Origin of the sequence: Caulobacter sp. AP07 (assembly GCF_000281955.1) — a bacterium.
Taxonomy (GTDB): Bacteria; Pseudomonadota; Alphaproteobacteria; order Caulobacterales; family Caulobacteraceae; genus Caulobacter.
Window position 1 is genome coordinate 1 of sequence record NZ_AKKF01000015.1, and the last position, 44,975, is coordinate 44,975.

Here is a 44,975-nt window from a genome sequence, read left to right on the forward strand (position 1 = left end):
CGGCCCGGCCGGGAAGCGGCGGTTGGCCAGGTGGTCGAAGAACACGTCGTCGGGCACTAGGCCCGGCACGGCCACCACGCTCCAGCCGGTCAGGCGCTGGAGTTCCTCGTTGATCCGCTTGAAGTCGGGAATGCCCGAACGGTGCAGGTCGAGCGCGTCGAGACCGCGCAGGAACGCATCGCAGGCCCGGCCCGGGAGCAGGGCTGTCTGGCGTTCGTACAGGGTGATCCAGACGTCGTGCTCGGCCTGGGTGTAGTTCTCCCAGCCCTGATCGATCGTCCAATCCGGCCTCGCCCCGGGGGGCGGGCCGCCGCTAAAACCATCTGCGCTCATGGGATGACGTTACGCCCGGTTCGCGGCAAGTTCCGTTCGGATTTTGCGCGATATACCGGGGCGCCCGGAGAGACGTTGCGTCTAGTGCGAAATCCGGGGGCGAAGCTTGTAGGCGCCGTGGTCGAAGCTCTCGAAGATCACCGCCGTCTGCGGATGGCCCACCGGCTCGCCGGTCTCGTCGGCCAGCAGGTTCTGCTCGGAGACGTAGGCGACATAGGTGTTGTCGTCGTTCTCGGCCAGCAGGTGGTAGAACGGCTGGTCCTTGGTCGGCCGGATGTCCTCGGGGATGGAGTTCCACCATTCCTCGGTGTTGGCGAACACGGGGTCGACGTCGAACACCACGCCCCGGAAGGGGAAGATCCGGTGCTTGACCACCTGGCCGATCGCGAATTTGGCGAATCTCGAATTCATGACGGACAGCCTAATCCGAGTCTCCTGACTAGAACCTGAACGTAGAGTTCCGTGACCGGATAACAAGGCGACGCCTTCCGGCGCGGGAATCTCGTTGCTATGCTCGGTTCCGAAGTGAGGCGGTTCGGCATGAATCGCCTGCGAGACAAGGTGGAAAGACCATGTCGGAGGCGCCGAGCGCGCCCGGCGCGCCTCAGCCTCAGGGCTCGGGCCGGCGCCGGCCGCCAGGCGAGCAGTCGTGCTATGCGGCGCTCGACCTGGGTACGAACAACTGCCGCCTGCTGGTGGCGACGCCTTCGCCGCGGGGCTTCCGCGTCGTCGAGGCCTATTCCCGCATCGTGCGCCTGGGCGAGGGGTTGTCGCAGAGCGGCCGCCTGTCGGACGAGGCCATGACCCGCTCGATGGCCGCCCTGAAGGTCTGCGCCGAGAAGATTCGCCGCCGCAAGGTGCTGCGCGTGAAGGCGGTGGCCACCCAGGCCTGCCGGGGTGCGACCAATGGTCCCGACTTCGTGCGCCGCGTGGCCGAGGAGACCGGCCTGCGGCTGCAGATCATCACGCCGAAGGAAGAGGCCCAACTGTCGGTGGCCGGGTGCATGAGCCTGTTCGACCGCGAGGCCGAGGCGGCCCTGGTGGTCGATGTCGGCGGCGGTTCGACGGAGCTGTCCTGGGTCGATCTCAAGGGCGGCGGGCTGGACGCCAAGCCCCGGCAGTTCGCCGCCTGGCGGCTGCCGATCAAGGCCTGGCTGTCGATCCCGATCGGCGTGGTCACCCTGGCCGAGCGCTTTCCCGAGGGCGAGCGAGTGGAGGAGGGGTGGTTCCGGGCCATGGTCGACGAGGTCAAGGGGCGGATCGAGGCCTTCCCGCACGCCGAGCCGATGCGCGAGCTGTTCGAGAACGGCCGGGCCCACATGGTCGGCACCTCGGGGGCGATCACCAGTCTGGCGGGCCTGCACCTGGGCCTGCCGCGCTACGACCGCAACGTGGTCGACGGCCTGTGGATGCACCGCCACGAATGCGAGGCGGCGGCTGATCGGCTACTGACCCTGACCGCCCGGGAGCGGGCCCTGGAGCCGTGCATCGGGGCCGATCGGGCCGACCTGGTGCTGGCCGGAGCGGCGATTCTTCAGGCCGTTCAGGAGCTTTGGCCGTGTTCGCGCGTGCGTGTCGCCGATCGGGGGCTTAGAGAGGGACTTCTGATGTCCCTGATGTCCGATCAACAGAAGAAGCCGCGCCGGCGTCGGCGCGGCGGCGCGGGCCGCTCCAGGCTCGAGACGGTGAACGCATGAACGACGAGCCCCCCCGCAAGCGCATGGTCAAGCCGCCGGCCGGCGGCAACGACGGCGGCCGGGCCAAGCCGGCCCGCCTGAAGACCGCCTTCGGCCGCACGCCCTCGCAGCAGGCCTGGCTGGAGCGGCAGATCAACGACCCGTTCTCGGCCAAGGCCCGGGCCCTGGGCTATCGCAGCCGCGCCGCCTTTAAGATCAGCGAGATCGACGACAAGCACCACTTCTTCAGGAAGGGCGCGCGGATCATCGACCTGGGCTGCGCGCCCGGCGGCTGGCTGCAGATCGCCACCGAGCGCGGCGTGACCGATATCGTCGGCGTCGACCTGCTGCCGGTCGATCCGGTCGCGCCGGCCCACATCCTGGAGATGGACTTCACCGACCCGGCCTGTCCGCCGAAGATGCTGGAGCTGCTGGGCGGCGCGCCAGACCTGGTGATGTCGGACATGGCCCCCAACACCGTCGGCCACCGCGAGACCGACCACCTGCGGATCGTCGGCCTGATCGAGATCGGCGCGGAGTTCGCCATCGAGGTGCTCAAGCCCGGCGGCGCCTTCGTGGCCAAGGCGTTCCAGGGCGGCGAGACCGCCGAGGTGATCGCCCAGCTCAAGAAGCACTTCACCAAGGTCGTCCACTTCAAGCCCAAGGCCAGCCGCAGCGACAGCTCCGAGGTCTTCCTGGTGGCGACGGGGTTCAAGGGGCGCTAGGCGCCCGCCCAAGGCAGATGTTTGGAGTCGTTGCGCTGCTCGGGGAGCAACGACTACCCCTCCGCGTTTTGCCTTCCCGCAACTAGTAATCCATAGATTGATTTCTTGATGTTTAGTCCCCCATAAGAATAGATCGTAAAAATTGCGATAGAATTAAATCGTCTCATGGATGTATTTTGAGCGGTGAACGGCCTCTCTAAGCTTCGCTGCATAGCGAATTTTACAATTCGAACTCTTGCGGCGGCGCGATTGTCGGCGTGACCATCGGCCCGCGTATTCGACGCGTCATTACGAGAGGCCGTTAGATGTCAAAGTCCCTGAGTATCGCCATCGCTCTCGCTATTGGACTGTCGGCGGCGGGCTCTTCCGCCTATGCCGCGCCCTGCAAGGACGCCAAGGGCAAGTTCACCAAGTGTCCGGCCTCGGCCCCGGCCAAGCCGGTCAAATGCAAGGACGCCAAGGGCAAGTTCGCCAAGTGCTCCGCGCCTGGGGCCAAGCCCATCCACTGACGCGCTTCGGCGGCGTTGGGGCCCCCTCGACGTCGCCGACCCTGCACTTAGAGCCTCTTCGTCACCATTTATGCAGCCAATCGGGTCGACACGACGGCCTCCCGTAGGTATACGCGGCTCGCAAAATGGAGACTCCAATGGAGATTCGCGAAGGGCTCACCTTCGACGACGTTTTGCTCGAACCCGGTCCGTCCGACGTCATGCCCACCCAGGTGACGACCGAGACCAAGTTCACGCGTGAAATCAGTCTGAACATCCCGCTCGTGTCCGCCGCCATGGACACGGTCACCGAAAGCCGGCTCGCCATCGCCATGGCCCAGGCCGGCGGCATGGGCATCCTGCACCGTAACATGACGGTGGACGAACAGGCCGACCACGTGCGCGAAGTGAAGCGTTACGAAAGCGGCATGGTCATCAATCCGCTGACCATCAATCCCGACACCACCCTGGCCGAGATCCGCGAGATCACGGCCCGCCGCAAGATCTCGGGCTTTCCCGTGGTCGAGGCCAGGACCGGCAAGCTGGTCGGCATCCTGACCAACCGCGATATGCGCTTCGAGGGCGACGACAAGGTCCCGGCCTCGGCGCTGATGACCCACGAGAACCTGATCACGGTGCGCGAGGGCGTCGATCCCCGCGAAGCGCGCGAACTGCTGCGCAAGCACAAGATCGAACGCCTGATCGTCGTCGACGACGCCTATCGCGCCGTCGGCCTGATCACCGTCAAGGACATCGAGAAGGCCCAGGCTCACCCCCTGGCCGCCAAGGACGACAAGGGCCGGCTGCTGGTCGGCGCGGCGTCGACGGTCGGCGACGCCGGCTTCGAACGCTCGATGGGCCTGGTCGAGGCCGGCGTGGACGTGGTGGTGATCGACACCGCCCACGGTCACTCCAGCCAGGTCGCCCAGGCGGTCAGCCGCCTGAAGCGCGAGGCCAACCGCGTGCAGATCGTGGCCGGCAACATCGCCACCTACGACGCCGCTCGCGCCCTGATCGACGCCGGCGCCGACGCGGTGAAGGTCGGCATCGGCCCGGGCAGCATCTGCACCACCCGCATCGTGGCCGGCGTGGGCGTGCCGCAACTGACCGCCATCGCCGAAGCCGTCCGCGCCGCCCGCGAAAGCGGCACCCCGGTGATCGCCGACGGCGGCATCAAATATTCGGGCGACCTGGCCAAGGCCATCGCGGCCGGGGCCTCGACCGCGATGATGGGCTCGATGTTCGCCGGCACCGAAGAGGCGCCGGGCGAGGTGTTCCTGTACCAGGGCCGCTCGTACAAGAGCTATCGCGGCATGGGCTCGGTGGGCGCCATGGCCCGCGGTTCGGCCGACCGCTACTTCCAGAAGGACATCACCGACAGCTTCAAGCTGGTGCCGGAAGGCATTGAAGGGCAAACACCTTTCAAGGGTCCGATCGCCCCGGTGCTGCACCAGCTGGTCGGCGGCCTGCGGGCGGCCATGGGCTATGTCGGCGCGCCTGACATCCTGGAGTTCCAGAAGCGGGCCCGCTTCGTGCGGATCACCGGCGCTGGTCTGCGCGAGAGCCACGTCCACGACGTGATGATCACGCGGGAAGCGCCCAACTATCCGAGCGCGGTCTAGCGCGTGCGGATGGCCTTCGAGCTTCAGATGCTGGCCGCCGCGGTGGTCCTCGGCCTCGTCCACCTGTTCTGGGCGGCCGCGGCCGCCCAGCCGCAGCGGGGCCTGAAGTGGAACGTCGGCCCCCGCGACACGCCGGTGGAGCTCGCGGGAATGGCGGGGCGCCTTGAGCGCGCCTTCGCCAACTTCCGCGAGACCTTCCCGTTCTTCGCCGCCGCCGTGCTGGTCGCCTATCTGGGCGGCCGGCTCGGAACGCTCACCACCTATGGCGCCGTGCTCTATGTTGGCGCGCGGACGGTCTATGTCCTTCTCTATGCCTTCGGCGTGCCGGTTGTCCGCTCGCTGGTCTGGCTTGCTTCCATGGTGGGCCTAGGCCTGATCCTGGCGGCCTTGGTGATCTGAAAACAAATGCGTGACGGCGGCAGACTGACAGCGGCGATCGAGGTTCTCACCGAGATCGAGACGCGCCACTTCCCTGTACGGATGGCGCTGAAGCGCTGGGGCGAGAGCGCCCGCTACGCCGGCTCCAAGGACCGGGCCTTCGTCTCGGGCCTGGCGCTGGACGCCCTGCGCCGCAAGCGCTCGCTGGGCTGGATGATGGGCGACGACAGCGCCCGCGGCGTGGTGCTGGGCGTGCTGGCCCATGACTGGGCCTGGCCCGCCGAGCGCATCGCCGAAGCCGTCGGCGAGGAGCACGGACCCGGCGCCCTGACCGAGGTCGAGCTCGAACGCATCGCCGCGCCGCGTCCGATCGCCGAGGCGCCGGCGGCCGTCGCCGGCGACTATGCCGACTGGCTCGAACCCTTCCTGACCCGCGCCCTGGGCGACGGCCGCACCGCCGAAATGGCGGCGCTGTCGCAACGCGCGCCGGTCGATCTGCGCGTCAATCTGCTGAAGACCGACGTACCGCGCGGCGCCAAGGCCGTGGCCGCGATCGGCGCGGAGCCGGCCGGCGTGCTGGACGCCGCCTTTCGCATCGCCGCGCCCCAGGCCGCCGACCGCACCCCCTCGGTCGAGGCCGTGCCGGCCTTCTCCAAGGGCTGGTTCGAGGTCCAGGACCTGGGCTCGCAGATCGCCGCCGCCACGGCCGGGCCGATCAAGGGCAAGCAGGTGCTCGACTTCTGCGCCGGCGGCGGGGGCAAGACCCTGGCCCTGGCCGCCGCCATGGGCAACAGCGGCCAGATCTACGCCCACGACAGTGACGCCCGCCGCCTGGCCGACACCATCCGCCGCGCGCAGCGGGCAGGGGTGCGCAACCTGCAGATCCGCTCACCGATCGAGGGCGAGCCGCTGAAGGGCCTGGAAGGCAAGCTGGACCTGGTGTTCGTCGACGCCCCCTGCACCGGCTCGGGCACCTGGCGCCGCCACCCGGACGCCAAGTGGCGCCTGTCGCCCGACCAACTGGCCAAGCGCCAGATCGAGCAGGACGCGGTGCTGGCCGACGCGGCCGACTTCGTGAAGGTCGGCGGCCGGCTGATCTATGTGACCTGCTCGCTATTGGTCGAGGAGAACGAGGACCGTGTCGCGGCCTTCATTGAACGCCACCCCGGTTTCGCCGCGACGCCCGTCACGCTCGATGGCGTGCAGGAGCACATCACCGCGCAGGGCTATCTGCGCCTGACGCCCAAGAGCGCCGGCACGGACGGCTTCTTCGCGGCGGTGCTGGAGCGGAAGTCTTAAATCCTTCTCCCCCTGTGGGAGAAGGTGGCCGCTCGGCGGTCGATGAGGGGTCTTCCACGGCGCGACCGCTGTGCGACGAGACCGCATCGTCCGCCGTGCGCCCCCTCATCCGTCGGCCTGAGGCCGACACCTTCTCCCGCGAGGGGAGAAGGACCCGACATGAACGAACGACGCTGAAAAGGACCCGCGCATGACCCCTGAACCCCACCACCAGCGCGTCCTGATCGTCGATTTCGGCAGCCAGGTCACCCAGCTGATCGCGCGCCGGGTGCGCGAGGCCGGCGTCTATTGCGAGATCCATCCCTTCGACAAGGCCGAAGGCCTGGTCGACGACTACGCCCCCAGCGCCATCATCCTGTCGGGCGGCCCGGCCAGCGTTCTGGAAGCCGACAGCCCGCGCATCGGGACCAAGCTGTTCGAGCTGGGCGTGCCGATGCTCTGCGTCTGCTACGGCGAGCAACTGCTGTGCGACGTGCTGGGCGGCAAGGTCGAGGGCGGCCATGCCGGCGAATTCGGTCGCGCCGAGCTGACCATCGGCAAGGACAACCCGCTGTTCGCCGGCCTGGCGGGCGTGGGCGAGCTGGAAACCGTGTGGATGAGCCACGGCGACCGCGTGACCGCGATCCCCGAAGGCTTCGAGGTCATCGCCACCTCGACCGGCGCGCCGTTCGCGGCCATCGCCAATGACGCGCGCAAGATCTACGGCGTGCAGTTCCACCCCGAGGTGGTCCACACGGTCAACGGCGCCCAGATCTATCGCAACTTCCTGAAGCTGGCCGGGCTGAAGGGCGACTGGACCATGGCCGCCTTCCGCCAGGAGATGGTCACGAGGATCCGCGACCAGGTCGGGACCGGCAAGGTGATCTGCGGCCTGTCGGGCGGCGTCGACAGCTCGGTGGCCGCCGTGCTGATCCACGAGGCGATCGGCGATCAGCTGACCTGCGTGTTCGTCGACACCGGCCTGCTGCGCCTCAACGAGGCCGAACAGGTCGTCACCCTGTTCCGCGACCACTACAACATCCCGCTGATCCATGTGGACGCCGGCGCCGAATTCCTGGGCGCCCTGGCCGGGGTCAGCGACCCCGAAACCAAGCGCAAGATCATCGGCGGCAAGTTCATCGACATCTTCGACCGCGAGGCCGCCAGGATCGACGGCGCCGATTTCCTGGCCCAGGGCACGCTCTATCCCGACGTGGTCGAGAGCGTCTCGGCGCGCGGCGGCCCCTCGGCGGTGATCAAGAGCCACCACAATGTCGGCGGTCTGCCCGACTTCATGAAGCTGAAGCTGGTCGAGCCGCTGCGCGAGCTGTTCAAGGACGAGGTCCGCGCCCTGGGCGTGGAACTGGGCCTGGCCCCGGCCTTCGTCGGCCGCCACCCGTTCCCCGGTCCGGGCCTGGCCATCCGCATCCCCGGCGACATCACGCCCGAGAAGGTCGCGGTGCTGCAGCAGGCCGACGCCATCTATCTGGAAGCGATCCGCGAGGCCGGCCTCTACGACAAGATCTGGCAGGCCTTCGCCGTGCTGCTCCCGGTCAAGACGGTCGGGGTGATGGGCGACGCCCGCACCTACGAGAACGTCCTGGCCCTGCGCGCGGTGACCTCCACCGACGGCATGACCGCCGACTTCTTCGAGTTCCCCTGGGACGTGCTGGGCAAGACCGCCACCCGGATCATCAACGAGGTCCGCGGCGTCAACCGCGTCGTCTACGACGTGACCTCCAAGCCCCCCGGTACGATCGAGTGGGAATAGGGGTAATATAACACCGCATTCGCCGGATCTATCCGTCGTCCCGGGCTCACTTGGGTGGCCCCGGCGAGTGCTATTTGCGCCTTCGCTTAGGCTCCGCGCCGGGCTCGCTATTGCGAAGGGTTCTGACCGTCCGGCGCCGCGTTGACGGGAAGGGCGTGCTCCAGGGGCTGGGCTATCGACCCGACAGGGTCGGGCCACTATCTCAGCTTGCATGGTGAAAGGATTTGCCGGGAAATGGAGACGTCGGCCGCTTGGCCGGCGATCGGACGAACCTGGCGAAATTTGACGGCGACCCCGCCACGGCGGAGACGACCTCTCATGCCGATCATCCGCTTTCAGTCTGGAAGATCAGGGCGCGCGATCCATGACCGTTGGACACGAACATTCTGGCCCGCGGGGAGATCCGGAAGACCGGCCAGACACCGCTGGGGGATTGCCGCGCTACCAGTATGGCGAGTTTTCAACTCGCGGCGTCCCATCGGGGCGGCGATTCAGTCATCTCAATGAAACAGGGCTGTTCGGGACAGCCGATGTCCGTCTCACCGACGCCGAGGCCGTCGAGCGGTCCCATGCGAGGACCCGGTGGTTCGCGGGCGGGCAAGCGGTCTATTTCGAACAGGAGATCGGGTTCGCCATGACCGGCCAGCGAACCCGGCGACATCACGCGGCGGACGGCCTCGACGGTCTTTCGATCAACCTGCTGCTCTCGGGGGGGCATCATATCGAAGTCGACAAGGGGGGTGCGGCGGCCCTCCGGGCGGGAGACCTCTTCGCCTATGACGCCACCCGTCCGCAGAGCACCCACGGCGACGCCTACCATGTCGTCAGCCTCTACCTGCCGCGTCCGGTGGTCGTCGCGGCGGTGGGCGAGGCCAGGATCGACGACAGGTTGGCGCTCGCCACCCTGTCGGGATCACCGCTGGCGCCGTTTCTGATCGGGCAGATGCGTCTGCTCGCCGAGCACGGCGCCACGCTGGGACCGGAGGAGTTCGACGCGGCCCTTGACGCGGCCACGAGCCTGGCCGGCGTGCTCCTGCGGCGGCGCGTGCTGGAGACGAGGGCTGACGAGCCGCGGGAACAGGCGGGCCTGTTCACGGCGGCCCAGCGCTTCATCGACTTGCACCATTACCGGCACGATCTTAGTCCCGACATGATCGCGGCGGCGCTGGGGTGTTCGCGGGCGCATCTCTATCGCGTGTTCGCGGCCCGCGAACAGACCGTTGCGGCCCACCTGCGGGACGTCCGGCTGCGTGTCTTTCTGCGGAAACTGGCGCAGGACCCCCAGACAGGCATAGCCGAACTGGCCTGGAGCTGTGGGTTCGGGTCCGACGTCTCGGACTTCTCGCGGCTCTTCAAGCGAAGGTTCGGCCGCACGCCGCGCGAGGCGCGCAGCGCGCTGCTCGCCGAAGGGGGCCTGCGTAGCCTTGAGACGCCAGGGCGTCTCTTTTGAGACGCGATCCCTAACGCCATTCCGCCATCCCTTTCTATGAGCGCCCTTTGGCGTCATGGGATCGGGTACCCTTCTGCGCCGTCCGGAATCCGGAGGCGTGGCGGGCATGAGCGGTGGGGGCGGGAAGGGCGCGGCGCGCCTGGCGGGAGCCGCGGCGGTGCTGGGCGCCGGCGCCCTTTGCGGTCCGGTCTGGGCGCAGACGGCGCCGGACGCCGGAAGTCTCCAGAGGCAGTTGCGCCAGGAAATCCCGCGTCTGACGCCCACCAGTCCGACGGTCGCGCCCGAAGCGCCGCCGTCGGGACCCGACAATGGCCGACGGGTCGCGGTGGCGCGGTTCGTGGTGGACGGCGCGACCCTGGTTCCCGCTTCGGAACTGGAGGCCCTGCTGCGGGCGGATGTTGGCCGGTCCCTGTCCTTCGCTGAGCTTCAGGCGGCGGCGCAGAAGGTCGCCGGCCACTACCGGACGCGCGGCTACTTCGCCCGCGCCTATCTGCCGGCTCAGGACGTCAGCGACGGCGCCGTTCACATCGCGGTCATCGAGGGGCGTTTTGGCCGTGTCCTACGGACAGCGGGCCCGACGCGCGCCGACCGGGACTTCGTGGAATCGGTGGTCGCCGCCCGCCTGACGCCCGGCGCGCCCTACTCGGTCAACGCCCTGGAACGGGGCCTTCTGCTGGCCGGCGACCTGCCGGGAATCGCGGTGCGCGGCACGCTGAAGGCGGGAGCGACCCCCGGGGCCAGCGACCTGGAACTGACGATCGAGGACGAGCCGTTCGCGACGGGCAGGGTGGGCGTCGGCAACTTCGGCGTACGATCGACGGGTGTCTATCAGGCGACCGCCGCCCTCTCGCTCAACAACGGGCTTGGCCGGGGCGACCAACTCCAGGTTCAGATCGCCGGGGCTGAGCGGCTTGGCTATGGGGCGGTCGCCTACAGCTTGCCCCTGGGCGCCGACGGCTGGCGCGCCGGGATTCATGTCAGCACCCTCGGCTACAGGTTGGGCGGCGACTTCAAGGACCTCGACAGCGACGGCGCCGCGACGACGCTGGGCGGTGACCTTTCCTATCCCCTGGTCCGCGGCGCGGCCTGGACCTTGCGCGTCCGCGCCGGGTTTGATCATGGCCGTTATGACGACAACAGCCTGGGGCGGCCGCTTCGCCGAAAGCGGATCGACAAGGGCGCGCTGGGCCTGATGGGCGAGGCCGCCGACGATTGGGGCGGCGGCGGTTTCACCACCTACGCCGTCACGGCGACCTGGGGGGCGCTCGACCTCTCCCGCCTGCCGATGGACAAGGCCCAGGACGCGGCGGGGCCGCGCGCCGCGGGCGGCTTCTCCAAGTTCGTCGTCGAGGGCCGGCGGGACCAGAGGTTGGCCCGGGCGCCGGACCTGATGCTGCGCGGCCGCATCGCCGGCCAATGGGCCTTTGGAAATCTCGACAGTTCCGAACAGTTCTCGCTGGGCGGCCCCGACGGCGTGCGGGCCTATCCGGTCAACGAGGCGGCGGGCGACAGCGGAATCCTGGGCAGTCTCGAAGTACACGGACCGATCGCCGAGGCCTGGGCGGCGGGTCTCGACGGTTTCGCTTTCGTCGATGCGGGCCTGGTTCGCCAGCACGCCGACACCTGGAAGGCCTGGAACGCCGGCTCGAACCGACCCAACAGCTATTCATTGTTCGGCGCCGGCTTCGGCCTCGCATGGACCCTTCCGGACCGAACGAGCGTCAGTTTCGTCGTCGCGTGCCCCATCGGGTCCAATCGCGGCGCGGACCAGCCCAACCACAACCAGGACGGCGGCGTGACCGATCCAAGGGCGTGGCTCTCCATCGCCAAACTGTTCTGAGGTGGATCGATGTCTGATCGCGGCGGAATGAACCGGACCTATCGGCTGGTCAGGAATCGGGCGACGGGCCGCTGGACCATCGCTTTGGCGGCGCTGGGCCTGATGGCGCAGCCGGGTCTGGCCCTGGCGGACGGCGTCGCCGGTGGCGCATTGCCCACGGGCGGGCGAGTGGTCTCGGGGCAGGTGACGATCGACTCGTCTGGCGCGGCGATGACCGTGACCCAGGAGACGGCGAGGGGGATCATCAACTGGCAGGGCTTCGATGTGGGCGCGGACGCCTCTGTCACGTTCAAGCAGCCCGACGCCGCCTCGGTTACGCTGAACCGCGTCATCGCGGGCGCTGGCAGCGTGATCGCGGGCAAGGTCTCGGCCAACGGCAAGGTCTATGTCGTCAACCCCAACGGTGTGTTGTTCGCCAAGGGCGCGCAGGTCAACGTGGGCGGGCTGCTCGCCTCGACGGCGGACATTGTCGATCGGGATTTCCTCGCTGGCCGGGAGGTCTTCATCCGCGACGGCGCACCGGGCGTTGTGGTCAACGAAGGGACGATCACCACCCGGGGCGGCGGCTCGGTGGTGCTGGTCGGCGGACAGGTCTCCAACCCGGGCGTGATCGCCGCCGCCGGCGGCCACGTGGCCTTGGCCTCGGGCGCCAAGATCACCCTGAGCGCGGGGGCGAACGGGCGCCTCCTGATCGAGGTGGACGGCGACACGACGGCAGGGTTGGTCGAGAACGGCGGGCTGATCGCGGCGGACGGCGGCCAGGTGATGATGACCGCGCAAGGCGTCGGCACCGCGATATCCTCGGTGGTCGCCAACACCGGGACAATCCAGGCCAGGACGATCGGCGGCCAGGCGGGACGAATTCTCCTGCTGGCGGACATGGATACGGGCCAGGCCAGGATCGGCGGCGTGATCGACGCATCCGCCCCGGCCGGCGGCGATGGCGGCTTTGTCGAAACCTCGGCCGCCAGGGTGGCCGTGGCCGATGGGACCCAGGTCACCACCCGCTCGACCTCGGGACGGACCGGAACCTGGTTGATCGATCCGCACGACGTGACGATCTCGGCAGGGCCGTCCAGCGGAGCAGGGGGCTTGACGGCCAGCGCGGACGACACGGTGATCAACGTGACGACCCTGACCAACGCCCTGGCCAACACCGGCGTGACGATCTCCACCGGCGTTGGAGGCGCCCAGGCCGGGAACATCACGGTCGCGGCGCCGATCTCCTGGAGCGCCGACACCATCCTGACCCTCGACGCCGCCGGCGATGTCGTCATCAACGCGCCCGTCGCCGCCACTGGCGCCAACGCCGGCCTCGCCCTGAACTACGGCGGCGACTACAGGTTCGGGACTGGCGCCCGCGTCACGCTTTCGGGCGCCAACGCCAGCCTGTCGCTCAACGGCGCCGCCTATACGTTGATCCACGACGTCGGCCAGTTGCAGGCGATCCAGAACGATCTCGCCGGTCGATACGCGCTGGCGGGCGACATCGACGCATCAGCCACCAGCAGCTGGAACGCCGGCGCCGGCTTCACCCCCCTGGGGATGTGGGGCGGCACGGCCTTCAGCGGCGCGCTGCATGGCCTGGGCAACACGATTTCCGATCTTTCGATCACCGGGACCACTTATGTCGGCCTGTTCGGCTACTCGCAGAACGGCACGTTCCGTGACTTCGGCCTGACCGGCGCTTCGACGATCCGATCGTGGGTCCCGGACCTCGTCTATATCGGCGCCCTCGCGGGCATCGTCGTGAACGCCAAGGTCAGCAATGTCTTCAGCACCCTCAAGATCTACTCAGGCGCCACGGAGACGTCCGCCGGCGGGCTGATCGGCGAGGCCTATCAAAGCACCATCAGCAACGCCTACACGACCGGCGACGTCACCAGCATCAACGCCGGCGAATATGTCGGCGGCCTGGTGGGCGGGATCTTCGCGACGACGGTCAGCAACAGCCACGCCACGGGCGTGATCACGGCCCGAAGTTCCAATCCGGGCCATAACGGCCATGCCACCTATTCAGGCGGCCTGGTCGGCTATGTCGCCGCGGGAAGCCTGCTCAGCGGCGGCTACGCCACCGGCCCGGTGACGGGGGGCGAGTTCGCCGGCGGACTGGTCGGGCTCAACGGGGGCGTTATCGAGGACAGCTACGCCACGGGCGCGGTGTCGAACTACGGCTATGCCGGCGGGCTGGTCGCCTCGAACATCGGCGCGATACGGACAAGCTACGCCACGGGCGCGGTGTCCGGCGACCTGAGCGCCGGCGGCCTTGTCGGTGACAACAGCGGCTCGGTCGGCGCGAGCTTCTGGGACGTGACGCGCAGCGGCCTGGCGTCGGGGATCGGCGCCGGCGCCGCAAGCGCCGGCGTCAGCGGACTGACCGCCGCCCAGATGACGGACCTCTCGACCTTCACCGCCGCGGGTTGGAACATCGACGCCATGGGCGGGACGAGCGCGACCTGGCGCATCTATGACGGCCAGACCGCCCCGCTGCTGCGGGGTTTCCTGAAGGGCGTCACGGTGACGGCCTTGGGCGACGGCAAGACCTACGACGGTCTGGCTTATGCCGGCGGCGCGGGCTTCACCAACTCGACGCCGGGCGCCGCGCTGCTCGGTTCCTTGACCTATGGCGGCTCCGCCGTGGGCGCCGTCAACACGGGAAGTTATGCGATCAAGGCTGGTGGTCTCTATTCAGACCAGCAGGGCTACGACATTTCCTATGTCGACGGTGCGCTGACCATCGGCAAGGCGGCGTTGACGGTCACGGCCTTGAACGACGCCAAGACCTATGACGGCCTGGCCTTCGGCGGCGGAGCCGGCGTCGGTTACGTGGGCTTGGTCAATGGCGAGACCGCTTTGGTGCTGGGTGGAGCGCTGGTGTATGGCGGAACGGCGCAGGGCGCGGTCAACGCCGGGAGTTACGGCCTGACCGTCTCGGGCCTGAACTCAGGCAACTACGACATCCGCTACGTGGACGGCGTGCTGACCATCGGCAAGGCGGCGCTGACGGTGACGGCTCTTGGCGCAAGCAAGGTCTATGACGGCGTCGCCTACGCTGGCGGCGCCGGCGTCGATTACGCTGGCTTCGTCAACGGTGAAACCGCTTCGGCGCTGGGGGGAGCGCTGGTCCATGGCGGAACGGCGCAGGGCGCGATCAGCGCCGGGAGCTACGGCCTGACCGTCTCGGGCCTCAGTTCCGGCAACTACGACATCCGCTACGTGGACGGCGCGCTGACCATCGGCAAGGCGATCCTGATCGTCACCGCCTCGGGCGTCGGCAAGGTTTATGACGGCGCGGTCAGCGCCACGGTCAGCTTCAACGACAACCGCGCCGCCGGAAGCGCCCTGATCGTCACCGGCGACGCCGCCTTCACGGATAGGAACGCGGGCGCGGACAAGGTCATCGCGGTTTCCGGCTTGACCCTGTCGGGTGCGGACGCCGGAAACTACACGCTCGCGAGCCGGAGCATCACGGCGGTCGCCGACATCGCGCGCCGACCTGTCGATGTCGCCGCGACCCCTCAGACCCTCACGGCCGGGCACGACATGCCGGCTCTCACCTTCGGTCTCGGCGGTGGGGGCTTGGTTGGCGGCGATACGGCGGCGGACGTGTTCACCGGCTCCCTGGCCTCCACCGCGCTGAACAACTTCGTGCCGGGAACCTATGTCATCACTCGGGGCACGCTCGCCGCCGGAGGCAACTACGCGATCGCGGATTTCGCCGCCGCTCCGCTCACCATTCTGGCCTCGCCCCATACGCTGACGGCCGGGGAGGTACGCCGCATGACCGCCGCCGCGACGGACACGCCCGATCCGAGGTCGCCCAGAGTCGGCGCTCCGGACTTGACCTTCGCGGCGGAGTTCATCCGTCCGGTGTGGTAACCCCGGAACTCAGGAAATCCGTCGAACTGTCACATGCCGGTGCTAAGCGCAGCCCATGCTGGCGATTCCGCAGGACATGACCTTTGTGAAGAGCGGTCGCGGTGAGCCGCGTCGATGACCGACCTCGTCAGCGTCCGGGCCCAGCGGGACGACCTCTACCACTTCATCGTCCGGCGCACCCGCGACCCGGCCGCGGCCGACGATCTGGTGCAGGAAACCTTCGCGCGCCTGCTGACCTACGAGCGTGCGCGGACCGTCGTCGACCGGGCGGCGCTTGGCTACAGCATCGCCCTCAACCTGGTTCGCGACCATTTTCGCAACCGCAAGCGCCGACCGGTCGAGGCGTTGAACGACGACATCCCCTGCGAAGCCCCCGCGCCGGAGCAGATCCTGATGCATCGCCAGAAGGTCGAGGTGTTCAGCAGGGCGCTGGACGCCATGCCGCCCCTGCGGCGGGACGTCTTCATCCGCCGCCGTCTGCATGGCCAGAGCTGCCGGCAGATCGCCGTTGATCTCGCCATGAACGAGGCCGCGGTCGAAAAGCATGTGGTGCGCGCGCTGGAGCAATTGCACCGTGAGGTCGCCAAGGCCGAGCGCCGCCAGGCGGGGCGGCGCGCATGAGGCGGGATCGCGCCAATCCGGAGGCCACGCTCTGGGCGGCCCGTCGTCTGGACGCCGACGCCGCGCCTGACGGCGCCTTCGAGGCCTGGAAAGCGGCCGATCCCGGCAATGCAGAGGCTTTCGAACAGGTCTGGACCACCACGCGGGATCCCGCGCTCGTCGAGGCTCTACGTCTCAGCGCCCAGCGCCGGAAGGCGCCGCGCTCGGCGCGGCGTGGCGCGGCTCTGATGGGCGGGCTGGCCTTGGCCGCTTGCACGGTCGCGGGCGTCGTCGCCTGGCCGGACCTGCAACTGATGTTGGTCGCGCCGCAGCATCTGGAAACGGCTCCAGGCCAGCAGCGTGAAATGGCCCTGGCCGACGGCACGCGGGTGACGCTCGATGGCGCGACCAGCCTCGAGGTCCAGCTGGGCGCCTATCGTCGCCGGGTGCGGCTGACTCGGGGCGAGGCCTTCTTCGATGTCGCCCATGACCCGTCCCGGCCCTTCACGGTCGACGCGCCGGAGGGGGCGGTGCGGGTGCTGGGCACCGCCTTCGACCTGGAACGCGGCCAAGGCCGGCTGGACCTGTCCGTGCATCGCGGCAAGGTGCGACTGACGCCCGAGGGGTTGGGACGTCCCTCCGTCGAGTTGACGATCGGCCAGCGGGCGACGGCGCGGGACGGCGCCGTGTCGAAGATCCGCGCCTTCGACGCGACCGCCGAGGATTGGCGCAGCGGCTGGCTGGAGACCGACGGCCTGTCGCTCGACCGCCTGATCGAAAGGCTCAATCGTCATTCGGCGCGGCCGATCGTCGTCGTGGATCCTGCCCTGGGCCGTCAGCGCGTGGCCGGACGCTTCCGGCTTGACGAGCCCGACACCCTGGTCCGGAACCTGGCGTTGATGCATGGCTTCAAGGTGCGCGAGGCGAACGACCGTCTCGAACTGACCCGCTGACCCGCGTGGCGTCAATCGCCCGGCGTCTTCGAAACTTCACAAAAATCCCTGTCCTGAAAGGCAAGACGTCCGCGTCTTTCCCCCGAAGCCGGCGAACACGCCGCGCGAAAGTCGGGGATATTGCATGACGTTCAACAGCTCGAGCTGGCGGCCTTCCGCCTCGGCCGTGGCTCTACTGCTGGCGAGCGCGACGCTCGCCGCGCCGGCCATCGCTTCGGCGGCGCCCACCGCCGTGAAGGCGAACCTCGCCATTCCCGCCAGCGAACTGTCGGTCGCCCTGCCGGCGTTCTCGCGGGCCACCGGCCTGCAGGTGCTGGCCGATCCGGCCCTGATCCAGGGCAAGCGGACCTCGGGCGTCAAGGGCGCGATCGACGCCGACCGCGCCCTGGCCCAGCTGCTGCGCGGCACGGGCCTGACCTTCGTCCGCAGCGGCGGCAGCGCCATCCTGCGTCCCGCCGCCCAGCCGATCTCGACGCGGCCCGCGCCGGTGGCGAGCGCCAGGGCGGACTCCGCGCCGCCGGCCGCGGCCCCGGCCGACGACAACACCATCGAGGAGCTGGTGGTCACCGGCGGCTTCGCCAGCTCCCTGGCCAGGGCTCTGGGCGACAAGCGCAAGGCCGCCAACGTCATCGACGCCATCTCGGCCGAGGACATCGGCAAGTTCCCGTCCAACAACATCGCCGAGGCCCTGCAGCGCGTTCCCGGCGTCGCCATCACCCGCGACCGGGGCGAGGGCCTGTTCGTGCGCGTGCGCGGCCTGGGCCCCAATTTCCAGATCGTCACCCTCAACGGCCGCAGCGCCGCGGTGAACGAGAACATGCGCGACTCCGGCCAGAGCGGCCGCCAGTTCCGCTTCGACACCCTGCCGTCCGAACTGGTGGCCGGCGTCGAGGTCGGCAAGACGCCTCTGGCCTCGCTGGACGAGGGCGCGATCGGCGGGGTGATCAACGTCAAGACCTTCCGCCCGCTGGACCTGGGCCGCAACACCGTCGCCGCCTCGGCCACGGCCAGCTATCCCGAACTGGCCGGCAAGACCGATCCGCGTCTCTCGGGCCTGATCAACTGGGTCAATGAGGACAAGAGCTTCGGCGCGTTGCTGGCCCTGGTCTACGACCAGCGCACCCTGCGCCAGGACCGGGTCACTGGCGTGGGCTGGAGCTATGTCGACACCACGACCACGCTGGGCAAGAGCCTGGCCGCCCAGGGGATCAGCCTCTATCCCACCGCCATCCGGCCGACGCTGGAACGCGAGGATCGTGAACGCAAAGGGGTGGTTTTCTCGGCCCAGTACCGCCCGAGCGACGCCACCGAGGTCACCTTCGACGCCAGCTACACCAAGCTGGACGACCACTATGACGAACTGACCCATTCGGTCGACCAGACCGTCTCGACCCTCGTTCCCGGCTCGGCGGTGATCACCAACGGCGTGCTGACCGGCGGCACGGTCACCTCCACCAGCCAGATCGGCCGCGAGGTCAGCGATCTGGCGCACGACAACCTGATGCTGGGCCTCAACGTTCGCCAGAAGCTCGACGACTGGACCCTGTCGGCCGATCTGGCGTTCGGCCGGGCCTATTCGGAAACCTCCAAGCCGATCACCCGCACCCGCCTGCTCGGACCGGTCGGCCAGACGACGTTCTCGATGACCAAGGCCGACGACGAGAAGCTGCCCAGCGTCGCCTTTCTCACCGGCAATCTCGGCAATCCCTCGCTGCTGCCGTTCCGCCGCATCGAGTGGCGCGTCAACGACTCCACCGACGAGGAAAAGGCGATCCAGTTCGACGCCGAACGCCCCGTGTCGCTGGGCCCGATCGCCCGCGTCGCCTTCGGCGTGAAGTACCGGGAGCGCGAGCGGGAATATAATCGCGCAGACATCAACTACACGACCAACCTGGCCGGCAAATTTTTCGACGCCAGCTATTTCGACGCCTTCCCGGTCGGCGACTTCCTCGGCGACGTCGGCGGCAACGTGCCCAAGACCTGGGTCATGCCCGACCCCGCCGCCTTCTGGGCCCTGGCCGACAAGACCCAGAAGGGTACGGCCCGCGCCGACCAGCGCAACTCCTACGCGGTGTCCGAGAACATCACCGCCGGCTACGGCCTGGCCGACCTCGACACCCGGCTGTTCGACCTGCCCCTGCGCGGCGAGGTGGGTGTCCGGGTCGCCCAGACCAAGCAGGTCTCGGCCGGTTACGCCGACAACGGGACGGCGGCGATCCCGGTGCGCTACGAGAAGACCTATACCGACGTCCTGCCGACCGCCAATTTCGTGCTGGAGCTGTCCGACAGCCTGCAGGCCCGGGTCGCGGTCGCCAAGGTGATCACCCGCCCGTCCCTGGCCGATCTGGCCCCGCGCCTGACGCTCAACTCCTCGGGCACGGTGCTGACCGCGGTCGGCGGCAATCCGGAACTCAAGCCGTTCGAGGCCTGGCAGTACGACGCCACCCTGGAGTGGTACTTCGCCCCCGGCAGCGCCCTGATCGCCGGCGCCTTCTACAAGGACATCACCACCTTCGTTTACAGCCAGAAGACCAACTTCGTCGTCGACGGCCAGACCTACCAGCTGACCTCGCCGACCAATGGCGGCCAAGCCACGATCAAGGGCCTGGAACTGGCCTACCAGCACCTGTTCAAGAGCCTGCCGGCCCCGTTCGACGGTCTCGGGTTCCTGGCCAACTACACCTACACCGACACCGAGGCGACCTATTCGCCGACGCTGAAGGACGCGATGGTCAACGTCGCCAAGAACAGCTTCAACCTGACGGGCTTCTACGAGAAGGACCGCTTCGCCGCCCGCGCCAGCTACAGCTGGATCGACGACGTCCTGCAGGACGTCGGCGGGGTTGGACTTTCAGCCCTCAACGACAAGGCGTTCGGCTCGCTGGACGCCAGCGTCAGCTACAAGATCACGCCCCGGATCACCGCGGCGATCGAGGGGCAGAACCTGACCGACGCGGCCCAGTGGCAGTTCGTCAAGGGCGGTTGGTTCGGCGGTTACACCAACTATGGCCGAACCCTGAGCCTGGGCCTGCGCGCCAAGTTCTAGGGACCTTCGCGCCTCCGCCTTCCTCGCAACTGGCCCGCGTGGTTCGCCGCGCGGGCCGCATCTTGAGCGCCCCATGCGTTTCGTCGCCAGTCTGACCAGCTTTCTCATCCTCGCCCTGACCGTTGGCCTCGCGACGCCGGCCGGCGCCCAGCAGGCCGGCGACCGGCTCGAGAAGGTCGTCATCCTGACGCGCCACGGCGTCCGGGCGGCGATGTCCAGTCCCGAGAATCTGGAGACCGCCTCGGCCCGGCCCTGGCCGAGGTTCTCGGTTCCGGCCGGCCACCTGACGCCCAACGGCGCGGCGCTTTCGACGCTGTTTGGCGCCTACTACCGGGAACTCTACACGTCCGAAGGCCTGCTGACCGCCGGCGACTGCGGCGCCGTCTACTACTGGGCCAATGTCACCCAGCGCACGATCGCCACGGCCGAGGCCTTGTCGGAGGGCCTGTCGCCCGGCTGCGCCAGCATGGTGCATACGGTCGGGGAAGGGCGCGTCGATCCGCTGTTCGAGCCCGTCGGCGCGGGTGTCGCCAAGCCTGACCTCGCCCTGGCCCGCGCGGCGGTGAAGGGCAGGGTCGGGGGCGGTCTGGCCGCTTGGAGCGCCAGCCACCGCGACGCCGTCGAGACGCTCGACGCCCTGCTGATGCAATGCGAGCGCCGGCCTTGTCCGGTGAACACCGGCGCCGGCAAGAGGCGCGTCATCGACGCCGTTCCGGCCTTCGACGACAACGGCGGTGAAACCGTCGGGATCGCCGGTCCCGAAGCCTTCGCCTCGGGGGTCACCGAGAGCCTGCTGATGGCCTGGGCCGACGGCCAGGACTTCGCCGGGCTGGGCTGGAAGGGGCTGGACCAGGACACCCTGTTGCGGGTCTTCGCCCTGCACCAGGCCGAGTTCGATCTGCGTCTGCGCACGCCCTATGTCGACCAGGTCGCCAGTTCCTACCTGGCGTCCCGTCTTCTCGCGACGCTACTGGGCGACGCCGATGGGGCCGCGATCGGCGAGGCGAGCTCCCGCATCGTGGTCGTGGTCGGCCATGACGGCACCCTGGCGATGCTGGCGGGCCTGCTGCGGCTGGATTGGACGGCGCCGGGCTACCAGCCCGGCCAGATCGCGCCGGGCGGGGCCCTGGTCTTCGAACGCTGGCGGCGCGCCGACGGCCAGCGTGTGATCCGCGCCCGTTTCACGGTCCAGACCCTGCCGCAATTGCGCGAGCGAACGCCCCTGAGTTCGACGACCCCGCCGGCGGTTTCGCCGCTCTTCATTCCAGCCTGCAGCGAGGCCACGACGGCCTTTGACTGTCCGCTGGAGGTTTTTGACTGGACCGTGCGGTCCGCGGTCGATCGACGCTTCATCCATCCGTGACCATTCTCGCGCGGGGCGCTTGAGGCTCACCGTCCATCGGCTCTGGTTCATCGCCGAAGTGTCTCGCATCCAGCCGCCAAATCCAGCCAACGGCGCGGCAAGCCAAAGGCCGCCAATCGCCGAGCAGTAGCGTGAGCGGGGATGGCCGTCGGCGACGGTTCGTTCGGGGATTTGTTTTGGTATAGTCCAAATGTCAGTCAAGTTGCCGGGCGCCGTTGCGCCGCGACGCTCCAACGATGCCGGCAAGCGTCCGTCAGGGGCTAGGTGAATTTCCTGCTTCACGGACAGGGCGCTGTCACGCAGGTGTCGCCGCGAGCTGCTTTAAGCAGACTGGTTCATACCAGTTGGGGCGAAGAGCACTGATGACGAAGCCAAATTCCGTTCGGGCCATGCGTCCGAACCTCAAGAACTTTTTGCTGGCCACCGTTTCGGCGCTCGTCGTCGGCGCCAGTTCGTCGGCTGCTCTCGCGCAGCAGGCTTCCGGTGATCAGGTCGACGAGGTGGTCGTCACCGGTTACCGGAAGTCGCTGAGCGACGCGCGCGACATCAAGCGGGATTCGGTCATCCAGAAAGACGCGATCGTCGCCGAAGACATGGCGAAGTTCCCGGAACTGAACCTGGCCGAATCGCTACAGCGCCTGCCAGGCGTGCAGATCAACCGCGAGGCGGGCGAGGGGCGGCGCATCTCGCTGCGTGGCCTGGGCCCGGATTTCGCCCGCGTGCAGCTCAACGGCATGGAAGTGCTGGGCAACGTCGACTCCGCGCAGGACAGCCGCGGCCAGCGTTCGCGCGACCGCGCCTTCGACTTCAACATCTTCGCCTCGGAACTGTTCTCGCGGGTGGAGGTCGAGAAGACCTTCGAGGCGGCCCAGAACGAGGGCGGCATGGCCGGCACGGTCGGCCTGTTCACTGGCAAGCCCTTCGATTACGCGCCGGGCGCCAAGGGTGCGGTGTCGCTCAAGCTGGGCACCAACGAATATACCAAGGACACCCAGCCCCGCGTCGCCGCCTTGTTCAGCCGGAACTGGGACAACAGGTTCGGCGCCTTGGTCTCGGTCGCCTACTCCAAGCGCGAAACCACGGAACAGGGCCACAATACCTACAACTATGATCAGCCCAATGCAGGCGCCTTGAAGGCGCTGGTCGCCAAGGGTCTGGACATCTCCCATCTGAGCGCCGCGCAGCAGGCCAAGTTCCTGTCCGGCGACCTGTACTTCGCGGACGGTAACCGCATCTCCTCCTGGGACTCGAAGGCGGAGCGTCTCGGCGTGACGGCCGCGCTGCAGTGGAAGCCGGTGGACAATCTGCTGCTGACGCTCGACGCCCTGCACGGCGAGTTCACCACCCACCGCAACGAGATGCACCTCGCCACGCGGCCGCTCGCGTCCGCCGGCTCGGTGGCGTTCGACACCCCGGCCGGCGGGGTCTGGCCGGCCATCTTCCAGAAGGGGTCGATCATCAACGACCTCGCCTGGGACAAAGATAACTACGTCACAAAGACCGACGTCACCGGCACAACCTTCGGCAGCGAGCACCGCCGGTCGCTGAACGAAAACCGCTTCAACCAGCTGGCGCTGACCGGCAAGTGGGACGCGTCCGATCGCTTCTCGATCGACGGGCATGTCGGCTACGAGAAGTCGACCTACAAGACCCCCTATGACGACAAGCTCTACATGCGGGCCAAGGGCAACCTGATCGCCAACTATGGCGCCGACGGCCAGTCGGCTTCGTTCCAGTATCCGGGTTGGGATCCGACCAACCCGGCCAACTACGCCATGGATTCATTCTACTATCGCGGCTTCAACAATGAATCGGAGCTGCGGGAGGGCGTGCTGAACCTCCACTACAAGCTGAACGACGTGTTCACGCTGCGAGCCGGGGCGGCCTACCATCGCTTCACGCAAGGCGGCAGGGACCTCTTCTATGACGACAACGTCAATGGAACCCGGTCCAAGACGCGAGGCACGTCCGTCGCCGACATCACCTCCGTGTTCACCAACAACTCCGGTTCGTGGCTGGTCGGCGACTACGCCAAGGCCTTCGCGAAGTACAAGGAGTACCACCGGTTCGGGCCCAACACCGACGGGACCGGTGGCGCGCTCCAGGACATCGAGAACGTCTACGAGACCACGGAAGAGACCATTTCCGAATACGTGCAGGCCGACTGGGACAGCGAACTCTTCGGCAAGCGCTTCCGCGGCAATATCGGCCTGCGTGGCTACAGCACCGACACCCACAGCACCGGCTGGATCCAGGGCGACAGCTACGCCTATCTCGGCACGACGGACGTGAAAGGCAGCTATGAGGGCGTGCTGCCGGCCCTGAACACGGTGCTGGAACTGACGCCGGAGGTGCTGGTGCGCTTCTCCGCCACCCAGAACGTGAATCGTCCGGGGCTGGGCTCGATGGCGGCCGAGGGCAGCGCGTTCCAGGACACGGATTCCGGCGAGATCACGGCGTCCCGCGGCAATCCGAACCTCAAGCCCTACAAGGACACCACGCTGGACGTGTCGGTGGAATACTATTTCGGCAAGGTAGGCCTGCTTTCGGCCAGCGTGTTCCAGAAGAACATCAAGAACTTCATCGGCTCGCAGACCCTCGAGAACGTCCCCTTCAGCCAGACGGGCGTCCCGTTCAGCACGATCCCGGGCGCGACGGCCAGCACCATCGTCTCGGAGTTCTCGATGCCGGTCAACGTCGCCGGCAAGACCAAGCTGACCGGCGTGGAACTGGCCGCGCAGACCCAGTTCTCGTTCTTGCCGGCGCCCTTCGACAACCTGGGCGCGGTGGCGAACTACACCTATGTCGACGCCGACGAGGCGCTCACCGGCATTTCGAAGACCAGCTACAACGTCACGCTCTACTACGAGACCGACCGCTGGGGCCTCCGGGGTTCAATGAGCCACCGCACCCGCTGGTTCACCGGGCATAACGACTCGGTCATGAGCGCCAGCACGCGGGGCTTCGAGGGCTCGACCTATGTGGACGCGTCGGCCTTCTTGAACGTCACTGAAAAGCTCCAGCTCTCGCTGAATGCGATCAATCTGACGAACGAGACGGACACGCAGTTCTGGGGCCAGAACCGGTACCTGTACAACCAGAACCAGAGCGGCACGACCTACATGATGGGGCTCAGCTACAAGTTCTAAGACGACCTGGACTGGGCGCTCCTTCCCTCCGGGAGGGAGCGCCCTTCTGTGCGGCCAGAAACATGATCATTTCCCATAGCCACCGTTTCATCTTCGCCGCGGTGCCCAAGACCGGCACCCATTCCGTGCGCCAGGCCCTGCGCGAGCAACTGGGCGACGCGGACGTCGAGCAGGTGGGATTGTTCGTCGACAAGCGCTTCCCGTGGGTGGATCTGGCGGCGATCCGGCATGGCCACCTGTCTCTGCGGCAGGTGCGTCCATACCTCGGCGAGGAGGCCTTCGGCGGCTATTTCAAGTTCGCCTTCGTGCGCAATCCGTTTGACCGCTTCGTCTCGTACTGCGCCTTCATGCTGCGTGACGGCGACGTCTTCCAGCGGCAGCCGCGGGAGGTGATGCGCCACTTTCTCTTCGGGGAGCCGCCGGAACACCACATCCTGTTCCAGCCGCAAGCTTCGCTGCTGGTGGGCGAGGATGGCGAGACCCTGTTGGCCGACCGGGTCGGTCACGTCGAGGACATGCAGGGGTCGTATGACGCGATCTGCGCGCGCATCGGCATTCCCTCCCGCCCACTCGACCGCGTCAACGGCAGCCGGCGCGGCGACTATCGTCGCTACTATGACCAGGCCCTGATCGACGGCGTCGCCGCGCGCTACGCGCAGGATCTGGAACTGTTCGGCTACACCTTCGAAGGCATGCGATGAGCGCCATCCCCCTCGAGCCGGCCGCCAATCCGCGCAAGACCATGGGCGTTCGCAAGCTCGGCCCCGTCGATATCACCGCGCTGCGAGCGGCCGTGCTGGCGATCCCCGAGGACGTCTGGGACGCGGAGAACGCCGGCAAGCCGAACAGGTTCGAGGTGCTGGACGAGACGCGCCACATCGTCTTCCGCTTCGTCGACAGCCCTCGCGACTGGCGCGGTTCGCACGATCGCGCGGCCTGGCCCCAATGGCGCGGTTTGCTGGAGCCGGTGCTGGCGCAAGCCGTCCGTGGCTACGGTTATGCACGGGGGGTGTTTCCGCGGGTGATGTTCGCGAGGATGCCGCCGGGCGGGGTGATCCATCCGCACATCGACGCCAACCCGGCGGCGAAGTGGCCGCACAAGATTCACGTGCCGGTGTCGACCAACCCCGGGGTGGTGTCCTTCTTCGGCGGCGGCGAACACTATTTTCCGCCGGGCGAGGCGGTGGAGGTCAACAACCTTGGCCCGCACTGGGTGCGCAACGGCGGCGACACCGACCGCATCCATCTGATCTTCGAGTATTACGACGCCGACCAGCCGGAACCGGGCTGGCTGGAGCCGTTCCTGCTGGCCGGCGCGGCGCGGTGAAGTCCTCCGCCAGTTCCAGCGCCGGTTCCAAGGCGCGCGACGCCCTGTTGCAGGAGGCCAGGGACCTGCGCTCGCGCCAGGGCGTCCCGGAGGCGTTGGCCGCGCTCGCGCGGCTGCAGGCGCTGCATCCCCGGTTCAGCCGCCTGTATCAGGAGCGCGGCCACTGCCATGTCCTGCTTGGGGATGCGTCGGCGGCCATCGACGCGTTGCGGGAGGCCGTGCGCCTCAATCCGACGCTGCCGGCCAGCTGGGACATGCTGGAGCAGCTTTACCGCATGCTGGGCGACACCGCCCAGGCGGCCACGGCGGCGGCGCATCTCGACACCTTGAGACAGCTCCCCCCGGAGGTGGTGGTGGCCAACAGCCTGCTTGCCGACGGCGATCTGGCGCCGGCGGAGCAGGTCATCCGGGACTACTTGCGCAAGGACGGCGACAATGTGGGCGCCCTGCGCCTGCTGGCGCGGATCCGCAAGGAGCGCGACGCGCCCGCTGAAGCCGAGTCGTTGCTGAAATCGGTGCTCGCGCGCGCGCCGGACTATCACGCGGCGCGCCTGGACTACGCCATGGTGCTGTTGCAGCGGCAGAAGCACCTGCAGGCGCGGCGGGAGGCCGAGCACCTGCTTGGGCACGACCCGGACAACCGCGACTACCTCAAGCAGTACGGCGCGGCCTGCGTCGGCCTGGGCGACCACGAGCCGGTGATCGATCTCTATGAGAGGCTGCTGGCCGGCCAGGCTCAATCAGGCACGGAAGTCGCCGACCTGCGCCTGTGGCGGGCCAACGCCCTGAAGGTCACGGGCAGACAGCAGGAGGCCATCGCGGACTATCGCGCGTCCCTGGCGGCGCGGCCGGACCATGGCGTGGCCTGGTTCAGCCTCGCCAACCTCAAGACCTATCGCTTCACCGACGATGACATCGCGCGCATGCGCGCCGCGGAATCCCGGCCTGCCATCCAGGACATGGACCGCGTCTATCTGTGTTTCGCGCTGGGCAAGGCGCTGGAGGACCGGGGCGACTACGCGTCCTCGTGGCGATACTACGAGCGTGGCAACGCGGCGCGGCGGGTGACCAGCCGCTATCGCCCCGAGGTCGCGGAAGCCTGCGCGCTCCGACTGAAGCGGGTCTTCACCGCCGAGTTCTTCGCCGCGCGCGCCGGCTGGGGCGTGGCTGATCCGGCGCCCATCTTTATCCTGGGGTTGCCGCGTTCGGGCTCGACGCTGATCGAGCAGATTCTGGCCTCTCATTCCCAGGTGGAGGGCACGCAGGAACTGACCGAAATCGACCGATATGCGGCCGAACTCTGCGGTCGTGATCCGGATTGCGGCTTGCCGCTGGATCCCGAGGCGTTGCTGCGCCTGACGGCCGGGGAGGCCCGGACACTCGGCGAGCGCTTCCTGGCCGAAACCGACGCCTATCGCAGGCAGGGCAGGCCGTTCTTCATCGACAAGATGCCGAACAATTTCTGGCACATCGGCTTGATCCGCCTGATGTTTTCCCGAGCAACGATCATCGATGTGCGGCGCGAACCCATGGCCTGCTGCTTCAGCAACCTCAAGCAGCTGTTTGGCACGACCAACCAGGAATTCACCTACGGGGTGGATGACATCGCCCGCCACTACCGCACCTATCTCGACCTCATGCGGCATTGGGACGACGTGCTGCCGGCGCGGGTGCTGAGGGTGCGATACGAGGATGTGGTCGAGAATCTCGAAGGCGGCGTGCGGCGCATGTTGGAGCATTGCGGACTGCCCTTCGAGCCGGCTTGCCTGGCCTTCCACGAGACCCGGCGCAGCGTGCGCACGCCCAGTTCCGAACAGGTGCGCCAGCCCATCGGCCGGGAGGGGCTCGCGCAATGGCGACACTACGCGCCCTGGCTCGCGCCGCTGCGGGCGGCGCTGGGCGACGCCTTGACCGGTTACAGGGACTGACCCATGCGGCTGTCGCGCCCCTTCTTCCAGCTCCCTGTGCTCTTCGACGTGGCGCGTCTGCAGGCCGAGGTCGCGGCGTTGCCGACGCAGGCATGGGTTTCACACCCCGACAGCCTGCCTGGCAACAGCGCCGCGCGGTTGATCAGCGCCGGCGGCGGCGAGACGGATTCCGTGTACGGACAGATGCTGCCGACACCCTGGTTCGCGGACATGCCCTACCTGAGCCAGGTCCTGGCGGGCTTTGGCGTGGTATGGGGCCGCTCGCGGTTGATGCGCCTGGCGCCGGGCGCGGCCGTGCCCGAGCATGCCGATATCAACTACCACTGGCACACGCGGGTGCGGCTGCACGTTCCGATCTTCACCTGGCCGGAGGTCCGCTTCCACTGCGACGGACAATCCGTGCACATGGCGGAGGGCGAAGCCTGGATCTTCGACAACTGGCGCCCGCACCATGTGGAGAACAAGGCCAGCGCCGAGCGTATCCATCTCGTCGCCGACACCACCGGCACGGCGGCGTTCTGGCGGTTCGCCTGCGGGCAGGCGCCGCCGCGCGGAGAATGGCGGACGTTGGCCTGGGATCCCGAGATCCGTCCGGAATTGCTCACCGAGGGCGATCAGCGCTCGCCGGTGATGCCCGCCGCCGAAGTGCAGCTGTTGGTCGAGGACCTGCGAGCGGAACTGACGGTCGCCACGGACGCGGCTGAAGCCAGGACGCGCGCCGTGCGGTTCGGCCTGCTGCTGGAGAGCTTCGTGTTTGATTGGCGCCAGCTCTGCGCGCTGCATGGCGTCGGCGGGCGGGCGCGACCGGACTTCCTGCGCCTGGCCGGCGCCGTGCGCGAAGCCGCCAAGCCGCTCGCCGATGGGCTGGTCATGCGCACCAACAATGTCAGCGCGCTGCTGGTGCTCGAAAAGCGCGTGCTGCAGCACCTGGTCGAGGACGATGCCGCGCCGCGGGCCGGCCGGACTTCCGGCGAAGGATGACGAACCTGGAACAGTATTTCGACCAAGCCTAAGCCATGTCCGCGCGATCGATCTGATCGCGAAGAAGGTCATGATAGGTCTCGAAGCCGGCCACCTTGGCGTCCGGCGCCTTGCCGGCTTCGTCGTAGCCGCGCAGCCGCAGGGCGGCCTGCGCCGCCGGATCGGCCAGGAACGCCTCGATCTCCTCCTCGCTCATCGGGCCGCCCTGCAGGGCCAGACTCTGCAGCGACGCCTTGCTGAGGCATGCGAGATAGGCGGGGTCCACCGCCACCCGATATCGCTTGGCCGCCACGTGCAGGCGGATCGGCTCGGTGACCTCGGGACCGAACGCGCGGGCCAGGTAGCCGGCGCTGATGTGCTCGTGGCGTGTGTCGATGCCGCGGTCGGCGGCGTTCTCGCCGGCCTTCTGCATCATGTGGCCGACGTCATGCAGCAGGGCGGCGGCGACCAGGGCCGGCGGCGCGCCGTCGACCTTGGCATGATGCGCCGTCTGCAGCGCGTGCTCCAGCTGGCTGACGCCCTCCCCATAACGGAGACCGCCCAGTTGGGCGAAGAGTTCGGTAAGCTCGGCCAGGAAAGCATCGGCCGCGGGACGAGAGGTCATCTAGGATCCGTGTAAGGCATTGAACTGGGTCAGACGTCGGGCGAGCGCGCCTACAGGCGCATCCGTCCGATGCTTGGGTCGGTGCGGCTGGCTCGTCCCGTTTCGAGGTGGCCGGCCAGGCGCTGGGTGAAGGACGGATCGTCCAACACGGTCAGGGTCAGGTCGTACCAGTGGTCGCTGCCGCGCAGGTCCCACACCGAGCGGACGACGCCCTTGGATGGCAGCATCAGGTTCTGGCGGGCCTCGCCTTCGGCCAGGGGATAGGTTTCGTCCATCCGCGCCGTGATCATGGCCGATCCGCCTCCGGCCCCGGCCAGTCTGAGGACCAGACGGGAGCGGGCGTCGGCCGCGACCGATACGCTGGGCTGCGGCCGCGACGCATCGCCGGCGAACCGCCGATAAAAGCCATTTGGGCCATGGACTGTCAGGTCGTAGGGCCCAGGCGCGCGGCCTGCGCGGTTCCAATGTCCGGCCGCGTACGTTCCGCCGGCCGCCAGGGTGAAGCGCCAGGGACCGTCGCGGTCGGTGTTGTCGAACACCTGGAACACCGCGCCCGTCCGGCCCTTGTTGACCAGGTCGATCCAGAGGTCGCCGTCGTGGACGCGGGCGTCGGCCGACAGCACGTAGGGCAGGGGACGCGCGCCGCGCTGAGGCCCCTCCTGGGTCGAGGCCGTCTGCCTTTCCGGGATCCGCAGGGTCGGGGCGGCCTTGGACCGGGCCACGCGCGCCATGTAGTCCGCGGTCTGCGGCAGGGCCAGCGCCGTCCAGTCCTGGTTCGGCGTGGCGAAGTCGAAGGCCGAGGTCAGGTCGCCGCAGACCGCCCGCCGCCAGTCGCTGATGTTGTCCTCGCGCACCCCGAAGCGCTTCTCGAGGAACCGCAGCGTCGAGGTGTGGTCGAATACCTCCGAGCAGACGAAGCCGCCCCGGCTCCACGGCGAGACCACGATCGCCGGTACGCGGATGCCCAGGCCCAGCGGATGAGCGCCCTGGTTGGCGACCTCGGCCTGGCCGTAGTCCTTGATCTCGCCCGTGACCGGAACCGAGCTCCAGCCCTGCTCGGCCGTCAGCGGCGGCATGGGCGGCAGCATGTGGTCGTAGAAGCCGCCGGCCTCGTCGTAGTTGACGATGAATACGGTCTTGGCGAACACCTCGGGGTGGTCGACCAGCGCCTTGATCAGCTCGGCGCAGACGTGTTCGCCCTTCGAGGGCTCGGCCTGGGGGTGTTCGGACAGGTCAGCGGCGGTGACGATCCACGACACCTGCGGCAGGCGGTCGGCGGCGACGTCGGCGCGAAACGCCTCAACCAGCTGCTGGCCGTCCGAGCGGGTGCGGTCGGCGCCGGTCTTGCCTTCCGACACCCAGGCGCGGCCGCGTTCATAGAGCGGCGAATCCTTGGCGCAGGGGCGGAAATTCATGAACACCGACAGGATGTTGTCGCCGAAGTTGTCGTGCTCCTGATAGACCTTCCAGCTGACGCCTGCGGCCTGCAGGCGCTCGGCGTAGGTCATCCAGTCGTGCGGCCCCTTGGCCATGTCCTTGTCCTGGGCCATGTCGGCGCTGGGCGTCTCGTCCTCGCCGTAGTTGCTCATCTCCGGATCGCCGCCGACCTTGCCGCCGCCGTTGCAGCCCGTCCAAAGGTGCAGGCGGTTCGGATAGGTCTGGGTCAGGGTCGAGCAGTGATAGGCGTCGCAGACCGTGAAGGCGCTGGCCAGGGCGTGGTAGAACGGCAGGTCCGAGGCCTTGTAGTAGACCATCCGCTTGTGCAGCTCGCCCGAGTGGCCCCACTGGTCGTAGCGGCCGCCGTTGACGATGGTGATCGCCGCCTGGTGGCCCTGGTCCGCGCCGTCGACCGTGTAGGCGTTGGTCACCGAGGCGTCGCCGTGGAACGGGGCGACGAAGCCGTCCGGATGTTCACCGCTAGGCTGGCGCCAGACCGAGGCTCCGCCGGGCAGCCGTTGCGGACGAGGATCGCCCAGGCCCCGCACGCCGTTCAGCGCGCCGAAATAGTGATCGAACGCACGGTTCTCCTGCATGAAGATCACCACGTGCTCGACGTCCATGATCGTGCCGGTGCGGTGGCGCGCGGGGATGGCCATGGCCCTGGCGACGGTGGCCGGCAGCAGGCCGACGGCGGCCCCGGCAGCCGCGGAACGTAGGAAGGCGCGGCGGTCCGTCGTCATGGCTTCGTTCTCCCATCTCCACATTGGTATAGACCAGATGAGAAGATCGTTCGGCGAAACTTTCGTGAAAGCTGGGAAACGCTTCGCTTCGGTCGTCAGTGGTCTGATCCAGTTGCTTGACCCGGGAGGAGCGCCCTCCCATCCTCTCCGGATGGCGGGATTCGACCGCTGACCAGGTCGCCCGATGCAGCAGCCCGACACCCTCCACTATCTCGGAGTGCGCGACGACATCGCCGCGCGGATCAGCGGTGGCGAGTTCAAGGCGGGTGAGCGCCTGCCGTCGGAGCGCCAAATGCAGGTCGGCGGCGGCGTGGCGCGCGGCACCGTCCGCGAGGCGCTGTTCCAGCTGGAGGCCGAGGGGGTCATCTACCGCAAGGACCGCAGCGGCTGGTACGTTTCGCCGCCGCCGGTGGTCTACGACCCGACGCGCTGGGAAGGTTTCATGTCCTACGTCGAGGCGCAAGGACGGCGGCCGGAAACCGAGACGCTAAGCAAGATCGAAATCGCCTGCGACGGCATGCTGGCCGAGATCTTTTCGCGCCCGATCGGCGCGCCGATGTACTGGATCCGCCGTCGGCGCTCCGTTGACGGCCGGGCCGTGCTGATCGAGAGCATCGTCGTCGACGCGTCCCTGGCGCCGGGCCTCGTGGAGCATGACCTCGACGGCTCGCTGACCAACGTCCTGAAGCAGGTCTACGGTATCGGCGTCGCGCGCAACAAGGTCGACATGCAGCCCTGCGCCCTGACCCGTGACGTGGCCGAGGCCCTGCGGGTCAAGTCCGGGTTGCCGGGCCTCAGCCTGGTCCGTACCTGCTACGACGCCCAGGGCCGGGTGGTCGAGTTCGACCGAGAACACTGGCGCCACGACGCCTTGAAGATCAGCGTCGACATCCGCGTCCGCTAGGCCATGAAACGGGGGGCGCCCCCCCCCCCCCACGACGCCGTCATCCGGCTGTCGTGGGCATGGTATAGACCAAAATGCTCCATCAAGGGGCGCTTCCATGATTTCAGGTCCTCAACGTTGGCTGGAGCGAGCCAATCCGCTGGCGTTCACCCTGTTCGCGGGCCTGGCCGGCTTTTGCGCCTATTTCTCGATGTACGCCTTTCGAAAACCGTTCGCGGCGGCGACCTTCGGCGCGGTCGACGGCTGGACCTTCGCCGTCGACTACAAGATCGCCCTGGTGCTGGCCCAGGTGGCCGGTTACGCCGCTTCCAAGCTGATCGGGGTCAAGGTCATTTCCGAAATCACCCCGTCACGGCGCGGCGTGGCGATCCTCGGATTGATCGGCTTCTCCTGGCTGGCCCTGCTGGCCTTCGCGGTGGTTCCCGCGCCCTGGAATGTCGCGGCCCTGTTCCTGAACGGCCTGCCGCTGGGCATGATCTGGGGGCTGGTGTTCGGCTTCATGGAAGGGCGGCGCACCTCCGAGGTTCTGGGCGCCATCCTCTGCGCCAGCTTCATCCTGTCGTCCGGCGTCGTGAAGTCGGTCGGCAAGTGGCTGATGGTCGATGTCGATGTCTCGCCGTTCTGGATGCCCGCCGCCACTGGCGCGATCTTCCTGCCGCTGCTGGCGGTTTCGGTGTGGGCCCTGATGCAGCTGCCGCCGCCCAGCCCCGCCGACGAGGCCGCCCGCGTGCGTCGCCAGCCGATGGACAGCGCCCAGCGCCGCGCCTTTCTGGTCGCCTACGCGCCCGGCGTGGCGCTGCTGGTGATGGCCTATGTTCTGCTGACCGCCTTTCGCGACTTCCGCGACAACTTCGCCGCCGAGCTCTGGACCGCCCTGGGCTTCGGCGAGGCTTCCGGCGTCTTCACCGCCAGCGAGCTGCCGGTCGCCGCCATCGCCCTGGCGGTGATGGGCGCGGTGATGCTGGTTCGCGACAACCTGCGGGCGCTGCTGGTGATGCACGGCGTCATCCTGGCCGGCTTCCTGCTGCTGGGCCTCTCGACCCTGGCCTTCCAGGCCCACCTGCTGCCGCCCCTGGTCTGGATGATCCTGACGGGCGCCGGCCTCTACATGGCCTACACGCCGTTCAACGCCATGCTGTTCGACCGGATGATCGCCTTCAGCGGCCGGATCGGCACGGCGGGCTTCCTGATCTACGTGGCCGACGCCTCGGGCTATCTCGGCAGCGTCGCCCTGCTGATCTGGCGCAGCTTCGCCATGGTCCGGCTGGACTGGCTGGGTTTCTTCATCGCCAGCGCCTATGCGACGAGCGTCGTCGGCGCCGTCTGCACGATCCTGGCCGGCCTCTACTTCCTGCGCCGTCGTTCGACACGTGACGCCCGCGCCCAGGCGGCGGCGGCCAGGGATGCGCTCGCCTGACCTTGCTGGCCTGCGGAACCGCCAGCCCTAGCGGCGCCGCGCCTGGAGCGACCTGGTTGGTCTGTCACCGGCGAAACGGCTGATCCATGATCGCCATTCCGCCCATGGCCGGATCGCTGATGGAATCGACGCCCATCTCCAGCCGTCCGGCCACGCGGCGCAGGTAGCCGTCGGCCTCGATCGACACGTCGTACCAGCCCCCGGTCGCCTTCACGCGCAGGTCCTTGCGGATCTCGCGCCCCGGCGGCAGCGCCATCTTCCAGGCGCGGAAGGCCGTCCTGTAGGCGTCGGGCGTGGCGGCCAGGGTCTTGGCCGCGCCACCGGGGTTGCGCAGGGTCAGGCCGACCAGGCCCGCGGTCGGCGATGTCAGGACATTCAGGACCGGATCCTCGCCAGGGGCGGCGCCGACAAAGTGGCGGTGGAAGCCGTTGGGGCCCAGCACCCACAGGTCGTAGGCGCCGGCGGGCCAGGCGTCGCTGACCTGCTTGCCCGGCTCGACGGTGTAGCGACGCGGCGGCTGGTCAAGGCGTAGACGGTCATAGACGTGCAGAACCGTCGCCTGCGATCCGTCATTGGCGAGCGTCAGCGTCAGGCGGCCATCCCGCGCGCCCTCGTCCACGCGCGGGGCGTAGGGCAGGGCGCGCGAGGGGCGGGGACCTGTCGCCTGCGCCGGGACCGCGGGCGCGGCCGGCGTCGGCGGCACGGTGGTGTCCTTCAGCGCCGCTGCGCGGTCGGCTGTGGCCTTGGTGGCGGGCAGGGCCTGGGCGAAGGGCGTGTCGTTCGGAGTCTTGAAGTCGAAGGCGGTGGTCAGGTCGCCGCAAACCGCCCGTCGCCAGGGCGAGATGTTGGGCTCGCTCACCCCGAACCGCGTTTCCAGGAAGCGGATCACCGAGGTGTGGTCGAAGACCTGCGAATTGACCCAGCCGCCCCGGCTCCAGGGCGACAGCACATACAGCGGAACCCTGGGGCCCAGGCCATACGGACGACCCATGAGCTCGTCGCGCTCGGCCTTGGCCTCGGTGGGATTGCGCACCAGGTGATATTCGCCGGCGGTGTCGACCGTCGAGGCGCCCAGGACCGTTCCGTCAGCGGCCTTCGAGGGCGGGGCGGGCGGCGGGACATGGTCGAAGAAGCCGTCGTTCTCGTCGAACATCACCAGCAGCACGGTCCGCGCCCAGACCTTGGGATCGGCGGTCAGGGCGTCGATCACCCGGGCGGTGTAGTCCGCGCCCTGGGCGGGGCTGGACGGGCCCGGATGCTCGGAATCGGCGGCCGGGGCGACGATGTACGACACCTGCGGCAGTTTTCCGGCCAGCACGTCCTCACGCAGGCCGTCCAGCTTGCGGGTCGACAGGCCCAGCGCCGCCAGGCGTGGATCCGAGCCGGGCAGGCCTTCATGGCTGTCGCGGTAGGTCTTGAACCCGGCCGTCGGGTTGTCCGTGAAATTGTCGGCCATGTCCTGGTAGATGCGCCAGGTCACGCCGGCCGCCAGCAGCCGCTCGGCATAGGTGGTCCAGCGATAGGGATCGGCCGCCCCGCCATCGGCCACGAAGCTGTCGTGGCTGTTGGAAATCGAGGGGCCGCCATGCTGGCCGGACGGATCGTTGGTGGCCGTCCAAAGAAACAGACGGTTGGTGTTGGTGCCGGTCTGGGTCGAGCAGTGATAGGCGTCGCAGACGGTGAAGGCGTCGGCCATCGCATACTGGAAGGGGATGTCTTCGCGGCGATAGTAGCCCATGGCGCGTTCGGTCTTGGCGGCCGGCCAACGGTCCATGCGGCCTTCGTTCCAGGCGGCCTGGGCGTCGGACCAGCTGTGGGGCGTGCCCTCGACCCGCATGTGGGCGAAGGTCGCTATGGTGTCCAACGGGAAGGGCGAGACCAGCGGCGGCCCGCCCTTTCCCGTGTCGTTGACCTGCGTCCAGACCGTCTTGCGGTGAAGGCCCTGACTGTCGGGCATGGGGATCGGGAAGCGATCGCCAAAGCCCCGGACGCCATTCATCACGCCGAAGTAGTGATCGAAGGCGCGGTTTTCCTGCATCAGGATCACCACGTGCTCCACGTCCTTCAACGTGCCGGTGCGCACGTCCGCGTCGATGGCCAGGGCCTTGGCGACGGCCGGGGGCAAAGCCAATGCGGCGGTCGCGGAGAGCAGGAAGGCGCGACGATCTACTGAGGGCATGGAAAATTCCGAAAGGTCATGTGGTCTCACGGTCTAGCCGCGCCTGATGTCCGTGAGGTGACAGACCGAGGCGGCCGAGGATGGGCGGCGCGGAGGCCCCAGGTCCACCTCGACAGGCGGTCAGCCCAAGCACCATTGCGCTCCAACGCGTAGATCGTGGCGCCGGACAGGGGCGCGAGGCGGCGCAGTTCCATACAACGTATACGTATATCGTATAAGATATTTGACATAAATCATATAATCGTGCCTCTTGATATCGAAGCGACGCCTGTCGGAGGCGCGCTGCTTGAGGGGGCATTCCATGCGCAGACAGACGCGTCTTGATCTCCTGGCGGGAGCCGCGGCCGTCGCGGTCCTGTCAGTCTTTGCGGCGGCGCCGACCGCTTTCGCCCAGGATGTGGCCACGGCGGACGAGCCGGCGACCCTGGATGCGGTGGTGGTGACGGGGTCGCGGATCAAGCGGCCCAATCTTGCCTCCGCCAGCCCGATGACGGTCGTCGGCGGCGACGAGATCAAGTACCAGGGCGCCACCTCGATCGAGAGCGTGCTGAACCGCCTGCCGCAGTTCACCGCCGACTCCAACGAGAACGGGTCCAACGGCTCGGACGGCACGGCGCGGGTCAACCTGCGCAACATGGGCTCCAGCCGCGTCCTGGTGCTGGTGGACGGCCAGCGGATGCTGCCGACCGAAACCGCCGACGTGAACTTCATCCCCGGCGCCCTGGTCGATCGGGTGGATGTGGTGACCGGCGGCGCGTCGGCGGTCTACGGGTCAGACGCCGTGTCCGGCGTCGTCAACTTCATCCTCAAGAAGGATCTCAACGGTATCCGGCTGGACGCCCAGTACGGTATCGCCCAGCACAGGAACGACAGCAGCTATCCCAGGTCCTTGATCACCAAGGCGGGCTACAAGCTGCCGGAGAACTCGGTCACCGACGGGGCGCGGACCGACGTCAACCTGGCCTTCGGGATGAACGCCCCGGACGGCAAGGGCAACGTTACGTTCTATGTCGGCTATCGCGAACTCAAGCCGGTCACCCAGGACACCCGCGACTATTCGGCGTGCGGCCTCAACCTGACTGGGCCCCAGAACAACGCCCTGGTCTGCGGCGGCTCCAGCAACAACGAATACGGCCTGTTCACGATGCTCAGCGGACCCAATGCGGGGCTGACGCTGAACAACACCAAGGACGGCGCCAAGACGTGGGTGCCCTACGACAGCTCGTTCCTCTACAACTACGCGCCGACCAACTACATCCAGCGCTCGGACAGCCGCTATACGGCCGGCGCCTTCGCGCACTATGAGATCAGCAAGGCCGCCGAAGTCTACGGCAGCTTCATGTTCATGGACGACCACACCTTCTCGCAGGCGGCGCCGTCCGCCCTGTTCCAAGGGACGACGTTCAAGATCAACTGCAACAACCCGCTGATGTCGGCGTCCCAGGCGGCGACGCTCTGCGGTGCGGTCGCGGGCACGGACGTCAACCAGGACACCTTCATCGGCTACCGGCTGACCGGGCCGGGCAGCTCGCCCCGCCGCGACGACCTGCGCCACACCGCCTACCGGATCAACTTCGGCTCACGCGGCGAGATCGCGCCGGGCTGGAGCTATGACGCCGGCTTCCTCTACTCCTCGGTGGTGCTCGACGAGAGCTACAAGAACAACGTCGACAACGCCAAGGCCGCCAAGGCCCTGCAGGTGGTCAATGTCAACGGCGTGGCGACCTGCAAGTCGGTGGTCGACGGCACCGATCCGAACTGCGTGCCGATCGACGTGTTCAAGTACCAGGGCCTCAGCGCGGCGGCCTACAAGTACCTCTATGCGCCGACCTACACCCACGGCGTGCAGCGCGAGAAGGTGCTGAGCGCGACGGTGAACGGCGATCTGGGCCAGTACGGGATCAAGAGCCCGTGGGCCAATGACGGCGTCGCCCTGGCCCTCGGCGTCGAGCATCGCCGCGAGGAGCTGAAGTTCGAAGCCGACGCCCTGGCCCAGGCCGGAGGCACCAAGGAAAACGCCGGCGCCTTCAGCGTCAATGAGATCTATGGCGAAGCGGACCTGCCTCTGATCCAGGACGCGCCGTTCATCAAGAGCCTGTCGGTCAACGCCGGTTACAGGACCTCGAAGTACGACTATCTGCCCGATCGCGTCTCGACCTATAAGGTCGAACTGCAGTACGCGCCGAGCTCGGACGTGCGGTTCCGCGCCAGCTACAACCGCGCGGTGCGGGCGGCCAATATCAGCGAACTGTTCGCGGCCCAGTCGCTGGGCAATGTCGCGGCGGTGGATCCCTGTTCGGGTCCCACGCCGAAGGCCAGCGCCGCGGCCTGCGCGCTCACCGGCGTGACCGCCGCCCAGTACGGGAAGATCCCCGACTGCCCGGCCGAAACCTGCGTCACCCAGGGCGGCGGCAATCCCGACCTGAAGCCGGAAGTCGCCGACACCCGCACCGCCGGCGTCGTGCTGACCCCGCGCTTCCTGCCGGGTTTCTCGATGTCGCTCGACTATTTCGACATCTATGTGGACCAGTATATCGGCGCGGTCGATGCGCCGACCGTGATCAACCAGTGCGTCCAGACCAGCAATCCGTACTTCTGCAGCCTGTTCCACCGCGACCCGACCTCGGGCGTGCTGTTCGGCGATCGCGGTTACATCATCGCCACCAACCAGAACACCGGCTTCCTGCAGACCTCCGGCGTCGACGTGACCGGCAACTACCGCCTCGACCTGGCGTCGCTGACGAAGGGCGGTGACTGGGGCGAGCTCGATTTCAGCTTCGTGGGCACCTACCTTAACAGCCGCAAGATCGAGCAACTGCCGGGTCTGGGCGCCTATAACTGCAAGGGCCTGTTCGGTCCGACCTGCGGCCAGCCCAACCCGGCCTGGCGTCACCAAATGCGGACGACCTGGAGCCTGCCCTGGGCCCCGGCGACGATCTCGGTCAACTGGCGCTATTTCGGTGGGACCAACCTGTCGAGCAACGACAGCAATCCCTTCCTGCAGGGCGACTACGTCGAGATCAATCGCAAGATCAAGGCCTACAGCTACTTCGATCTGGCGGCGACCTGGAAGGTGCGCGAGCAACTGGCGCTGCGCGCCGGCATGAACAACGCCTTCGACAAGGATCCGCCGGTGATCGCGGCCGGGCTGCTCAGCTCCTTCGGCAACGGCAATACCTATCCGGGCGTCTACGACCCGATGGGCCGGACGTTGTTCGTGGGCCTGACCATGGACTTCTAAGGGTCTCCAGCTTCCCCCGAGGGGCAGCGACGGTCTCGCTGCGCCTCGGGGCATTCTCCCCTAGGTCAACTCAACAGCCACCGCGCCCAGCGCCGGTGGCTGTCTTTCTATGGGGAGCCGGGGACATGCACTCACGGCAGGGCTCCGGCCGGGTTCGTCGGGAGGCTGGGGTGAGTGCGTGTCCCCAAAGTCGTCCGCTGCGCCTGAAGTCCGGCCCCTCGTTCGGGATGATCGTTCGGCGCCGTGGGCGACGGTGGGGACACGCACTCACCCGACGGTCCAGGATCGATTCTCCGGGGCCTTGCCGTGAGAGCATGTCCCCGATTGGGCGTCCTTCCTCGGCGGATAGCAAACAAACTTCTACGAAATCAACGCCCTGAACTTTCTCGACCCCGATCTGTCCTCCCCCTTCCAGACCACCCCATACTGCTTGCACCTGAAGGCACGGGGAGGGCGCACGTACGGCGACCGATGCGGCCTTCGGGGGTGGACGAGCGGGAAGCGCTCGCCGGTGGTCTTGAGTGACGCTTCGGGCGTCCTGGGCAGGTTCCTTGCAACACAGGACGAAGCCCCGGCGGCGAGGGATCGGCAGACGCGGCAGGCAGGGGCTGAAATCGCCCCTGCGGTCCAGGACGCGCCAACGTCCTGCCCGTCGGGGGCCTCCATCGGAGCCGGTTAAAAATCGGCGCCCCGAAGGCTTCCGGATAACGGCTCTACGCGAAGCGTCTGCACTTCGTCGAAACGGTACAAAACATCAAAGCTATTCCGGGCGAGGCCCGGGCGCTTCGCACCCTTCCCACCCCATCGCAGCTTCGGCGCGTGAGCGCGAGATCGCGCCCCTCGTCCAGGTCGAAGACGGGTAAGGAAACGCGAGGTTGGAAACCGGCTGCTCAGCCGGCGTTCGTCGCGGTGTCGACCGGAGCGTGCTGGTCGGTTTCGTCCGAGCCATGCGACCATGTCTTGAGGATCGGGGCCAGGGCCAGGAAGCCCAGGCCGATCACCATCGAGACGCCGCCGATCCAGTTGAACACCATCAGCGACTTGGCCAGGGCCGCGCCCGGGTCCAGCACCTGGCCGCCGACCGTCTCGGTGGCCGTCAGGCCCGCGATGAAGCCGCCGACCTTGCCGGCGATCGACACGGCCATGAACCACACGGCCATGAGGAACGACACCATCGTCGCCGGCGACAGCTTGGTCATCTGCGACAGGCCGACCGGCGACAGGCACAGCTCGCCGGTGGTGTGCAGCAGGTACATCAGCAGCAGGAAGGCCAGCGGCATGCGGAAGACGCCGTCGACGAAGTGCGCGCCCAACTGCAACAGCAGGAAGCCGGCGCCGACCTGCAGCAGGGCCAGGCCGAACTTGACGACCGGGTTCAGATCCTTGCCGCGCTGGCCCAGCCAGGTCCACAGGAAGGCGAAGACCGGGGCGAAGATCAGGAGCCAGCCGGAGGCCAGGGCCTGTGTCTGGGCGGCGTTGAAGCTGGTGTTGACCCAGAAGGTCGAGGCCTTGTCGACGCCCGCGGCCACTAGCTGTTCGGGGGTGGCCAGGGTGACGGCGCCGTTCAACAGCCGCACCGGATTGGCGACCAGATCGAGGTCGACATTGGTGGCCGCGAACAGGTTGAGCGACGAGCCGGCCTGGTCGAACAGGGTCCAGAAGACGACCGCTCCGAAGATCAGGAACACCGCCAGGCCCAGGCGCTCGCGCTCGACCTTGTCGCACTTGGCGAACATGAACCACAGGATGTAGCCCAGGGAGGCGAGCATGCCGGCGATCAGGGTCCAGTTGACCATTCCCGTGTACCGCACGAGGAAGCACACCGCCGCGACGCCGACCAAGGACAGGATGTAGATCAGGCCTTCGCGGTTCAGCGGGCCCAGCAGCGGCTGAGCCAGCTGCCTGGGGGCCGGCGGCTCCCCCTTGCCTTGCAGCAGCGGCTTGCCCAGCACGAAGACCACGAAACCGGCCACCATGCCCAGGCCCGCGAGGCCGAAGCCCGCCCACCAGCCGACGGTCACGCCCAGCAGGCCGCACAGGATCGAGGCCCAGAACGAGCCGAGGTTGATGCCGTAATAGTAGAGGGTGAAGCCCGGATCGCGATGACGGTCGCCCGGCGGATACAACTGGCCGACGATGGCCGAGATGTTGGGCTTGAGGAAGCCGACGCCGACGATGATCAGGGACAGGGCCAACCAGAAGACATTCAGATAGGCCGGGTCCCGGCCGGTGACGTCCAGCTGGTACTGGCCCTTGGGCAGCACCACCGGGATCGGGGCGTCGGCCGGCAGGCCCTCGACGGCGAAGTCGCCGGTCTTGGTGGCCGCCACCGCATAGGGCTTGTTCGCGACCACCAACTTCGAGACCCGGCCCTCGCCGCGGCCTTCGGACACGAAGTCGTAGGTGTGGCCGCGATAGGTCAGGGTCTGGGTGGCCGGCGCGCCCTCGATCGCCATGGTCAGGTGGCCGGCGATCAGCAGGACGGCGCCGAAGATCACTGCCTTGCGGGCCCCCAGATACCGGTCGGCCAGGAAGCCGCCGATCAGCGGCAGCAGATAGACCAGGGACGTATAGGAGCCGTAGTGGGCGCTGGCCGTCTTCGGATCGAACAGGAAGTGCTGCGTCAGGTAGAAGATGAGGATGCTGCGCATGCCGTAATAGGAGAAACGCTCCCACATCTCGGCGAAGAACAGGATCAGCAGCCCCCGGGGGTGATCGCGCAGCAACTGGATCAGGACGGGGACGCCGGTCAGGAGCGTGACCAGGATGCCCATGACGATGACGATGTTCATGGGCGGCCCTTGAGGTGTTCGATCCTGGTCATGTCGCTGCGGCTCCCGCGGATCAGTTCGGGGCCAGGTCGATCGTGGTCGGCGCATCCGTCAGGGGCAGGGTGTAGGCGCCCCGTTCGAAGACGGCGCCGGCCGGACGATAGGGGCGGGCGCCCTTGGTGGTGGCTTCCACCAGCAGCCGGGCGGCGGGGGTGGCCGCATCGCGCGCCGCCAGGGTCAGGGTCAGCTTGCCCGTGGCCGGCGCGTAGGTGGCGGCGTCGATCTTGCCGGCCTCCAGGGTCAGCCAGGCGCCGATCGGGGCCACGAAGAGGCGGGTGCGCGCGCCGTCCCTGGGCTCGATCCGCACCACGCCGTCGCCCTGGCTGACATTGCCGCCGAAGCCGAGCCAGCCGAAGGTCGGATCGTTCACCAGATAGGTCGCCGCCGCATAGGCATGGCCGAAGAAGCCCATGCCGTAGTCGCCGCTGTAGGGATCCCAGGACATCATGTCGGGCGCCGAGTGGAAGGCGGCCGACGAGAAGCCCTCCTGGTCGATGTTGGTGATCCCGCCCATCAGGCCGCCGTAGGCGACACGGAGCAGATGGATGTCGCCGGGATCGGCGCGATAGGCGTCGAACAGCGGCACGGCGTTCAGGGTCGATCCGTAGTGGTGGATCTGCCGTTCGATGCGCGGGACCTTGCCGCCGTAGAGGAAGTCCCAGTAGCGGCGGGCGTTGCCGTTGTAGCCCCAGCTCGGGATCGTCGGGTCATAGGCCAGGATCACCTCGCGGGTCTCGTCGGCCTGCTTTTGGTGGCCGAAGAAGCGCATCCAGGCATAGACCTCGGCCTGGCCCGTGGAGTCCCAGGCCATTTCGCTGCCGAACGGGTAGGGCAGGGTCTTCCAGTGGTCGGCCCGGCCCTTCATCAGGGTCTCGAGTTCATTGGCCTTGTCTGTCATGCCCTCGCGGCGGAGGTCCTCGAGGATGTCGACGAAGACGTCGCCCTCCATCTGGCCGAACTGGGCGTAATAGGGGGCGTCGCGCATCATCGCCACGGCGGTCATCTGGGCGTGGTCGAGGTACCAGCGCCAGTCGTGGGTCTTGACCAGGCCGTCATGGTTGCGGGCCAGGCGATAGAGCACCCAGTGGCCGATGGCGACGTGCGGATAGTTGTAGGACCGGCCAAGGTCGCCAGCGTCCTTCTTCGACCACGAGGTCCAGCTCTTCCAGTTGGTCTTGGGGTCGTAATAGGTCGGCAGTTCGTCGGGGGCATAGTAGAAGAGGCTCTTCTTGACCGCGCCGGCGTGCTCGCCCTCGGCGACCTGCAGCCCACCGACGATGGTCTCGTTGACCACGCGCTCGAGCTTGGCCACTTCGCCGGCGTCGGGATTGTCCAGCTGCTTCATGATCGCCGCGACCCAGCTGCCCGCGCCGCCTTCGTCGCTCATGCCGGAAATCCAGACCCGCGGATCCTGGGTGACGATCCTGTCGGCCTGGCGGTCGTAGGTGAGGATCCCGGGGGACCGCTTGAACGGGTCGGACGGATCCTCGAACCACTGCCTGGTCGTCGAGAACCGGCCCAGATCGGCCATCGTCTGGTCGAGCGGCTTGGTGATGAAATAGGAGACGGTCTGCACGCTGGCGTCGGCATAGGTGATCGACAGCGTCGCCCGGCCCCAACCCGTCGCCCGGACGGCGTAGCGCGACCAGCCGGTCCCCGACTTGACCGGCGTGGCGGTGAGCGCCCCGGCCGGAAAGCTCTCGATCCGGGCCACCGGCTTGGGCGACTTCAGGAACAGCGATGCGTCCTGGTCGGTGGGCACGACATAGCCCGGGATGCCGACGGCGACCGGGCGGCCGTTGGCGACCAGGGTGTCCTCTATCGCGCGAAGGGAGGGCGAGGTGACCAGGCGCACGCCGATCGTACGGCTTGCCCCGGGCGCCAGGGAGAAGCTGGTGGGCGTGTTCCACTGCTCGCCGGCGGTCTTCCAGTCCTGCTCGGCGAAGCCCTTGCTGGCGACCGTCCAGTCGTAGAAGCCTTCCGAGGTCTGGCCGCGCTCGCTGCGGTCGGTGAAGATGTCGCCGGGCTTGGCGCCGCGACCGGCCTGCTGGATCGGCCGATAGGCCTCCAGAGGCGTCGCCTTCTCGGGCAGGACCAGCAGGGCGGGGCCCTTGCCGTTGAGGCGGGTGACCTGCAGGTAGCCGGCGTCGCGGCCGATATAGGGATCGACGAAGCTGGCCTGGGCGTGGGCCTCCTCCAGCGAGCGGTCGGTGATGATGTTGTCGAACACCATCGGCAGGCCCAGCCCGCCGACCTCGACGGCCTGTTTGGAGGTGTTGGTCAGGACGAAGCGCAGGACCAGCGCTCCGCCTTCGGCGACCCAGCGACGTTCGACCCGGAGCGGCGAATCCGGGCCCAGGGACGCCGTGATGTCGGCCGCCGCCAGGGTCGCCCCGCCGGCCGGCAGGCGGCGGATCGGCTTGCGCTGGTGGGCGGAGCTGAAGTCGCGCCAGGCGCCGCCTTCGGTGCGCAGGCGCAGGTGGATGTCGCCGACATGGACGTAGCCGTCGCCCTGCCGCTCGGCCTCCCGTGCGCCGGGGGTGAAATCGAAGGCGGTGTCGGCCGCCGGCGACAGCCGGGCCAGCGTCTGGGTGTCGGCGCGCAGTTCGAGCCGGAACTGGGCGGTGCGGTAGGCCGTCCTGGCGATCGGCGCATAGACCTTCTTGGCCGGCGCCGGCGCGGGCTCCTGGGCCCAGGCCAGGCTGGTCGCGCTCAGGCCTAGCGGGGTGGTGGCCAGCAGCAGGGCCGTCAGGGCCAGCGGGCGAAGGTTCGTCATCGGAGCCTCGTCATTTCGCGGTGTTGGTGGCGATGCGGACGGGGGGCTGCTGGGCA

Annotated in this window: 28 protein-coding genes and 1 pseudogene; 22 read left to right on the forward strand and 7 right to left on the reverse strand. The window is 68.0% G+C overall.

Annotated elements, in window-relative coordinates; translation table 11 throughout:
- Positions 1-333: pseudogene (locus tag PMI01_RS01545) on the reverse strand (phenylalanine 4-monooxygenase); the annotation flags it as partial.
- Positions 334-414: 81 nt separating this feature from the next.
- Positions 415-744, reverse strand: a complete 330-nt coding sequence (gene hspQ, locus PMI01_RS01550; RefSeq protein ID WP_007662122.1) for a heat shock protein HspQ — start codon at positions 742-744, stop codon at positions 415-417.
- A gap of 161 nt (positions 745-905) precedes the next feature.
- Here hspQ and PMI01_RS01555 point away from each other — a divergent pair, with 161 nt between their 5' ends.
- The 19 genes from PMI01_RS01555 to PMI01_RS01645 all read left to right on the forward strand — a co-directional run bounded on the left by PMI01_RS01555 (position 906) and on the right by PMI01_RS01645 (position 28,787).
- Positions 906-2,030 carry a Ppx/GppA phosphatase family protein gene (locus PMI01_RS01555; protein ID WP_007662124.1) on the forward strand — a complete coding sequence of 375 codons (1,125 nt, stop codon included), beginning with the start codon at positions 906-908 and terminating at the stop codon, positions 2,028-2,030.
- Entirely contained in the window at positions 2,027-2,734 is a 708-nt protein-coding gene (locus PMI01_RS01560; protein WP_007662126.1) for an RlmE family RNA methyltransferase, read from the forward strand. Before PMI01_RS01555 ends, PMI01_RS01560 begins: the two co-directional genes overlap by 4 nt.
- A 305-nt stretch (positions 2,735-3,039) precedes the next feature.
- On the forward strand, positions 3,040-3,243 hold the full coding sequence (locus tag PMI01_RS01565) for a hypothetical protein (protein ID WP_007662128.1): 204 nt from the start codon (positions 3,040-3,042) through the stop codon (positions 3,241-3,243).
- Between the two features lie 137 nt (positions 3,244-3,380).
- Positions 3,381-4,844 (forward strand): IMP dehydrogenase, encoded by a 1,464-nt coding sequence (guaB, locus tag PMI01_RS01570; RefSeq protein WP_007662130.1) that lies wholly within the window; start codon positions 3,381-3,383, stop codon positions 4,842-4,844.
- 3 nt (positions 4,845-4,847) lie between these two features.
- Complete coding sequence (locus tag PMI01_RS01575; protein WP_081497613.1) at positions 4,848-5,243, forward strand: MAPEG family protein; 396 nt, start codon at positions 4,848-4,850, stop codon at positions 5,241-5,243.
- Between the two features lie 6 nt (positions 5,244-5,249).
- Positions 5,250-6,521: an RsmB/NOP family class I SAM-dependent RNA methyltransferase gene (locus PMI01_RS01580; RefSeq protein ID WP_007662134.1), complete on the forward strand. Its 1,272-nt coding sequence runs from the start codon at positions 5,250-5,252 to the stop codon at positions 6,519-6,521.
- A 190-nt stretch (positions 6,522-6,711) separates the two neighbouring features.
- Positions 6,712-8,271 carry a glutamine-hydrolyzing GMP synthase gene (gene guaA, locus PMI01_RS01585; RefSeq protein ID WP_007662136.1) on the forward strand — a complete coding sequence of 520 codons (1,560 nt, stop codon included), beginning with the start codon at positions 6,712-6,714 and terminating at the stop codon, positions 8,269-8,271.
- 364 nt (positions 8,272-8,635) lie between these two features.
- The gene (locus tag PMI01_RS25915) at positions 8,636-9,721 is read left to right on the forward strand and encodes a helix-turn-helix domain-containing protein (RefSeq protein WP_081497614.1); all 1,086 of its coding nucleotides are present in this window, start codon (positions 8,636-8,638) and stop codon (positions 9,719-9,721) included.
- Between the two features lie 55 nt (positions 9,722-9,776).
- Positions 9,777-11,561: a ShlB/FhaC/HecB family hemolysin secretion/activation protein gene (locus PMI01_RS01595; protein WP_081497615.1), complete on the forward strand. Its 1,785-nt coding sequence runs from the start codon at positions 9,777-9,779 to the stop codon at positions 11,559-11,561.
- A gap of 27 nt (positions 11,562-11,588) precedes the next feature.
- Positions 11,589-15,440, forward strand: a complete 3,852-nt coding sequence (locus PMI01_RS25920) for a beta strand repeat-containing protein (RefSeq protein ID WP_051989868.1) — start codon at positions 11,589-11,591, stop codon at positions 15,438-15,440.
- A gap of 114 nt (positions 15,441-15,554) precedes the next feature.
- Entirely contained in the window at positions 15,555-16,061 is a 507-nt protein-coding gene (locus tag PMI01_RS01605; protein WP_007662149.1) for an RNA polymerase sigma factor, read from the forward strand.
- Complete coding sequence (locus PMI01_RS01610; RefSeq protein WP_007662151.1) at positions 16,058-16,993, forward strand: FecR family protein; 936 nt, start codon at positions 16,058-16,060, stop codon at positions 16,991-16,993. Before PMI01_RS01605 ends, PMI01_RS01610 begins: the two co-directional genes overlap by 4 nt.
- Before the next feature lie 124 nt (positions 16,994-17,117).
- A complete protein-coding gene (locus PMI01_RS01615; protein ID WP_007662152.1) occupies positions 17,118-20,039 on the forward strand; it encodes a TonB-dependent receptor in 2,922 nt (973 codons plus the stop codon).
- Between the two features lie 73 nt (positions 20,040-20,112).
- Positions 20,113-21,402: a histidine-type phosphatase gene (locus PMI01_RS01620; RefSeq protein WP_007662154.1), complete on the forward strand. Its 1,290-nt coding sequence runs from the start codon at positions 20,113-20,115 to the stop codon at positions 21,400-21,402.
- Positions 21,403-21,764: 362 nt separating this feature from the next.
- On the forward strand, positions 21,765-24,551 hold the full coding sequence (locus tag PMI01_RS01625) for a TonB-dependent receptor (protein ID WP_007662156.1): 2,787 nt from the start codon (positions 21,765-21,767) through the stop codon (positions 24,549-24,551).
- A gap of 62 nt (positions 24,552-24,613) precedes the next feature.
- Positions 24,614-25,252, forward strand: coding sequence for a sulfotransferase family 2 domain-containing protein (locus PMI01_RS01630; RefSeq protein WP_007662157.1), 639 nt, complete (start codon positions 24,614-24,616; stop codon positions 25,250-25,252).
- Positions 25,249-25,878: an aspartyl/asparaginyl beta-hydroxylase domain-containing protein gene (locus tag PMI01_RS01635; RefSeq protein WP_007662158.1), complete on the forward strand. Its 630-nt coding sequence runs from the start codon at positions 25,249-25,251 to the stop codon at positions 25,876-25,878. The genes PMI01_RS01630 and PMI01_RS01635 overlap by 4 nt, the downstream gene beginning before the upstream one ends.
- Positions 25,875-27,806 carry a tetratricopeptide repeat-containing sulfotransferase family protein gene (locus PMI01_RS01640; protein ID WP_007662160.1) on the forward strand — a complete coding sequence of 644 codons (1,932 nt, stop codon included), beginning with the start codon at positions 25,875-25,877 and terminating at the stop codon, positions 27,804-27,806. The genes PMI01_RS01635 and PMI01_RS01640 overlap by 4 nt, the downstream gene beginning before the upstream one ends.
- A 3-nt stretch (positions 27,807-27,809) precedes the next feature.
- Complete coding sequence (locus PMI01_RS01645) at positions 27,810-28,787, forward strand: aspartyl/asparaginyl beta-hydroxylase domain-containing protein (protein WP_007662162.1); 978 nt, start codon at positions 27,810-27,812, stop codon at positions 28,785-28,787.
- Positions 28,788-28,815: 28 nt separating this feature from the next.
- Here PMI01_RS01645 and PMI01_RS01650 read toward each other — a convergent pair whose 3' ends face one another.
- Both PMI01_RS01650 and PMI01_RS01655 read right to left on the reverse strand, forming a co-directional pair.
- Complete coding sequence (locus PMI01_RS01650; protein ID WP_007662164.1) at positions 28,816-29,391, reverse strand: HD domain-containing protein; 576 nt, start codon at positions 29,389-29,391, stop codon at positions 28,816-28,818.
- A 50-nt stretch (positions 29,392-29,441) separates the two neighbouring features.
- Positions 29,442-31,571: a phosphocholine-specific phospholipase C gene (locus PMI01_RS01655; protein ID WP_007662166.1), complete on the reverse strand. Its 2,130-nt coding sequence runs from the start codon at positions 31,569-31,571 to the stop codon at positions 29,442-29,444.
- A 184-nt stretch (positions 31,572-31,755) separates the two neighbouring features.
- On the opposite strand from PMI01_RS01655, the gene PMI01_RS01660 reads away from it, so the two are divergent.
- Positions 31,756-32,475, forward strand: coding sequence for a UTRA domain-containing protein (locus tag PMI01_RS01660; protein ID WP_007662168.1), 720 nt, complete (start codon positions 31,756-31,758; stop codon positions 32,473-32,475).
- Positions 32,476-32,572: 97 nt separating this feature from the next.
- The gene (locus tag PMI01_RS01665) at positions 32,573-33,892 is read left to right on the forward strand and encodes a DUF5690 family protein (RefSeq protein ID WP_007662170.1); all 1,320 of its coding nucleotides are present in this window, start codon (positions 32,573-32,575) and stop codon (positions 33,890-33,892) included.
- A gap of 64 nt (positions 33,893-33,956) precedes the next feature.
- Here PMI01_RS01665 and PMI01_RS01670 read toward each other — a convergent pair whose 3' ends face one another.
- The gene (locus tag PMI01_RS01670) at positions 33,957-36,071 is read right to left on the reverse strand and encodes a phosphocholine-specific phospholipase C (RefSeq protein ID WP_007662172.1); all 2,115 of its coding nucleotides are present in this window, start codon (positions 36,069-36,071) and stop codon (positions 33,957-33,959) included.
- Between the two features lie 301 nt (positions 36,072-36,372).
- On the opposite strand from PMI01_RS01670, the gene PMI01_RS01675 reads away from it, so the two are divergent.
- A complete protein-coding gene (locus tag PMI01_RS01675) occupies positions 36,373-39,312 on the forward strand; it encodes a TonB-dependent receptor domain-containing protein (protein WP_007662174.1) in 2,940 nt (979 codons plus the stop codon).
- Positions 39,313-40,202: 890 nt separating this feature from the next.
- Here the strand turns inward: PMI01_RS01675 and PMI01_RS01680 are convergent.
- Both PMI01_RS01680 and PMI01_RS01685 read right to left on the reverse strand, forming a co-directional pair.
- Positions 40,203-42,104, reverse strand: a complete 1,902-nt coding sequence (locus tag PMI01_RS01680; protein ID WP_007662176.1) for a peptide MFS transporter — start codon at positions 42,102-42,104, stop codon at positions 40,203-40,205.
- A gap of 52 nt (positions 42,105-42,156) precedes the next feature.
- On the reverse strand, positions 42,157-44,919 hold the full coding sequence (locus PMI01_RS01685) for a DUF5695 domain-containing protein (RefSeq protein WP_007662179.1): 2,763 nt from the start codon (positions 44,917-44,919) through the stop codon (positions 42,157-42,159).
- Positions 44,920-44,975: the final 56 nt, after the last annotated feature.

Coding starts and splice junctions, on each gene's coding strand:
- PMI01_RS01685 (WP_007662179.1), bottom strand. CDS start 44,919: ATGACGAACCTTCGCCCGCTGGCCCTGACGGCCCTGCTGCTGGCCACC.
- PMI01_RS01565 (WP_007662128.1), top strand. CDS start 3,040: ATGTCAAAGTCCCTGAGTATCGCCATCGCTCTCGCTATTGGACTGTCG.
- PMI01_RS01555 (WP_007662124.1), top strand. CDS start 906: ATGTCGGAGGCGCCGAGCGCGCCCGGCGCGCCTCAGCCTCAGGGCTCG.
- PMI01_RS01650 (WP_007662164.1), bottom strand. CDS start 29,391: ATGACCTCTCGTCCCGCGGCCGATGCTTTCCTGGCCGAGCTTACCGAA.
- PMI01_RS25915 (WP_081497614.1), top strand. CDS start 8,636: ATGACCGTTGGACACGAACATTCTGGCCCGCGGGGAGATCCGGAAGAC.
- PMI01_RS25920 (WP_051989868.1), top strand. CDS start 11,589: ATGAACCGGACCTATCGGCTGGTCAGGAATCGGGCGACGGGCCGCTGG.
- guaA (WP_007662136.1), top strand. CDS start 6,712: ATGACCCCTGAACCCCACCACCAGCGCGTCCTGATCGTCGATTTCGGC.
- PMI01_RS01610 (WP_007662151.1), top strand. CDS start 16,058: ATGAGGCGGGATCGCGCCAATCCGGAGGCCACGCTCTGGGCGGCCCGT.
- hspQ (WP_007662122.1), bottom strand. CDS start 744: ATGAATTCGAGATTCGCCAAATTCGCGATCGGCCAGGTGGTCAAGCAC.
- PMI01_RS01660 (WP_007662168.1), top strand. CDS start 31,756: ATGCAGCAGCCCGACACCCTCCACTATCTCGGAGTGCGCGACGACATC.
- PMI01_RS01635 (WP_007662158.1), top strand. CDS start 25,249: ATGAGCGCCATCCCCCTCGAGCCGGCCGCCAATCCGCGCAAGACCATG.
- PMI01_RS01630 (WP_007662157.1), top strand. CDS start 24,614: ATGATCATTTCCCATAGCCACCGTTTCATCTTCGCCGCGGTGCCCAAG.
- PMI01_RS01665 (WP_007662170.1), top strand. CDS start 32,573: ATGATTTCAGGTCCTCAACGTTGGCTGGAGCGAGCCAATCCGCTGGCG.
- PMI01_RS01615 (WP_007662152.1), top strand. CDS start 17,118: ATGACGTTCAACAGCTCGAGCTGGCGGCCTTCCGCCTCGGCCGTGGCT.
- PMI01_RS01560 (WP_007662126.1), top strand. CDS start 2,027: ATGAACGACGAGCCCCCCCGCAAGCGCATGGTCAAGCCGCCGGCCGGC.
- PMI01_RS01655 (WP_007662166.1), bottom strand. CDS start 31,571: ATGACGACGGACCGCCGCGCCTTCCTACGTTCCGCGGCTGCCGGGGCC.
- PMI01_RS01620 (WP_007662154.1), top strand. CDS start 20,113: ATGCGTTTCGTCGCCAGTCTGACCAGCTTTCTCATCCTCGCCCTGACC.
- PMI01_RS01625 (WP_007662156.1), top strand. CDS start 21,765: ATGACGAAGCCAAATTCCGTTCGGGCCATGCGTCCGAACCTCAAGAAC.
- PMI01_RS01680 (WP_007662176.1), bottom strand. CDS start 42,104: ATGAACATCGTCATCGTCATGGGCATCCTGGTCACGCTCCTGACCGGC.
- PMI01_RS01595 (WP_081497615.1), top strand. CDS start 9,777: ATGGGATCGGGTACCCTTCTGCGCCGTCCGGAATCCGGAGGCGTGGCG.
- PMI01_RS01670 (WP_007662172.1), bottom strand. CDS start 36,071: ATGCCCTCAGTAGATCGTCGCGCCTTCCTGCTCTCCGCGACCGCCGCA.
- guaB (WP_007662130.1), top strand. CDS start 3,381: ATGGAGATTCGCGAAGGGCTCACCTTCGACGACGTTTTGCTCGAACCC.
- PMI01_RS01605 (WP_007662149.1), top strand. CDS start 15,555: ATGACCGACCTCGTCAGCGTCCGGGCCCAGCGGGACGACCTCTACCAC.
- PMI01_RS01675 (WP_007662174.1), top strand. CDS start 36,373: ATGCGCAGACAGACGCGTCTTGATCTCCTGGCGGGAGCCGCGGCCGTC.
- PMI01_RS01580 (WP_007662134.1), top strand. CDS start 5,250: ATGCGTGACGGCGGCAGACTGACAGCGGCGATCGAGGTTCTCACCGAG.
- PMI01_RS01645 (WP_007662162.1), top strand. CDS start 27,810: ATGCGGCTGTCGCGCCCCTTCTTCCAGCTCCCTGTGCTCTTCGACGTG.